57 protein-coding genes and 1 tRNA gene (1 of these 58 only partly in view) are annotated in these 55,248 nt (G+C 59.7%); 26 read left to right on the top strand and 32 right to left on the bottom strand.

Annotated elements, in window-relative coordinates:
- Window positions 1–388, bottom strand: partial view of a GNAT family N-acetyltransferase gene (locus tag D0N36_RS12800; RefSeq protein WP_116942089.1) — the 5' portion only. The gene continues 62 nt to the left of window position 1, outside the view; only the first 388 of its 450 coding nucleotides appear in the window; the start codon lies at window positions 386–388; its stop codon lies beyond the left edge, outside the window.
- 311 nt (window positions 389–699) lie between these two features.
- Between D0N36_RS12800 and D0N36_RS12795 the strand changes: the two genes are divergently transcribed.
- The 5 genes from D0N36_RS12795 (at window position 700) to D0N36_RS12775 (ending at window position 6,618) form a co-directional block, all read left to right on the top strand.
- Window positions 700–2,898: a TonB-dependent receptor gene (locus tag D0N36_RS12795; protein ID WP_116942088.1), complete on the top strand. Its 2,199-nt coding sequence runs from the start codon at window positions 700–702 to the stop codon at window positions 2,896–2,898.
- Between the two features lie 330 nt (window positions 2,899–3,228).
- The gene (locus D0N36_RS12790) at window positions 3,229–3,933 is read left to right on the top strand and encodes a hypothetical protein (protein ID WP_116942087.1); all 705 of its coding nucleotides are present in this window, start codon (window positions 3,229–3,231) and stop codon (window positions 3,931–3,933) included.
- A gap of 96 nt (window positions 3,934–4,029) precedes the next feature.
- On the top strand, window positions 4,030–5,145 hold the full coding sequence (locus D0N36_RS12785; protein ID WP_147320862.1) for a sensor histidine kinase: 1,116 nt from the start codon (window positions 4,030–4,032) through the stop codon (window positions 5,143–5,145).
- Between the two features lie 98 nt (window positions 5,146–5,243).
- A complete protein-coding gene (locus D0N36_RS12780; protein ID WP_116942084.1) occupies window positions 5,244–6,032 on the top strand; it encodes a LytR/AlgR family response regulator transcription factor in 789 nt (262 codons plus the stop codon).
- A 1-nt stretch (window position 6,033) separates the two neighbouring features.
- A complete protein-coding gene (locus tag D0N36_RS12775) occupies window positions 6,034–6,618 on the top strand; it encodes a hypothetical protein (protein WP_147320861.1) in 585 nt (194 codons plus the stop codon).
- Window positions 6,619–6,643: 25 nt separating this feature from the next.
- On the opposite strand, the gene D0N36_RS12770 is transcribed toward D0N36_RS12775, so the two are convergent.
- Both D0N36_RS12770 and D0N36_RS12765 read right to left on the bottom strand, forming a co-directional pair.
- A complete protein-coding gene (locus D0N36_RS12770) occupies window positions 6,644–6,964 on the bottom strand; it encodes a LytR/AlgR family response regulator transcription factor (RefSeq protein ID WP_190242656.1) in 321 nt (106 codons plus the stop codon).
- A 228-nt stretch (window positions 6,965–7,192) separates the two neighbouring features.
- Window positions 7,193–7,651: an ABA4-like family protein gene (locus D0N36_RS12765; RefSeq protein ID WP_116942078.1), complete on the bottom strand. Its 459-nt coding sequence runs from the start codon at window positions 7,649–7,651 to the stop codon at window positions 7,193–7,195.
- A 188-nt stretch (window positions 7,652–7,839) separates the two neighbouring features.
- Between D0N36_RS12765 and D0N36_RS12760 the strand changes: the two genes are divergently transcribed.
- Complete coding sequence (locus D0N36_RS12760; RefSeq protein ID WP_116942076.1) at window positions 7,840–8,517, top strand: hypothetical protein; 678 nt, start codon at window positions 7,840–7,842, stop codon at window positions 8,515–8,517.
- Window positions 8,518–8,655: 138 nt separating this feature from the next.
- Here the strand turns inward: D0N36_RS12760 and D0N36_RS12755 are convergent, their stop codons facing one another.
- The gene (locus tag D0N36_RS12755) at window positions 8,656–9,774 is read right to left on the bottom strand and encodes an AMP-binding protein (RefSeq protein ID WP_116942073.1); all 1,119 of its coding nucleotides are present in this window, start codon (window positions 9,772–9,774) and stop codon (window positions 8,656–8,658) included.
- Window positions 9,775–9,846: 72 nt separating this feature from the next.
- On the bottom strand, window positions 9,847–10,302 hold the full coding sequence (locus tag D0N36_RS12750; protein ID WP_116942071.1) for a hypothetical protein: 456 nt from the start codon (window positions 10,300–10,302) through the stop codon (window positions 9,847–9,849).
- Window positions 10,303–10,446: 144 nt separating this feature from the next.
- On the opposite strand from D0N36_RS12750, the gene D0N36_RS12745 reads away from it, so the two are divergent.
- Window positions 10,447–10,662 (top strand): hypothetical protein, encoded by a 216-nt coding sequence (locus D0N36_RS12745; protein ID WP_147320860.1) that lies wholly within the window; start codon window positions 10,447–10,449, stop codon window positions 10,660–10,662.
- A gap of 10 nt (window positions 10,663–10,672) precedes the next feature.
- Here D0N36_RS12745 and D0N36_RS12740 read toward each other — a convergent pair whose 3' ends face one another.
- The 5 genes from D0N36_RS12740 to D0N36_RS12720 form a co-directional block, all read right to left on the bottom strand.
- Window positions 10,673–10,849, bottom strand: a complete 177-nt coding sequence (locus D0N36_RS12740; protein ID WP_317191471.1) for a DUF305 domain-containing protein — start codon at window positions 10,847–10,849, stop codon at window positions 10,673–10,675.
- Window positions 10,850–10,930: 81 nt separating this feature from the next.
- Window positions 10,931–11,650, bottom strand: a complete 720-nt coding sequence (locus tag D0N36_RS12735) for a DUF1266 domain-containing protein (protein WP_116942067.1) — start codon at window positions 11,648–11,650, stop codon at window positions 10,931–10,933.
- 107 nt (window positions 11,651–11,757) lie between these two features.
- On the bottom strand, window positions 11,758–12,582 hold the full coding sequence (gene menB / locus D0N36_RS12730) for a 1,4-dihydroxy-2-naphthoyl-CoA synthase (protein ID WP_116942065.1): 825 nt from the start codon (window positions 12,580–12,582) through the stop codon (window positions 11,758–11,760).
- Between the two features lie 121 nt (window positions 12,583–12,703).
- Window positions 12,704–14,572 carry a 2-succinyl-5-enolpyruvyl-6-hydroxy-3-cyclohexene-1-carboxylic-acid synthase gene (gene menD / locus D0N36_RS12725; protein ID WP_116942063.1) on the bottom strand — a complete coding sequence of 623 codons (1,869 nt, stop codon included), beginning with the start codon at window positions 14,570–14,572 and terminating at the stop codon, window positions 12,704–12,706.
- Between the two features lie 167 nt (window positions 14,573–14,739).
- A complete protein-coding gene (locus D0N36_RS12720; RefSeq protein ID WP_242478906.1) occupies window positions 14,740–15,891 on the bottom strand; it encodes a chorismate-binding protein in 1,152 nt (383 codons plus the stop codon).
- Between the two features lie 236 nt (window positions 15,892–16,127).
- On the opposite strand from D0N36_RS12720, the gene D0N36_RS12715 reads away from it, so the two are divergent.
- Window positions 16,128–16,847 carry a 3-ketoacyl-ACP reductase gene (locus D0N36_RS12715; protein WP_116942061.1) on the top strand — a complete coding sequence of 240 codons (720 nt, stop codon included), beginning with the start codon at window positions 16,128–16,130 and terminating at the stop codon, window positions 16,845–16,847.
- Between the two features lie 181 nt (window positions 16,848–17,028).
- On the opposite strand, the gene D0N36_RS12710 is transcribed toward D0N36_RS12715, so the two are convergent.
- Window positions 17,029–18,660, bottom strand: a complete 1,632-nt coding sequence (locus tag D0N36_RS12710) for an ABC transporter substrate-binding protein (RefSeq protein ID WP_242478905.1) — start codon at window positions 18,658–18,660, stop codon at window positions 17,029–17,031.
- Between the two features lie 257 nt (window positions 18,661–18,917).
- Here D0N36_RS12710 and D0N36_RS12705 point away from each other — a divergent pair, with 257 nt between their 5' ends.
- From D0N36_RS12705 to lepB, 6 genes are all read left to right on the top strand, one after another.
- Complete coding sequence (locus tag D0N36_RS12705; protein WP_116942057.1) at window positions 18,918–19,733, top strand: ParA family protein; 816 nt, start codon at window positions 18,918–18,920, stop codon at window positions 19,731–19,733.
- Window positions 19,734–19,829: 96 nt separating this feature from the next.
- Window positions 19,830–20,246, top strand: a complete 417-nt coding sequence (locus D0N36_RS12700; protein WP_116942055.1) for a hypothetical protein — start codon at window positions 19,830–19,832, stop codon at window positions 20,244–20,246.
- Window positions 20,247–20,465: 219 nt separating this feature from the next.
- Window positions 20,466–21,410: a ParB/RepB/Spo0J family partition protein gene (locus tag D0N36_RS12695; protein ID WP_116942053.1), complete on the top strand. Its 945-nt coding sequence runs from the start codon at window positions 20,466–20,468 to the stop codon at window positions 21,408–21,410.
- A 108-nt stretch (window positions 21,411–21,518) separates the two neighbouring features.
- Window positions 21,519–22,160, top strand: coding sequence for a DUF5683 domain-containing protein (locus D0N36_RS12690; RefSeq protein ID WP_147320859.1), 642 nt, complete (start codon window positions 21,519–21,521; stop codon window positions 22,158–22,160).
- A gap of 87 nt (window positions 22,161–22,247) precedes the next feature.
- Complete coding sequence (gene dapB, locus D0N36_RS12685) at window positions 22,248–22,967, top strand: 4-hydroxy-tetrahydrodipicolinate reductase (protein ID WP_116942049.1); 720 nt, start codon at window positions 22,248–22,250, stop codon at window positions 22,965–22,967.
- A 157-nt stretch (window positions 22,968–23,124) separates the two neighbouring features.
- Window positions 23,125–24,336, top strand: a complete 1,212-nt coding sequence (gene lepB, locus D0N36_RS12680; RefSeq protein WP_116942047.1) for a signal peptidase I — start codon at window positions 23,125–23,127, stop codon at window positions 24,334–24,336.
- Window positions 24,337–24,514: 178 nt separating this feature from the next.
- Here lepB and D0N36_RS12675 read toward each other — a convergent pair whose 3' ends face one another.
- A complete protein-coding gene (locus tag D0N36_RS12675; protein ID WP_116942035.1) occupies window positions 24,515–25,180 on the bottom strand; it encodes a uracil-DNA glycosylase in 666 nt (221 codons plus the stop codon).
- A gap of 132 nt (window positions 25,181–25,312) precedes the next feature.
- On the opposite strand from D0N36_RS12675, the gene apaG reads away from it, so the two are divergent.
- A complete protein-coding gene (gene apaG / locus D0N36_RS12670) occupies window positions 25,313–25,699 on the top strand; it encodes a Co2+/Mg2+ efflux protein ApaG (RefSeq protein WP_116942034.1) in 387 nt (128 codons plus the stop codon).
- Window positions 25,700–25,967: 268 nt separating this feature from the next.
- Window positions 25,968–26,801, top strand: coding sequence for an O-methyltransferase (locus D0N36_RS12665; RefSeq protein WP_116942032.1), 834 nt, complete (start codon window positions 25,968–25,970; stop codon window positions 26,799–26,801).
- Window positions 26,802–26,930: 129 nt separating this feature from the next.
- Here the strand turns inward: D0N36_RS12665 and kdsA are convergent, their stop codons facing one another.
- Both kdsA and D0N36_RS12655 read right to left on the bottom strand, forming a co-directional pair.
- The gene (gene kdsA / locus D0N36_RS12660) at window positions 26,931–27,755 is read right to left on the bottom strand and encodes a 3-deoxy-8-phosphooctulonate synthase (RefSeq protein WP_116942030.1); all 825 of its coding nucleotides are present in this window, start codon (window positions 27,753–27,755) and stop codon (window positions 26,931–26,933) included.
- A 50-nt stretch (window positions 27,756–27,805) separates the two neighbouring features.
- Window positions 27,806–28,423: a methyltransferase domain-containing protein gene (locus D0N36_RS12655; protein WP_116942028.1), complete on the bottom strand. Its 618-nt coding sequence runs from the start codon at window positions 28,421–28,423 to the stop codon at window positions 27,806–27,808.
- A 113-nt stretch (window positions 28,424–28,536) separates the two neighbouring features.
- Here D0N36_RS12655 and D0N36_RS12650 point away from each other — a divergent pair, with 113 nt between their 5' ends.
- The gene (locus D0N36_RS12650; protein WP_116942026.1) at window positions 28,537–29,484 is read left to right on the top strand and encodes a hypothetical protein; all 948 of its coding nucleotides are present in this window, start codon (window positions 28,537–28,539) and stop codon (window positions 29,482–29,484) included.
- A gap of 130 nt (window positions 29,485–29,614) precedes the next feature.
- Here the strand turns inward: D0N36_RS12650 and cphA are convergent, their stop codons facing one another.
- The 6 genes from cphA to D0N36_RS12625 form a co-directional block, all read right to left on the bottom strand.
- Window positions 29,615–31,777, bottom strand: a complete 2,163-nt coding sequence (cphA, locus tag D0N36_RS12645) for a cyanophycin synthetase (protein WP_242478910.1) — start codon at window positions 31,775–31,777, stop codon at window positions 29,615–29,617.
- Between the two features lie 32 nt (window positions 31,778–31,809).
- Complete coding sequence (locus D0N36_RS19665) at window positions 31,810–32,256, bottom strand: cyanophycin synthetase family protein (RefSeq protein WP_242478904.1); 447 nt, start codon at window positions 32,254–32,256, stop codon at window positions 31,810–31,812.
- A 230-nt stretch (window positions 32,257–32,486) separates the two neighbouring features.
- Window positions 32,487–32,557, bottom strand: a tRNA-Cys gene (locus D0N36_RS12640).
- A gap of 312 nt (window positions 32,558–32,869) precedes the next feature.
- On the bottom strand, window positions 32,870–34,699 hold the full coding sequence (gene rpsA / locus D0N36_RS12635) for a 30S ribosomal protein S1 (protein ID WP_116942024.1): 1,830 nt from the start codon (window positions 34,697–34,699) through the stop codon (window positions 32,870–32,872).
- Window positions 34,700–34,883: 184 nt separating this feature from the next.
- Entirely contained in the window at window positions 34,884–35,288 is a 405-nt protein-coding gene (locus D0N36_RS12630; RefSeq protein ID WP_116942022.1) for a putative toxin-antitoxin system toxin component, PIN family, read from the bottom strand.
- Entirely contained in the window at window positions 35,285–35,599 is a 315-nt protein-coding gene (locus D0N36_RS12625; RefSeq protein ID WP_116942020.1) for a hypothetical protein, read from the bottom strand. The genes D0N36_RS12630 and D0N36_RS12625 overlap by 4 nt, the downstream gene beginning before the upstream one ends.
- Before the next feature lie 170 nt (window positions 35,600–35,769).
- On the opposite strand from D0N36_RS12625, the gene D0N36_RS12620 reads away from it, so the two are divergent.
- Together D0N36_RS12620 and D0N36_RS12615 are read left to right on the top strand one after the other, a co-directional pair.
- Window positions 35,770–36,435, top strand: coding sequence for a YggS family pyridoxal phosphate-dependent enzyme (locus tag D0N36_RS12620; protein ID WP_116942018.1), 666 nt, complete (start codon window positions 35,770–35,772; stop codon window positions 36,433–36,435).
- A gap of 164 nt (window positions 36,436–36,599) precedes the next feature.
- Window positions 36,600–36,977: a DUF423 domain-containing protein gene (locus D0N36_RS12615; protein WP_116942016.1), complete on the top strand. Its 378-nt coding sequence runs from the start codon at window positions 36,600–36,602 to the stop codon at window positions 36,975–36,977.
- Between the two features lie 119 nt (window positions 36,978–37,096).
- Here D0N36_RS12615 and D0N36_RS12610 read toward each other — a convergent pair whose 3' ends face one another.
- The 3 genes from D0N36_RS12610 to D0N36_RS12600 form a co-directional block, all read right to left on the bottom strand.
- The gene (locus tag D0N36_RS12610) at window positions 37,097–37,627 is read right to left on the bottom strand and encodes a DUF1573 domain-containing protein (protein WP_116942014.1); all 531 of its coding nucleotides are present in this window, start codon (window positions 37,625–37,627) and stop codon (window positions 37,097–37,099) included.
- 212 nt (window positions 37,628–37,839) lie between these two features.
- Window positions 37,840–39,267, bottom strand: coding sequence for an ATP-dependent DNA helicase (locus D0N36_RS12605; protein WP_116942012.1), 1,428 nt, complete (start codon window positions 39,265–39,267; stop codon window positions 37,840–37,842).
- Window positions 39,261–42,269 carry a hypothetical protein gene (locus tag D0N36_RS12600; RefSeq protein WP_190242655.1) on the bottom strand — a complete coding sequence of 1,003 codons (3,009 nt, stop codon included), beginning with the start codon at window positions 42,267–42,269 and terminating at the stop codon, window positions 39,261–39,263. Before D0N36_RS12600 ends, D0N36_RS12605 begins: the two co-directional genes overlap by 7 nt.
- A gap of 199 nt (window positions 42,270–42,468) precedes the next feature.
- On the opposite strand from D0N36_RS12600, the gene D0N36_RS12595 reads away from it, so the two are divergent.
- The 4 genes from D0N36_RS12595 to D0N36_RS12580 all read left to right on the top strand — a co-directional run bounded on the left by D0N36_RS12595 (window position 42,469) and on the right by D0N36_RS12580 (window position 44,576).
- Window positions 42,469–42,729, top strand: coding sequence for a hypothetical protein (locus tag D0N36_RS12595; protein WP_207190725.1), 261 nt, complete (start codon window positions 42,469–42,471; stop codon window positions 42,727–42,729).
- A 105-nt stretch (window positions 42,730–42,834) separates the two neighbouring features.
- On the top strand, window positions 42,835–42,933 hold the full coding sequence (locus D0N36_RS20275; protein ID WP_116942005.1) for an IS1096 element passenger TnpR family protein: 99 nt from the start codon (window positions 42,835–42,837) through the stop codon (window positions 42,931–42,933).
- Window positions 42,934–43,221: 288 nt separating this feature from the next.
- Entirely contained in the window at window positions 43,222–43,839 is a 618-nt protein-coding gene (locus tag D0N36_RS12585) for a recombinase family protein (protein WP_116942003.1), read from the top strand.
- Between the two features lie 401 nt (window positions 43,840–44,240).
- Entirely contained in the window at window positions 44,241–44,576 is a 336-nt protein-coding gene (locus D0N36_RS12580; RefSeq protein ID WP_147320856.1) for an ACT domain-containing protein, read from the top strand.
- Between the two features lie 114 nt (window positions 44,577–44,690).
- Here D0N36_RS12580 and D0N36_RS12575 read toward each other — a convergent pair whose 3' ends face one another.
- The 5 genes from D0N36_RS12575 to D0N36_RS12555 all read right to left on the bottom strand — a co-directional run bounded on the left by D0N36_RS12575 (window position 44,691) and on the right by D0N36_RS12555 (window position 49,695).
- Window positions 44,691–46,175 (bottom strand): T9SS type A sorting domain-containing protein, encoded by a 1,485-nt coding sequence (locus D0N36_RS12575; RefSeq protein WP_116942001.1) that lies wholly within the window; start codon window positions 46,173–46,175, stop codon window positions 44,691–44,693.
- A gap of 172 nt (window positions 46,176–46,347) precedes the next feature.
- Window positions 46,348–47,034 (bottom strand): hypothetical protein, encoded by a 687-nt coding sequence (locus D0N36_RS12570; RefSeq protein ID WP_147320855.1) that lies wholly within the window; start codon window positions 47,032–47,034, stop codon window positions 46,348–46,350.
- A gap of 18 nt (window positions 47,035–47,052) precedes the next feature.
- Window positions 47,053–48,015 (bottom strand): relaxase/mobilization nuclease domain-containing protein, encoded by a 963-nt coding sequence (locus tag D0N36_RS12565; RefSeq protein ID WP_116941997.1) that lies wholly within the window; start codon window positions 48,013–48,015, stop codon window positions 47,053–47,055.
- Complete coding sequence (locus tag D0N36_RS12560) at window positions 48,012–48,392, bottom strand: plasmid mobilization protein (RefSeq protein WP_116941995.1); 381 nt, start codon at window positions 48,390–48,392, stop codon at window positions 48,012–48,014. The genes D0N36_RS12565 and D0N36_RS12560 overlap by 4 nt, the downstream gene beginning before the upstream one ends.
- Before the next feature lie 1,036 nt (window positions 48,393–49,428).
- A complete protein-coding gene (locus tag D0N36_RS12555; protein ID WP_147320854.1) occupies window positions 49,429–49,695 on the bottom strand; it encodes a hypothetical protein in 267 nt (88 codons plus the stop codon).
- Window positions 49,696–50,224: 529 nt separating this feature from the next.
- Between D0N36_RS12555 and D0N36_RS12550 the strand changes: the two genes are divergently transcribed.
- From D0N36_RS12550 to D0N36_RS12540, 3 genes are read left to right on the top strand one after another with little or no spacing between them, the layout of a single operon-like run.
- Entirely contained in the window at window positions 50,225–51,190 is a 966-nt protein-coding gene (locus D0N36_RS12550) for a replication initiation protein (protein WP_116941991.1), read from the top strand.
- A 14-nt stretch (window positions 51,191–51,204) separates the two neighbouring features.
- Entirely contained in the window at window positions 51,205–51,432 is a 228-nt protein-coding gene (locus D0N36_RS12545; RefSeq protein WP_242434753.1) for a hypothetical protein, read from the top strand.
- Window positions 51,422–51,826: a PIN domain-containing protein gene (locus tag D0N36_RS12540; RefSeq protein WP_165768408.1), complete on the top strand. Its 405-nt coding sequence runs from the start codon at window positions 51,422–51,424 to the stop codon at window positions 51,824–51,826. Before D0N36_RS12545 ends, D0N36_RS12540 begins: the two co-directional genes overlap by 11 nt.
- A 290-nt stretch (window positions 51,827–52,116) precedes the next feature.
- Here D0N36_RS12540 and D0N36_RS12535 read toward each other — a convergent pair whose 3' ends face one another.
- The 4 genes from D0N36_RS12535 to D0N36_RS12520 form a co-directional block, all read right to left on the bottom strand.
- Entirely contained in the window at window positions 52,117–52,617 is a 501-nt protein-coding gene (locus tag D0N36_RS12535; RefSeq protein ID WP_190242654.1) for a DNA-binding protein, read from the bottom strand.
- A 480-nt stretch (window positions 52,618–53,097) separates the two neighbouring features.
- Window positions 53,098–53,307 carry a type II toxin-antitoxin system PemK/MazF family toxin gene (locus D0N36_RS12530; protein ID WP_116941985.1) on the bottom strand — a complete coding sequence of 70 codons (210 nt, stop codon included), beginning with the start codon at window positions 53,305–53,307 and terminating at the stop codon, window positions 53,098–53,100.
- A 15-nt stretch (window positions 53,308–53,322) separates the two neighbouring features.
- The gene (locus tag D0N36_RS12525; RefSeq protein ID WP_147320853.1) at window positions 53,323–54,021 is read right to left on the bottom strand and encodes a hypothetical protein; all 699 of its coding nucleotides are present in this window, start codon (window positions 54,019–54,021) and stop codon (window positions 53,323–53,325) included.
- Window positions 54,018–55,248 (bottom strand): LamG-like jellyroll fold domain-containing protein (locus D0N36_RS12520; RefSeq protein ID WP_116941981.1); only part of this gene is annotated, 1,231 nt, incomplete at its 5' end. The genes D0N36_RS12525 and D0N36_RS12520, both read right to left, overlap by 4 nt.

Below are 55,248 nucleotides of genomic sequence, written 5' to 3'. Positions count from 1 at the left end.
GAAAGCCGAAGCTTTCGTAGAAGTTTTGCAGGTACAGCTGAGCCCCAATCTGGATGGGCTGGGAGCCGAACTGGCGCTCTACGCCGCTAATTGCCTCGCGCAGTAACTCGCGGCCCAGCCCGGTGCGGCGGTGGCGGGGGCTGCTCACCACCCGCCCGATGCTGGCCTCGGCGTACGCTATGCCGGGCCCGAACAGGCGGGCGTAGGCGGCCAGCTCGCCATCGGGCACGTGGCCCAGCAGGTGCCAGGCGGTCTGGTCGAGCCCGTCGATATCCTGAAAAGGGCAGGTTTGCTCCACCACGAATACTTCGGAGCGCAGCTGCAGCAGCGCGTACAGCTCGGTGGTGGTGAGGTCGGCGAAGGGCTTGAGGGTCCAGGTGAGGGGCATGGGGCAAAGATGCGGATTGATTCGCATTTGTCAGGGAGTGTTTGGCAGTTTTCACAGGCCGGGACAAAGGCACAGTCATGCGGAGCGAAGTAGAAACATCTCTACCGCTTCGTTGCAATGTGTAGTTAGTCGATGGGTTAGGGTTGCGGTAGAGATGCTTCGGCATACTCAGCATGACTGCGCCTTTTTCCTGGTATCTGAAAACCAGTAACTCAACGACGCTTCATCCGCCTCATCCGACGCTTCGGTAACGGCGAGTTTCAGCAGCGGTGGCGGCGGCGCACATTTGGGCATCATTTCACTGCCCCGCCATGAAACGCCTCCTGCTGCTGCTTCAACTCCTGTTGCTGACCCTCACCGGCTTCGCCCAAACCACCACCCTGCGCGGCACCGTGCGCGACGCCAGCGGCCAGGCGCTGCCGGGCGTGAACGTGTTTGTGCGTGGTACTTTCGATGGGGCCAGCACCGATTCGTTGGGCCGGTTCCGGTTTGAAACCGCTGGCGTCGGCAGCCACGTGGTGCAGGCTAGTTTGCTGGGCTTCATCACGGCCGAAAAACTGCTGACGCTGCCCGCGTCAACTGCACCGCTGAGTTTCGTGCTGAAAGGCGAGCCACATGCGCTGGGGTCGGTTATCGTTACGGCCGGGGCCTTCGAGGCCAGCGACGAGCACCGCAGCGCCGCCCTCAACACCCGCGACATTCAGACGACGGCCGGGGCGCTGGCCGACGTGGCGGCGGCTTTTAACACGCTGCCCGGCACTACCCGGGTAGGGGAAGATGGGATGCTGTTTGTGCGGGGCGGGGCGGCTTCGGAAACCAAAGTGTACCTCGATGGCATGCTGGTGCAAAACCCATTCAACGCTACCGTGGCGGCTGTGCCGGCGCGGGGGCGGTTTTCGCCGTCGCTTTTCAAGGGCACGGTGTTCAGCACCGGCGGCTACTCGGCGCTGTATGGGCAGGCGCTGTCGGGGGTGCTGCTGCTGAACTCGACCGACCTCGCGCCCGAAACCCAGACCGGGCTATCGGCTACCTCGGTGTTTCTGGGGGCTTCGCGCACTAAGCGCTGGGAGCGCACTTCGCTGGCCCTCAGCACCGACTACACCAACCTTTCGCCCTACCTGGGCCTGCTGCCCCAGAACGTGCGCTGGGACCAGGCCCCGCGGGGCCTCAGTTCGTCGGCGGCCCTGCACCACCGCACCGGCCAGGCGGGCATGCTGAAAATGTACGGCACCTGGACCAGTCAGCAGCTGCAAGTCGGGCAGCCCAGCCCCGAGCCAGCCGGTATGCAGACCGTGGGGCTGCGCGGGGCCAACGCCTACCTCAATGCCACTTTCCGCGGCCCATTGCGCCGGGGCTGGAGCCTGCAAAGCGGCCTGGCCCTGAGCCGCGACGATCAGCGCCTGCGCCCCGATTCGGTGCGGCTGCGCACGCTGGAGCAGGCGCTGGTGGGCCGGGTGGTGCTCATCAACGATTCGGTGCATGCCCGCTTCAACCTGAAAATTGGGACTGAAGGGCTGGTGCAGCAGGTGAACCAGACGGTGCAGCCCAACGCCGCCGACCCGCTCAGGTACCGGCCGGAATTCGGCGAGCAGCGCCTGGCGGGTTTCGTGGAAAGTGATTTTCAGCTGACCGACCGGCTGGCGGGCCGGGTGGGCGGGCGCACCGAGTATTCGGCGCTGCTGGGCCGCTGGAACGCCGCGCCCCGGCTGGCCCTGGCCTACCAGACCACCGAGAACAGCTCCCTGTCGGCTGCTTACGGCCGCTTCTACCAAACGCCCGAAAACAGCTTGCTGCTGGTTGCCGCGCCCCGGCTGCGCTTCGAGCGGGCCCGGCATGCGGTGCTCACCTACCAATACACCCACGGCGGCCGGCTGCTGCAGCTCGAAGGCTACCACAAAACCTACGCCCAGCTCGTTCGCTTCGATGGCGCGCAGCTCCGCAACCCGCAGGTTTACGACAATGGCGGCGCCGGCTACGCCCGCGGCCTCGACCTGCTCTGGCGCGACCGGACGACGGTGAAAAACCTCGAATACTACGTTAGCTACGGCTTTCTGGATACCAGGCGGCAGTTCCGGCAGGACCCGGTTTCGGCCGTGCCCACCTTCGCGGCCCGCCACAGCGTGTCGGTGGTAACCAAGTACTGGGTGCCGGCACTGCACACGCTGCTCGGGGCCACCTACAGCTACGGCAGCCCCCGCCGCTACCACGACCTCAACCAGCCCGAAGCCGGTTACAACCAGGGCCAGCTGCCCGCTTTCCAGGACCTGAGCCTGAACGCCAGCTACCTCACCAAGCTGTTCGGGCAGTTTACCATCGTGCATCTGGCCCTCAACAACGCCCTGGCCCAGCCCAACGTGTTCGGCTACCGCTACGCCCAGCGCCCCGATGCGGCCACTGGCCAGCGCAACCGCGTGGCCATCACGCCCACCGCCCCACGCATGGTGTTCCTGGGCGTGTTCGTCAGCATCAACAAGAAAAACCCCGCTAGCGTGAACGAGCGGCCGGAATGAGTCGCTAGTTGTCAATGGCCAGTTGTTAGCTGTCGGCTGCTAGGAAAACCGTGTCATGCTGAGCGGAGCGCAGCGGAGTCGAAGCATCTCTACCGCTTCGTTGCAATGGTAGAATTGATTGGCACTGCGGTAGAGATGCTACTCCGCTTCGCTCCGCTCAGCATGACACGGTTTTCCTGACAACCAGCAACTAGCAACTGAATCCCACGCTTCATCCGCCTTATCCGACGCTTCGGTAACGGGAAGTTTCAGGGGCGGCGGCCGGAAGCCACCTTTGAATCATCAAACCGCCAGCAACTTCCTTTTCAACTCCTTAACCACTTTTCAGCCATGAAAAAGCCCTTGTTCACCCTTGCCCTCGTAGCCGCTTCCTTCGCCGCGCTGGCTCAGCGGCCCGCCACTGCTACCGCCGTGCCGGTTGCTGCTGCTGCTCCTGCCGATGCCTACACCACCATGATGACGGCGGCCGTTGCGGAGCTGATGAACACCGGCGACCCGGCCGTGCTGCGGGCCAGCGCCGCCAAAATGGAGCGCGCCGCCACCGTGAAGCCGCAGGACTGGCTGCCCCGCTACTACCAGGCGTACGCCCTGCTCATCAACACATTCCAGAGCAAGGAAGACGGCGACGCCAAAGACAAAACCCTCGACCAGGCCGAGGCGGCCCTGGCCCAGGCCCGCAAGCTGGGCGGAGCCGATGAGTCGGAGCTGCTCGTACTCCAGGCCTACATCCATCAGGCGCGGCTGAGCATTTCGCCCATGCTGCGGAGCATGAAGTATTCGGGCCTGGTGAATGAGGCGGTAGAGAAGGCCATTCAGCTCAACCCGACCAACCCCCGCGCCTACCTGGTCAAGGCGAACAACATTTACTACACGCCCGCCATGTTCGGGGGCGGGGCCGAGGTGGCCAAACCGATTTTCCTGCAGGCCAAAGCCCACTACGCCACCTTCAAACCTGCTTCCCGGCTGTCGCCTAACTGGGGTGAGCGGCAGGTGGCCGGCCGGCTGAAAAACTACGAAACGGCCGCGGTGAAGTAAGCTGGTCGCGGCGGGTGCGGCACGCTGCCGCACCCGCCGCGTGTGTTTCGCTTTGTTTTGATACCTTCCAATCTCCATGCCGCCAAAGGCCCGCCCGTGAAAACTGCCTCCGTTTCTGCCTACCCTGCCCCGGCCACCAAGCCCCCGGCCCCGGCCGCCAAGCAGAGCAGCATTTCCCGGTATTACCCGCACCGCAATTTGTGGAAGGGCCTGGGATTGATGACGTTGGTTTCGTTGGTGCTGGCGCTGTTGATGCGCGATAATGCCCCGGTCTGGAGCGAGAAGTTCCTGGTAACGTTCGGCTACAACTTCTTCTATACCAGCGGCCTGTGGCTGGCCAACGGTTACCCGACCGAGTGGCTGGGCCGCTACCTCGACTGGACGCAACACCCCATCCGGCGGTTTTTGCTCACGCTGGCCTTTTCGCTGGTGATGTCGCTGCTCGTGATTCTGGCCGTCACCGGGAGCTTTCTGGTGTTCTACCACCACCGCCCGCTCAGCGACCTTACCTGGCGCCCGTTCATCTTGCCGCTGCTCATTACGCTGTTTGTGTCGCTGTTTATGCACAGCCGGGCGTTTCTGATGGGTTGGCGCGAAACGGCCATCCGGGCCGAGCGGCTGCAAACCGAAAATGCCCGCGCCCAGGCCGACTCGCTGCGCCGCCAGCTCGACCCGCATTTCCTGTTCAACTCGCTCAACGCCCTCACCTCGCTGGTCGAGGAGCACGACCCGGCCCGCGCCACCCGCTTCATCCGCCAGCTCAGCCAGGTGTACCGCTACGTGCTCGACCACCAGGACCAGGAGCTGGTGCCACTCGCCGAAGAGCTGCATTTCGCCGAGAGTTACCTGTTTCTGCAGCGCACGCGCCTGGGCGAAGGTGTGCAGGTGGAGATGCGCCTGCCTCCGGCCGCCGAGCTGGTCGAGCTGTTCGTGCCGCCGCTGGCCCTGCAGCTGCTGCTCGAAAACGCCCTCAAACACAACGCCACATCGCGCCAAAACCCGCTGCGGCTTGTCATCGAATTCGATGCCGATGCCCGCCAGCTCGTAGTGCGCAACTCGCGCTGCCCCCGCCGCTTGGCCGAGGGCGAATCGACGGGCCTGGGCCTGCCCAACCTGCAGGCTCGCTACGCTTTCCTAACGCCCCAACCCGTGCTGATTACCGAGTCCGAAACCGAGTTTGCCGTGACGCTGCCGGTGCTGGAGCTGCGGTAGGATTGATGGACAAATAGAGGCGGTCATGCTTCGGCAAGCGGCCGCCAGATGAAGCATGACCGTCTCTCAACTCTCAGTTTTCAACTCGTACTTCTCAATTGAAACCTCTCCGCGCAATTATCATCGAAGATGAGCCCCTGGCCGCCCGCCGCCTGGCCGGGCTGCTGACGCAACAGCCGATGTCGGTTGAAGTGGTGGGCACGGCCGAATCGGTGGCCGAGGCCGAGGCGCTGCTGCGCGCCCCCGGCACCGCGCCCGACGTGCTGCTGCTCGATATTCACCTGGCCGACGGGCTGAGCTTTGAGCTGTTCGAGCGGCTGGAAATCCGCTGCCCGGTCATCTTCACCACGGCCTACGACAAGTACGCGCTGCGGGCTTTCAAGGTGAATAGCATCGATTACCTGCTCAAACCCATAGACCCCGAGGAGCTGACGGCGGCCCTGCAGAAGCTGGTGCAGCGGCGCGAAACCGCCGCTCCGGCTCCGCTTGATGCGGCGCTGCTGGCCCAGGTGCTGGAGCAGGTCCGGCAGCCGCTGAAGGAGTACAAGTCGCGCTTCGTGGTGCGGGTGGGCGAGCACCTGAAGGCCGTGCCGGTCGAGGACATTGCCTACTTCGCCAGCCTCGAAAAAGCCACGCTGCTCCACACCCACGAGGGCCGCCGCCTGGTAGTCGACTACACTTTGGAGCAGCTCGAAGCCCTGCTCGACCCGCGCGAATTCTTCCGTCTCAACCGCGCCTACCTGGCCCGGGCCACCGCCATCCGCGACATCATCCACTACACCAATTCGCGCCTGCAAACCATCCTCCAACCCGCCCCGCCCGACAACGACACGGTATTAGTAAGCCGCGAGAAAGTAAGCACCTTTAAAGAGTGGCTGGACCGGTGAAATGGAGAACTTGACGGGTTGGTGGCGTAGGGCCGCCGTGGTGGTATCGTTGGTAGGGCATCCGCTGGTGACGGCCCCGGCCTTCGCGGCTTTTGTGATGTGGCAGCAACCCGGGGAGCGAGGTGCACTGTGGTTGTTGGGCTGCATCGCAACCGTGGCGGCGCTGCTGAGTTTCTGGAACCTGCGCCAGACGCGCCGAGGCCGCTATTCCAATTTCGACGTTTCGGAGCGGAAGCAGCGGCAGGCTTTTTACCCAGTGCTGCTGGGGCTTTTGGGCCTGGCAACCGCGGCTTTAGTCTGGCAGGGCCCGGCAGGACCGTTGCGGGAAGGGCTGCTGGCTTGCTGGCTGCTGCTGTGGGTGTGTTATGGCATCAATTTCTGGTTGAAGGTGTCGTTGCACGCGGCCCTTTCGTTCTTTTTAGCTTGGGCATTGCTGCATCTGCGCGCGGACTGGGGCCTGTTGGCCTTTGTAGCTGCCGCCTTGGTGGCTGCCTCGCGCTTGGCGTTGCAGCGCCATACCGTGCCCGAACTGCTGGTAGGTACCGGCATCGGCCTGGTGGCGGGTGCTCTGCTAAGGTGGCTGTAGCGTACCACTCAACAAACTCACCATTTCACCCCTCCAGCCATTGCTTTACTAGCCCCGCCTTCTCCCGGCTCACCAGCACCTCCTCACTCGGAGCAGGTTGTAAATCAACCAGTAGCTTGCCGTTGAAATGCGGGTGCAGGCGCTGCACGGCGGGCAGTTGGGCGATGAGCTGGCGGTTGAGGCGAAAAAACTGGGCGGGGTCGAGTAGGGTTTCCAACTGCTCCAAAGTGTAGTCGACTACGAAGCGGCGGCCGTCGAGGGTAGCCAGGGTGGTGGTTTCGTGGCGGCTCTGGAACCAAGCGGCCTGGGTGGCGGGCAGTGGCAGCAGCTGCTCGCCGTGGCGCACCAGAAACCGGGTTTTGTGCTGGCGTTCGGGGCGGGGCAGCGCATCGAGCAGGCGCTCCAGGCGCTGGGCCGGCGCGTCGGTTTCGGGCTCGTTGGTAGTGTTGGCTGCGGCTGCGGTGGGCCAGCGGCGCAGCTTTTCGAGGGCTGTTGTCAGCTCAGTAAGTTTTACTGGCTTGAGCAGGTAGTCGATGCTGCGGGAGCAGTAGAGTGGCCATGGCAGCGGGGTTTTTTACTGGATAGCAGGAGCGGCGGAAACCGCTTGGGGCCGATAAAAGCGCCGCAGCCCCGCATAAAGCAGCAGCCCCACCGGGCCCAGCAGAAACGTGAGCACCAGGCAGGGCACCAGCAGCCCGTGGGGCACCCCACGCCGCCGCGCATCCAGGCTTTCCCAGATGCCCAGGCACAAATCGAAACACAGGTAATGCACCCAGCCGGCCAGCAGCGCCCACGGATTGCGAAACAGCGCCGCTACTTCGGCCAGCGAGCCGAAACCACCTGCTGCGCCGGCCGGCCCCAGCAGTTGGTAACCGATAAGCAAGGCGTAGGCAAGGGCCAGCAGCAGCGGCAGTGCTCCGCTCAGCACCAGCCACCGCGTAGCGCGCCAGTGCGGGGCCAGTACCAGCAGGGCCCAGCCCAGCAGCGCTATCGGGTTGGCTACGGAAAATAGAAAATCAGGGGAGAGCGGCATGGGTGGTGGGGTTGGTTGATGAACCAAAGGTGTTCATCGGAAGCCGTGAAACCTACCTGCTTGCGGGTGAGCCGACGCCAGCCGGGGGCGAAGCAGCGGCCCGGCAGGGGTGAACCAAAGCCCCGCTGCCAACCACCGCGCCGCCCGTGCCGTACCTTTAGGTTGTGAAAGCCCGTTCCTTTTTTGCTGTGTTCCCGCTGCTTGCCGGGGTGCTGGCCGCTCTGCCAGCCCAGGCCGATAGCCCCCCCGATTCCACCTTCGTGCGCGAGCGTCACCGCCGGCCGGTATTCCAGATTGACCAGCGGTTTTCCATCATCAACGGGAAAGTAGCCGGCATTAATGGGCTGCGCGGCGGCATCGAGTGGCGCGGACGGTGGCGGGCGGGCCTGGGTTTCTACCGGCTTTCGGGGGGGCTGCGCACGCGCCAGGCCCTGCCGCCCGGCCTGCCCCCCGGCACCCGCGACGAAATCCGCTTCCGCTACGTGGCCGGTTACGGCGAGTACGTGTTCATCGGCAACCGGCGTTGGGAGCTGAGCGCGCCGCTGCAGGTTGGTGCGGGCTTCTACTACACCCGCTTCTTTCTGCCCGATGGCAACACTGAGCGCAGCTCGCGCCGGGTGCTGTACCTGGTCGAGCCTTCGGTGGCGGCGCACTACCGCATTTTCCGTTGGGTAGGCATCGGGGCGGGCACCGGCTACCGGCAGGTTTTCGCCTCCGGCCAGCAGCCCAAAGACCAGATTAGCGGCTATATTTTCTTTGCCCGCGCCAAGCTGTTTCTGGGCGACTTATACAAAGTAGCCCGCGGCCGCGAGCGGCTTCTCGATAATAATTGGGGCGAGAGGGAGGATTTTGGGAGTGAGCGGTAATGAGGAGATAGGTCATGCTGAGCGAAGCGGAGCGTAGCCGAAGCATCTCTACCGCTTCGTCGCAGCGCCAGTTCTAAACGACGGGATTACTACTGCGGTAAAGATGCTTCGGCAAGCTCAGCATGATGTGCCTTCCTCTCAAATCTCAGCCAACGTAGCTTTCCGGTCGAGTTTGCCGGAAGCCGTAGTCTGAAATTCGGGGATGAAAACCAGCTGCCGGGGCAGCTCGTAGCGGTCCAGGCGCTGCCCTAGTAGTTCGCGTAGCTGCTGCTGTCCGGCTTGGGGCAGCGGCTCGCCTTCCACGAAAGCCGTCACCTGCTGGCCCAGGCGCTCATCGGGCCGGCCGGCCACGAAGGCGCGGCGGTTCAGGCCCAGCTCCATCAGGGCCAGTTCCAGCACGCGCTCCACCTTTTCGGCCGCCACCTTCACGCCTCCGCTGTTGATGACGAAATCGGCCCGCCCCAGCCACTCGAAGCTGCGGCGGTCGGGCGCGAGGCTGATGAGGTCGTTGGTGACGATGAGCTCATCGTTGGTGACGTCGGCGCGCACCGTGAGGCAGCCGCGCTCATCCTGGCCCACCGCAATACCAGGCAGCACCTGGTAGGTGGGACCGGCCTGCGGGCCGTTGAGGCGGCGCAGAGCAATGTGGGAGGCCGTTTCGGTCATGCCGTAGGTTAAATACACGGGCACCGTCAGGGCTTCGATTTCGCGGGCCTGGCTGCCTTCCACCGGTGCGCCGCCCACCAGAATAGCGCGCAGCTGGTTGAGGCGCAGGGCCTGGCCGGCCGCCAGCATCGCCCGCAGTTGCAGGGGCACGAAGGAGGCAAAATCGAATGTGGCGTCGGCTTCTACCAAAGCAAGCGGGTTGGCCTGCGGCTCCACAATAGTCAGGTGCATGCGTCGTTCCAGCCCACGCACCAGCATCATCAGCCCGCCCACAAATTCGCAGTTCAGGCATACCAACAGCCGCTCGCCGGGGCCCAGGTCGAAGTAGTCGCCGGTGCGGCGGGCCGAGGCTTCGAGCTGCTGGCGCCGGAAGTGCACCGGCTGGGGCGGCCCCGTCGAGCCCGAGGTAGTCAGGGTGAACTCCTGTGCCCCGTTGAGCCACTCGCGCACGAAACCGAGAACCCGGGCCTCGTAGCCGTTCAGCTCGGCGGGGGCCAGGGCGGGGTACTGCTGAATGTCGGCGTAGCGAAATTCGCGGCCGTTGAGCAGCAGCGAATCGGGCAATAAGTTGGCGGTGGGGGGGTGGTTCATGCGCTATGTATAGGTTGGATGCGGTGAGCCGTCGGAAGAAAAGCTATAAGCCAACCGCGGTCTGCTAACAGCTCAAAATTGCAGTAGCCAGCGTTGGTATGTTTCGGCCGATGGAGCGGTGAGCCGGGCCAGCAGCGGCATCAGTACTACGTACGCGCCAAGCGCCGGCAGGCTGCCCACCAGCCCGTAAGCCAGCAGCAGCGGTAGGCCCGAAAGCAGCAACAAACTGTCTTGGAGCAGAATACGGCCCTGGTAGACGCGCAGGTTTTCTTCGGCCAGCCGCCGCAAGTTGGGCACCATGCGGCGCCGCAGCCACAGCAGCCCCAGGCCCGCCAGCAGCGCCCCAACCGCCAGCAAAACCAGCGTTAGGGTTGAGGTGAAGGGGGCGCGGCCGGCCGGACGGGCCACCACAACGGCCCGGCTGACTGCCAGCACCAGCCCGGCCATCAGCAGGCTCTGCAACGCGTAGTGCAGCCAGTGCCGCCACCGGAGACGACCAATGGCGCGGTGAAAATCGGGGTTGTTCATCGGGCGGGCTTAGTGACGAAGGCAGGTTGTTAGAGACCAACCATAGCCGCCGAAAATAGTCTGAACCCAGGCGGAAGAAACTTGCGGTTTTAGATGAGCGGCGAAATTAATTGTATCTTAAGATGTTCACTAAGCCCTGCTGCCATGTCTGTTTCCACAGTCAATAGTCCATACGTGCTGGCTAAAACGTTTGTGTTCCGGCGCTACTTTACTGCCCGCCACCACCTCGCCGGCCTGCGCCTGACGGCCGAAACCATCCGTGAGGCCCGCCAGCGCCGCAAGCAGGCGCGCCACGACCAACGGATGAGCAGCATCTATAGCTGGTGCGAGGCGTTCCGCGGGTTGGGTTTCATGTTTTAGCGCGGCGTACCTATTTCTCCAGCCGCCGGATCATCGCCTTCATCTGGCCGATTTCCCGCTCCTGCGCCACAATAATGCTGTCGGCCAGTTGCCGAGCTTCAGGGTCCTGAATATCGGCCCGTTTGCTGACCATGATGGCAATGGAGTGGTGCGGAATCATGGCCTTCATCCAGGTCAGGTTATCCATACATATCTGCGACCAAGCTATCAGCAACGTGGCATTGTAATGACAAGATGTCGTCTGTAATGTACCCGGCCGGGCCCGGAGTCAGGCCGTCGGCACGGGGTAGGGCCGCCACGGAATCTGCCGCCACGGACTGGTGGGCGACTCGACCAAAATCTGCAGGTTGGCGGCCATTTCGGCGTGGTTCGGGTTGTCGGGCGCCCACATGAGGCGGCCGGCCATGAAGCTGGCCGCCAAACTTTCCCAGGAGTCGAAATCGCGCAGCGCCAGGCGGGCACCCACATCTATAAACGGCCAGGCTTCCTCCCAGCTCAGGTACTGGTAATCATAGCACCAGCGGGCCACGCACACCAGCCGCACATAGTCCCAGCCGGCAATGCTGTTCACTGGCCGCTTGGCCAGAAACGGGTTGGCCTCGAACTGCCGGTGCCAGTGCAACGACTCGGTTTTAAGCCGGGGCTGGTATTCCTGCCGATGCCCTTCCAGCCGCAGCCAGTGCAACGTATCGTGGGCGCTTTCCGCATCCTCGATGCCCCACCATTCAGCCAGCGAGGCCTTGCTTTCGGCGTGCGGCTTGGGCTTGAGCTGGGCCAGCAGCTTCACGGGCAAATCGGCCCAGAAAAACAGCGGCAGCCCCAGCGCCATGGCCCGCACTTCGGTTGGTTCGAGCATGCGGTGGGGCTGGGTAAGGTCGTAGGAGTCGAGGCTGCGGGTGCCGTACTGCTCCAGGCTGAAGTTTTCGAGCACGCGGGCATTGCGCGCCCCCGGCCGCAGGTTCCACAAAAATTTAATCAGGCGACTCATAGAGCAGATAAAGCGGGAAGGTATAAGGAAGAAAGCCGGGGCCAAGCTAACAAAAAAAGGGTTTGCACCGCAGCGCAAACCCTTCTTCTACGGCCTAAAAACAGGCGTTACGGAAACTTGGGGTACTTGTCGAAATCGGGCTGGCGCTTCTCCACGAAGGCATTGCGGCCTTCCTTGGCTTCCTCCGAGAGGTAGTAGAGCAGCGTGGCGTTGCCGGCCAGCTCCTGAATACCGGCCTGCCCATCAAGCTCGGCATTGAAGCTCGACTTGAGCATCCGCAGGGACAGCGGGCTTTTCTGCAGGATTTTGTTGCACCATTCCACGGTGGTTTCCTCCAGCTTATCCAGCGGTACTACCTTATTTACCAAGCCCATATCGAGGGCTTCCTGGGCGTCGTACTGGTCGCAGAGGAACCAGATTTCGCGAGCCTTCTTCTGGCCCACCACGCGCGCCAGGTACGAGGCGCCGAAGCCGCCATCGAAAGAGCCTACTTTCGGGCCGGTCTGGCCGAAGCGGGCGTTGTCGGCGGCAATGGTCAGGTCGCAGACGACATGCAGCACGTGCCCGCCGCCAATGGCCCAGCCGGCTACCATGGCAATAACGGGCTTGGGCAGCGAGCGGATGAGCTTCTGCAAATCCAGTACGTTGAGGCGGGGCACGGCATCCTCGCCGATGTAGCCGCCGTGGCCGCGCACGCTCTGGTCGCCGCCCGAGCAGAAGGCCTTGCCGCCCTCGCCAGTAAACACCACCACGCCGATATCAGTCCGGTCGCGGCAGATGTGCATGGCCTGAATCATCTCATCCACCGTGAGCGGGGTGAAGGCGTTGTGCACTTCGGGCCGGTTGATGCTGATTTTGGCGATGCCGCCGTGCTGGGTGAAGAGGATTTCCTTGAACTCCTTAATTGGGGTCCAGTCAATTTTTTCTGGCATATAGAAGAAGATTACCTCTGCGAACCACTGCGAAACCTGTGCGCACCTCTGCGGGAAATACCGTTGACTATCGGGTTCCCGCAGAGGTCGCAGTGGTTTCGCGGAGGTACGCAGAGCAGTTCTAGAATGAGGTGCGGACGAAGGTACGGTACTGCTCAAAAAACTCGGCGTTGGTTTTCGAGTCGGTAAAGACTTCAAGCAGGGCCGCGCCGCCTTCGGCCGTCAGGAAAACCGGCAACGCGGCTTCAAGTTCAGCGAAAGTGGAAATTGGGAAGTAGCGCAGCCCGAAGTCGCGGGCCGTATTCTCGGCCGTCAGGGTCTGGCGCGTCTCAAAAAATTCCTCCAGTTCGGGCTGCTGGCGCGGTCCATCGATGATGCGGAAGATGCCGCCCGCGTGGTTGTTGAGCAGGATAACGCGCAGGTTGGGCACCGGGTAGTTGTGCCAGAACGCGTTGCGGTCGTAGAAAAACGCCACGTCGCCGGTGATGAGCACCATCGGCCGGCCCGGCTGGGCTAGCGCCGCGCCCACGGCCGTGCTCGTGCAGCCATCGATGCCGCTGGTGCCGCGGTTGGCAAACACATCGGCCCCTTGCCCGGCCGGCAGACCCAGGATGTTGGCGTAGCGCACGGCCATGCTGTTGGCCAGGTGCAGCGCCGAGCCATCGGGCAGCAGCTGCAGGGCCCGGAAGATGGTGCTAAACTCGTTGAACGGCTGGTCGGGCTGCTGCATGAAGCCCGCCAGTAAGCCGGTAGCCCAGTTTTCGGCGGCCAGCCAGGGCCGCAGATAGGCTTCTTTGGCGGTATCGGTTTCAGCCGGCGCCGACCAATTCAGGCGGGGCCGCGGGGCTACACGGGTGGCGTCGGCGGCCAGCACGTTCCGGCCCGGCTCGGTTGGCGCTGCGGAAGCAGCAGCGCTGTCACTCAGGTTCTCAGATTCCTCGTTTCCGGTGCTGAGCGCAGCGAAGAAATCGGCCGGCTCCATCCGAATAACCTGGGTGAGTGACTGGAACGTGTCGGCCACCGGGCCGGCTTGCTGGATGTGCCAGTGCTGGGCGGGGCGATGCTGGCGCAGGTAGAGCTTTAGGGCCTTGGAAATGAGCGACTGGCCGAAGGTGATGAGCAGCTCGGGCCGCAGCGCCTCCTTCAGGCCGGGCTCGGGCACGGCCAGAAATACATCCTGCCGGCCCACAAAGCGCGGATGCTGGTTGTGGCCGGCGGCGGCAGGTTGGTGCAGGTTGGCAATCAGGTCGCCGACTACCGGCACCTGCCAGGCAGTAGCAAACTCGCGCAGTGCCAGCCGCAACGGTACATCGGCCGGGTGCTGGCCACTCACTACCAGCACGCGGCTGGTATCGCGCAGGGTTTCGCGCAGTTCCCGAAGGGTGGCGGTGGGCAGCTGGGGCCGGCCCGGCAGCTCGCGTATCACCTTCACCGGCCCAAACGTCAGCTCCTCGCCCGGTTTGGGGTAGAAGGGTTCCCGCAGTGGCACGTTCACCTGCACCGGTCCGGCCGGGAACTGCTGGGCCAGGTTTATGGCCTCGCTCACAATGCGCGCCGCGTGCCACTGGGCGTCGGCGTGGTCGGTTTTGGCGGGGAAGGTGAACGAGCCCTTGGCGTGCCGGCCGTACAGGTCAGTTTGGCGGATAGTCTGGCCGTCGAGCTGGTCGATCCACTCCGGAGGGCGGTCGGCCGTAAATACCACGAGCGGAATCTGCTGGAAAAAGGCCTCTGCCACGGCCGGGGCGTAGTTGAGGCCGGCCGTGCCCGAAGTGCATACCAGCGCCACCGCCCGCCGCTGGGTCTGCGCCAACCCAAGGCCGATAAAAGCGGCGGCCCGCTCATCGGGCACCGTGCGCACCGTAATGGCCGGGTGGCGGGCGAAGGCAATGGTCAGCGGCGCGCACCGGCTGCCCGGCGACAACACCACATCGGTAATGCCCAGCTGCGCGCAGATTTCGGGGATATTATGAACGGCTTGCAGGGAGGACATAAAGGGTGTGTTGAGCTAAGAAAAGGGAGCTATTTGTCATGCTGAGCTTGTCGAAGCATCTCTACCGCAGCAAGTAAACCCATACTTCAGGCGTCAGCATTGCGGTAGAGATGCTTCGACTTCGCTCAGCATGACAACGGGCTTTTTCGTGTTCCGTTTATCGTTTTCTACTCCAAAACTGCTCCGATTGTGCGAAGTTTCAGCTCAGTTTCCTGCCATTCTTTGGTGGGGTCGGAGTCGGGGGTGAGGCCAGTGCCGGCGTAGAGCACGGCTTGGTCGGGGCGCAGCTGCAGGCAGCGCAGGTTTACGTAGAGGCGGGCCGCGCCGGGGTCGGGTAGGTTCACGGGCCCCAGGAAACCGGCGTAGTAGGCCCGGTCGTAGCCCTCGTGCTGCTTGATAAAATCGAGGGCCGCCTGCCGGGGCATGCCGCTTACCGCTGATGTGGGGTGCAGTAGCCGCAACATATCGGTGCCCAGCGTGGCGAAGGGCACGTTGTGCAGGTCTACCGCAAAATCGGTGCGCAGGTGCAGCACGTCGCCGGCAGTTATGGTGCGCGGACCGGTTTCCTGGTACTCGCGCAGCCGCAGCTGCTTGAAGCAGTTTACGATGTAGCGGGCCACCAGCGCCTGCTCCTCGATTTCCTTCTGCCGCCAGATGGCCTCGCTCGGGGCGTGGCCCGGCAGCAGCGGCTGGGTGCCGGCCAGCGCCATCGTCCGGAACACCTGGTCTTCGCCCACTTCGGCCAGTACTTCGGGCGTGGCCCCCAGCCAAGTGCCGGCCCCCGGCGCACTCACCAGCGACACAAACGCCGTGGGGTAGCGCGCCTGCAGCTCCTCAAAAGCCTGCAAGGCATCAAACCCGGCGGGCAGTACCCGGTGCACCGCCCGGCTCGATACTACTTTCTGCACCGTGCCGGACCGGATGGCCTCCACTCCGGTCCGCACCAGTGCCTCGTATTCGGGTTGGGTGGCGGGCCGGGGGGCGTGGCGGGGCCGCACGTGCCAGGCCAGCGGAACCGACTCGGGCAGTGCCGCAAACTGCTGCCGCAGCTGGGGCAGCCGGCTGGCGGCCGCCGCGCTCAGGCGCACTTCGTCGGGTTGGGCGAGGTCGAAATACAGGTCGGCCGGCAGAAACAGCGGCGGGTTGTGGTCGGAATCCTGGAAGGGGAAAAAAGCAAACAGCTGGTCAACGTCCTTTACGTTTTTCAGGTTGGGCGCGGTATAGGGCGCGCTTTCGTCGGTGGCGGGTTGCTGCTGGTTGCAGCCGGTTAGCAGGGCGGCGGCCAGCAGGCCAGTGAGGGCAAAGTGCAGATGCTTCATAGAACCACGGATTAGCATGGGCTTTTGGAATTTCACGAATATTGGAACGAGCCGCAGCCTGAGGGAATGGCGCACCGGGTGCGGTCTGGCAGGCCAGCGCGGCCCACATGCACGGCCTGCGCCGGAAAGGTAAGCACGTTTTTCAAGCCCAACTGTCTGCCGGCCCGGAGCCGGGCACTCAACTTTTGCCTGGTCGCCGGGTTGTATCTTCTTCATTCAACCCAACCCCCGACTATATGGAAGACTTAACCGGCAAGACGGCCCTCGTAACGGGCGCGGGCAAAGGCATCGGCCGCGCTATTGCGCTGGCCCTGGCCGAACAAGGCGTGCGCGTGGCCCTGCTGGCCCGCACCGAAACTGATCTGCAAGCCGTAGCCCAGGAAATAGAAGCCGCCGGTGGCCAGGCCGCCGTGGTCGTAACCGCCGATGTGGCCGACCGCGCCGCCGTAGATGCCGCCGTAGCCCAGGCCCTAGAGCAGCTTGGCAGCATCGACATCCTCATCAACAACGCCGGCATCGGCACTTTCGGCAAGTTCATGGACATGGAGCCCGCCGACTGGGAGCACATCATCCAGGTAAACCTGCTGGGCACCTACTACGTGACGCGCGCCGTGCTGCCCCAGATGCAGCAGCGCCAGTCCGGCGACATTATCAACGTGGCCTCCACCTCGGGCCTGCGGGCCTCGGCGGGCTCCAGCGCCTACAGCGCCTCCAAATTCGGTATGATGGGCCTCACCGAGGCACTGATGCAAGAAGTGCGCAAGCAGAACATCCGCGTGTCGGCCCTCACGCCCAGCACCGTAGCCACCGAGCTGGCCACCACCAACGGCCTCACCGACGGCGACCCCGAAAAGGTGATGCAGCCCGAAGACCTGGCCGAAATCGTCATCAGCCAGCTGCGCCTCAACCGCCGCATCTTCATCAAGGAAGCCAGCATGTGGAGCACGAACCCTTGATTTAGAGCTTAGGTTTTAGAGCTTAGAACGTAGAATCGGCTGTCATCCTGAGCGGAGCGAAGGATTTTTTTCAGTTTAAACGAGTCGTTGTTACGGTCGTTCTAATAGGATAAGATCTTTCGCTTCGTTCAGGATGACAGCCGACTCTACGTTCTAAGCTCTAAAATCTAAGCTCAAAGCTCTATTCCTTCTTCACCTGCTCCAGCACCAGCTGGTTCATGGGGTTGGGCGTGAGGCCGCGCACATTGTTCTGGGTCAGGCGCACCACTTCATCGTAATACACGCTGATAACCGGGCATTCGGCCACAATGATGCGGTCCATTTCCTGGTAGAGGGCGTAGCGTTTCGCGTCGTCCTGTTCGAGCTTGGCCTGCTGGTAGAGGCGGTCGTAGGTGGCGCTTTTGAAATGGGTTTTGTTGGGGCCGGCGGGCGCGAAATTGGGGCTGTAGAACAGGGCCAGGTAGTTTTCGGCATCGGGGTAGTCGCCGAGCCAGCTGCGGGTGAAGAAGGCGGCGCGGCCGTTGTCAATCATTTCGCCGTGGGCCGCGCCCTGGTTCACGTCGATTTCGACCAGCACGCCCACTTCGGCCCACTTTTTTTGGTAGTATTCGCACAGCTCCTTGGTTTCGGCCACCGTGTTGAGGCGTAGGCGTAGCGGCTTGCCCGGCCCGTAGCCGGCTGCGGCCAGCAGCTGCCGCGCTTTGGCCAACTGGTAAGTGTAACCCGGCACTTTGGCGGCGCTGAACGAGGGCAGCGAGGCCGGCACGAAGCCTGAATTGCCCGGCCGGCCCACGTTGTTGAGGAAGTAAGCCAGCAACTCGGGCTTGTTGAGGGCGTAGTTGAGCGCCTGCCGCACCCGCTTATCCTGCAAAGCGCGGCCGGTTGCCAGGTTGTCGCCGCGCAGGTTGGTCAGGTCCTGCTGCATGCCGATGTACTCGGTGTTCAGGTAAGGCACCTTCTGCAGCCGGAACTTGCCCCGGAAATCCTCGCGCACAGTACCGTCGGGGTACATTATCAGGTCGCGTGAGCCGCTGCGGATGCCGCTCAAAAAGTCGAGCTTGCCCTGCATAAAGGTCAGGAACTCGGTTTTTCGGTCCTGGATAAACGTAATCTGCACCGCATCGAGGTAGGGCAGCGGCCGGCCCTGGGCGTCCTTCTTCCAGTAGTTGGGGTTGCGGTGGTAGATGATGGCGTTGCCCTCGTCCCACTCCTTGAACAGGAACGGGCCGGTGCCGACCGGATGGGCCCGGAAATCCTTACCCCACTTCTGCACCGCCTCGCGGGGCACCACGTAGGCGTAAGGCATCGTCAGTATGCCCAGAAACGGGATGAACGGCTCCTTCAGGTGAATGCGCAGCGTGGAGTCATTCACGGCCACGAAGCAGGTATCCGACGGCTCGCCGCCGTCCTGCTCCAGCACCTTGCCCCGGAAAATCCAGCCGCCGGGACTGGCCGTGGCCCCGTCTAGCAACCTTTTAAACGAGTACACGAAATCCTGGGCCGTTACGCGGCGGCCTTTGCCGCCCGCGAATACGTCGGCGTCGTGGAAGCGGGCTTCGGGCCGGAGCCAGAAGGTGTAGGTGGTGCCTTCGGGCGAAATGCGGTAGCGCCGGGCCAGGCTGGGACCAGGGCGCAGGCTGTCGTCGAGCTCCACTAAGCCGTTGTAGAGCTGGGTGGTGGCCCAGGTGTTGGCTTGGTTGCGGGCGAAAGCCGGGTCGAGCGAAGTGAGGCTTTCGGGCTGGTTGTAGCGGAACACGCGCCGCTCGTCGGTGGGAGCGGCCGAATCGGTGCAGGCGGCCAAACCCAAGAGCATTAACATTGCCAATAGCCGCGGCAGGCGTTGCAGTGGCCGCGCGGACAGCTGTGGCCTTAGCAGTTGGAAACGCACAAATCCCGCGGCGCGGGGCAGAATTGGAAGCAGGGGAACCATGAAACCGTGTATATTTGCCAAAGGTATCTTCCCGGCCGGGATTTGCTTCCACGCCACTTTACGGCGTTACCCCAACCTGGCCGCCACCTGAACTAAGCTAACAGCTAGCAGCCATCAGCTAACGGCTTTATTTCGACCTCATGGGCAAAATCATTGCCGTAGCCAATCAGAAAGGCGGCGTGGGCAAAACCACTACCTCCATCAACCTCGCCGCCTCCTTAGCGGCGCTGGAGTACCGCACCCTGCTCGTTGACGCCGATCCGCAGGCCAACGCCACCTCGGGCGTGGGCTTCGACCCCAAGGATATCCAGAACAGCATCTACGAGTGCATGGTGGACGGCATCAACGCCCAGGACATCATTGTGCAGACCAACGTGCTGCCCCACCTCGACCTGATGCCCTCGCACATCGATTTGGTGGGCGCCGAAGTGGAGATGATTAACCTGCCCAACCGGGAGGAAAAGATGAAGGACGCCCTGCGTCCGCTGGCCGAGCTCTACGACTTCATTATCATAGACTGCTCGCCCTCGCTGGGCCTGATTACGGTGAATGCCCTCACGGCTGCCCACTCGGTTATCATCCCGGTGCAGTGCGAGTATTTCGCACTCGAAGGCTTGGGCAAGCTGCTCAACACTGTCAAAATTATTCAGAGCCGCCTGAATGAGGACCTGGAAATCGAGGGCATCCTGCTCACGATGTACGACGTGCGTTTGCGCCTGAGCAACCAAGTGGTCGAGGAGGTGAAGCTGCACTTCCAGCAGCTGGTATTCGATACCATCATCCCGCGCAACGTGAAACTGAGCGAGTCGCCCAGCTTCGGCATCCCCGTCATTCTGCACGACGCCGAGAGCAAGGGCAGCATTAGCTACCTCAACCTGGCCCGCGAAATAGTGGAAAAGAACATCGAGCTTATCAACGGAACCGGCAGCGAGGAGCCGGAAGACGCCGCCGCGTAAGGTTTTTGAAGGGATTAGGAAACACGCGAGTTGTAGGGGCGGGGCTTGTCCCCGCCCCTACAACTCGCGTTATGAATTAGAAAACCAGTAAGCCTAATGAAAACGCAGCCGCGTGCGAAATACCTGCTAGGTGCGGCCGCGGTGGCGTTGCTACTGTGGTTCGTGTTTGATGCCCTGACCCAGCCCGGCCCCCAGGATCTGGATGGTGGCTTCACGGAAGTAGCGCTTTACCGCAACGAGAACAACACCGGTCCGGTGCAGCGCATTTACGCCGTAACGGTAGCCGATACCGCCCGCTGGGCCGAAATGCAGCAGTACGGCGAATACATGCCGTTCACCAAGTACGGCAATACCAAGGTGTATTTCTTCGCCGCCGCCCGCCCGGCGCCCCGGGTGCTAAAACCCGGCTCCGAGCCATTTGCGGCGGAGTTCCGCACCAACTGCCTGGCCGTGTACGAGAAGGATTTACTGAGCAACGTCAGCTTTAAGCGCCTGCCTTTCCGGCAGCCCTAGCCTGGCGGGCCGCGGCTGATAGGCTGGGCTATTCTCCTTTTCGGAGCCGCAACCTCAACTGTAGGTAGCCAACGAATTTCGCCGGCTAAGTGGCTCATTGCCGCGTGTTTCACGGTTTTTCTGCCGGCGTGGAACATTTTTATCCCGGCATCCCGCTTGTTTGTGTATTTTTGACTCCCGCTTTTGCTCCGTGCTATTGGGTGAGGGCGGCTTGCCGGTATGTCTGAAAAAAACGAAGAGAAGAACTCATTTCCCGCGACTCCCAAGCGCCGGGTAGGTGGCCTGGGCCGCGGCCTGAACGCCCTGATTGAGGGCAGCTACGAGAAGAAAAGCGAGCGAATGGGCGGCCTGGTGCCCCACCCCGTCAACTCGGTGGGCCTGATTCCGGTGGGCCAGATCCAGGCCAATCCCTATCAGCCCCGCACCCACTTCGACCAGGACGCACTGCGCGAGCTGGCCGAAAGCATCCGCGTGCAGGGTATCATCCAGCCCGTTACGCTGCGCCAGACCGGCACCAACTCCTACCAGCTCATTTCGGGCGAGCGGCGCCTGCAGGCTTCCAAGCTAGCCGGCCTCGATGCCATTCCGGCCTACATCCGCAAGGCCGACGACCAGCAGATGCTGGAAATGGCCCTGATTGAGAACATTCAGCGCGAGAATCTCAACGCCATCGAAATTGCCCTCAGCTACCAGCGTCTGGTGAGCGAGTGCAACCTCAAGCAGGAGGAGCTGGGCGACCGGGTGGGCAAAAACCGCTCGACCGTGACCAACTACCTGCGCCTGCTCAAGCTGCCGCCCGATATTCAGATCGGCCTGCGCGACACGGTTATCAGCATGGGCCACGCCCGCGCCCTCATCAGCATCGAGAGCATGGACCAGCAGTTGGCCCTGTTCCGCCGCATTGTGGCCGAAGAGCTGTCGGTGCGCAAGGTAGAGCAGCTGGTGCGCGGCGGCTCGGGCAGCGAAACCGAGAAAAAAACGGCTAACGCGCCAGAGCCGGTGGTACCGGTGGCCGAAATCAAGCGGACCGAGCGGCACCTTTCGGAGCGTTTTGGCAGCCGCGTGATGGTGAAGCCGGGGCCTCAGGGCCGGGGTGAAATCAAGATAGCCTTCGACTCGGTGGAGGACATGCAGCGCATTTTGCACATTCTGCAGCCCTCATAGCCGCGGCCGGCATTTTATACCAAGGCCTCTGCGTAGCGCGTTGGCTGAAAGCCGGGTATTGGCCCGGTTTTCCACCTGCCCGCGTGGCCCGTTTCCTGCTCCGTTCGTATGCGTCGTTCCCATTTTTCTCTGCTTTTTGCTCTGGGTTTGCCGCTGGCCGCGCTGTGGCCGTCGGCAGCCTCGGCGCAGGTCGTTACGGCCGGAACCGACTCGGTGCGGGTAGCCTCGCAGCCGGCGGCCATCGATTCGACGAGGCGCACCGAGCGGCTGTTGGGCATGCGGGTTACGCGGCCCCAGAAAGCGGCGCTGCTGGCGCTGATGCTGCCCGGCGCGGGCCAGGTATACAACCACCGCTACTGGAAGCTGCCCCTGGTATATGGCGGCCTGGGCGGCGTAGGCTACGGCCTGTTCTTCTACCAGACTCGCTACCGGGAGTACGCAGATGGCAAAAACCAGCTGATTGCCAACCCCAATATGGACATCAGCAAGCTGGATGGCGAACGGGTGAGCCAGGAAACGAGTGCGGCCAACGTGCAGCGGGGCGTCAATTTCTACCGCCGCAACCGCGACACGTTTATCGCCTACACGGCCGTCGTGTACGGGATCACCATTCTCGATGCGCTGGTGGATGCCCACCTGCGCAACTTCGATGTCAGCGACGACCTGAGCCTGCGCCTCGACCCGGCCTTACTGCCCAGCCCGGGCCAGGCTCCGCGCGCCGGCCTGGCCCTTACCCTCTACATGAAGTAGCGGGATAAAAACAACAAAGGCACCCCATCAATTTATCACCACCCTCACCCGGTTATCTACTAGCTTCTGACTTCCAGCTTTTTTCACATGAATATTCTCCTGATTGGCTACGGCAAAATGGGCCGGGCCATCGAAGCCCAGGCCCGGGCGCGGGGCCACCAGATTGCCGGCATCATCGACCCCAGCCGGCCCGGGGTAAGCATCACCGATTTCACGCCTGCCCAAGTAGACGTGGCCATCGAATTCACCCACCCCGACGCGGCCTTTGCCAACGTGGCAGCCTGCCTGCGGCAGGGTCTGCCGGTGGTGTGCGGCTCTACGGGCTGGCTGCACCACTTCGGCGAGGCCCGCGCCCTGAGCCAGAAAACCGGTACGCCGCTGTTTTACGCCTCCAACTACAGCGTGGGCGTGAACCTGTTTTTCCACTTCAGCGAGTACATGGCCGCCAAAATGCACCAGTTCGGCGGCTACGACGTGCAGGTACGCGAGATTCACCACACCCAGAAGGTCGACCAGCCCAGCGGCACGGCCTTGACGGTGGCCGAAGGTATTCTGCGCCACTTCCCCGGCAAAACCACTTGGCGCAATGAGGCTACCCGCGAGGCGCATGAGCTGGCCGTGCTTTCGGAACGCGAAGGCGCGGTTATCGGCACCCACATCGTCACCTACTCCTGCCCGGCCGATACCATTGAGCTCAAGCATGAGGCCCACACCCGCGAGGGGTTCGTGCAGGGCGCGCTGCTGGCGGCCGAATGGCTGCCCGGCCGCCAAGGCGTTTTCGGCATGAAAGATTTGCTGGGGCTGTGAGGCTGGAAGGCCTGTCATCGAAACTGCCTGCAAAGTCAGTAACAATCAGAATGACAGGCATTCTGCACAGTTCGCGCATTATTTCGCATCTTCCATCGTTTAAACCGCAGCGGCCCGGCCTTGGCCGGTAGCGCGCTTTTTCTGGCTTATTTGCATCATGGCAGTACAATCCTGGGAGAAATACCTCGAAAAGAATCCGGCCGGCTCGGCGCCGGCGGGCGCGCCCGTGCCCAAAAAGCGCAAGGGCCCGATTCGCGAGTGGGGCGACGCCATTCTGTTCGCCGTTATTGCGGCTACCCTCATCCGCTGGGCCACGTTTGAGGCCTACACTATCCCAACGCCCAGCATGGAGCACACGCTGCTGGTGGGCGACTACCTGTTCGTGAGCAAGCTGCACTACGGCCCGCGCACACCCCAGACCCCGCTGCAGGTTCCCCTCACGCACCAAACCATCTGGGGTACCAGCCTGAAAAGCTACTCCGAAGCCATTCAGTTGCCCAGCTACCGGCTGCCGGGCTTCTCGGAAGTAAAAAACAACGACGTGGTGGTGTTCAATGTGCCCTTCGAGGCCGAGCACCCCGCCGACCTGCGCACCAACTACATCAAGCGGTGCGTGGCCGTAGCCGGCGACGTGCTCGAAGTACGCCAGAGTCAGGTGTATATTAATGGGAAGCCGGCCGCGAATTTCCCCGAGATGCAGAACAGCTACTACCTGCAGGTGCCCCAGGCCAACGACGACCTGATGACGGCCTTCAAGGAGCAGGGCATTGTGGAGTATAACACGCCCGACGGCCTGCCCTATCAGGAAAACAGCGCCGAGTATGGCCCGGGCTACCTCATCAGCATGACCCCGGCGTCCTATAAATACTTCAAGCAGCAGCCCTACGTGAAGGGCATCATCGAGTTGAAAACACCCGTAGGCCAGCGCGAGGGCCAGGAGGTGTTCCCCAACAACCCCGACTACCCCTACAGCCAGGCCCTGCCAACCTCACCCTACCCAGGCTGGAACAAGGACAACTACGGCCCCCTGCAGATTCCGAAGAAAGGCCAGACCGTGCAGCTGACGGCCCAGAACACACCCCAGTACTTGAAAATAATTACCCGCTACGAGCACAACGAGGGCATCACCGTCGATGGGACGGGCCGGATTCTGCAGAACGGCCAGCCGCTCACGAGCTACACCTTCAAGCAGGACTACTACTTCATGATGGGCGACAACCGCCACAACTCGCTCGATTCGCGCTTCTGGGGCTTCGTCCCCGAAGACCACATCGTGGGTAAGGCCGTGCTCATCTGGATGTCAGTTGACCCCTACGGCAGCTTCCTGAGCAAAATCCGCTGGAACCGACTGTTCAATTTGGTCCATTAAGTCACAGATGCTGCAGATGATAAGGAAGCCGTTCAGTGGCAGATTAGCTCGCCTTCTTACGTCTGATGAGAAAACACAAAAGCCACCCTATCCGGGTGCTTTTGTATTTCGGTTAGCCGCTGAAATCAGCACTAATTCGCCACCGAACGGCATTTTTTTCGTCTGCAACCTCTGTGATTTACCACTGGATGGGCTGCTGGCCGTGCTGTTCCAGGTAGGCGTTGGTCTGGCTGAAGGGGCGGCTGCCGAAAAAGCCCCGGTCGGCGGCGTAGGGCGAAGGGTGGGCGGCCTTGAGCACGAGGTGCTTGCGGGCATCAATGACTTCGCCCTTTTTCAGGGCTGAGGCCCCCCAGAGGATGAACACGACGTGCTCCTTCTGGTCGGAAATGGCTTGAATGACGGCGTCGGTGAACTGCTCCCAGCCTTTTTTCTGGTGGCTGGCGGGCTCCTTGGCGCGCACCGTGAGCGTGGCATTGAGCAACAGGACCCCCTGCTGGGCCCACCGGTCGAGGTTGCCGTTGGGGGCCGGGGCCGTAGCGGGCAAATCGGTGGCTAGTTCCTTGAACACGTTTTGGAGTGAAGGTGGCGTGCGTATGCCCTCGGCCACCGAGAAGCTCAGGCCGTGGGCCTGCCCCCGGCCGTGGTAGGGGTCCTGGCCCAGAATCACCACTTTCAGCTTATCAAACGGACAGGCCTCGAAGGCGTGGAAAATTTGGGGACCGGGCGGAAACACTTCGGCCGTGGCATATTCGCCCTTCACAAAGGCAATCAGGTGCTGGAAATAGGGTTTGCCGAATTCGGGGGCCAGCACCTGCCGCCAGCTTTCTTCAATCTTAACCGACATACGAACCAGTATTATTTGTTAGTTTGTGTTAGTTTGAGACGGTATTGGCAGCCCGGACTGCGTAGAAGCAAGGAAGTAAACCAAACCCGGGTCCGTGCTGTTAGCTTTTTTCTCCTTTGGAACTCCGTTGTTATGAATACGACCACCACTCAGGGCGTAACCGTCAGCGTTACTACCAACTATCTGCCCGACTATTCGAGCCCCGGTCAGGAGCATTACGTTTTTGCCTACAAAATTGATATTCGCAACAACAGCGAATATACCGTGAAGCTGTTGCGCCGCCACTGGTTTATTTCGGATGCCAACGGTGTGGTGCGCGAGGTAGAAGGCGAAGGCGTGGTAGGCCAGCAGCCGGTACTCGAACCCGGCGAATCGCACCAGTACGTGTCGGGCTGCAACCTGAAATCGGGCGTGGGCAAGATGCGGGGCACCTATCAGATGGAGCGCATAATGGACGGCAGCGAGTTCGATGTTGAAATTCCGGAGTTTACGCTCATCGTACCCTACCGCCTGAACTAGCACTTTCAGCGCTGTTTCTGAAATACCTACAGCCGCCTTCGGGCGGCTTTTTTGTGAATTAGGGGCTTTGGAAGGTGTATTGGTTTGCAGAACGGCGCCGGGGCGGGGCCGGCCTCCACCCCTGCGCCGCTGAACGAAATCGTTGGAATGGTACGAGTGGCGGGCGGGGGCAACCGAAGGACAGCGCAGCTAAGCCCCGCCCCCACGCGCTCATCAACTAATCGGTTTCTACCTTTCCGGCTTCAACCCAATTCTCCGCAACCGCGCTTTGCTTTTCCAGATTCTTAGCTACCTCCGTTTTTGGGGGCGCTCGGGCAATGCCCACGGGCTACACTCGCCCTTCGTATTCGGGCTGTATGCGCACGTCGTCAACCATTCGGGCCGGTTTGCTGCCTACGAGGCCGTAGAGGCCCGCCGCGCCGCCCTGCTCGCCGACGGCACTGCTATTATAGTACGCGACTTCGGGGCCGGCTCGCGGGTGGCCGGAGCAAGCCGCACGCGCCGCCTGCGCGACATTGCCCGTACCGCCGCCAAACCGCCCAAGCTGGGGCAGCTGCTGTTCCGACTCGTCGACCACTACCGGCCCCGCACCGTGGTGGAGTTGGGCACTTCGCTGGGCCTCACCACCGCCTATTTGGCCCTGGCCGACTCGCGGGCCCGGGTGCTCACCTTCGAGGGCTGCCCCGCTACGGCCGCCGTGGCCCGCCAAACGTTCGAGGCCGTGGGGGCCAAAAACGTCGCGCTTATCGAAGGCAACCTCGATGATACTCTTGCTCCTGCCCTGGCTGCCCTGCCTGCGCCGGTCGATTTTGCCTTCTTCGATGGCAACCACCGCTACGAGCCCACCCTGCGCTATTTCGAGCAGCTCAATGCCCACCGCACTGCCAATAGTGTCTTCGTACTCGACGATATTCACTGGTCGGCCGAAATGGAACGGGCCTGGGAGGCCATCCGCCAGCACCCCGAGGTCACGCTCACCGTCGACCTGTTCTACATCGGCCTCGTTTTCTTCCGCCCCAGCCTGCCCCGCCAGCATTTCACCCTGCGCTTCGATAACCTACTGGACAAGCTGCTGGAGCGCACTCGGGTTTTTGGGGCTTGATGAGGGGTTAGGGGAAGAACGTCATTCTGAGCGCAGCGAAGAATCTCACGTGCTGACGTTGTAGCAACCGTTCAACGATTCACGCGAGATTCTTCGCTGCGCTCAGAATGACGTTCTTTCATTGACCACTCAACGAACCGCCTCCCGCACCCGCGTCAGTTTCACCAGCAGATCTTCCAGCTGATCGAGGGGCAGCATATTGGCACCGTCGGATTTGGCAGTGGCGGGCGTGGGGTGGGTTTCGATGAACAGGCCATCGGCGCCCACGGCAATGGCGGCTTTGGCAATGGTTTCGATGAGCGCGGGTTGGCCGCCCGTTACGCCGCTGCTCTGGTTGGGGCGCTGCAACGAGTGCGTGACATCCATGATAACGGGCACGCCGAAGGCACGCATGGCGGGCAGGTTACGAAAATCGACCACCAGATCGGAGTAGCCGAACGAGTTGCCGCGGTCGGTCAATAGCACGTTGTCGTTGCCCGACTGGCGCACTTTGTCTACCGCGAACTGCATGGCCTCGCCGTTCAGAAACTGGCCTTTCTTCACGTTTACCACTTTGCCGGTTTGGGCGGCGGCCACCAGCAAATCGGTCTGCCGGCACAGGAAAGCCGGAATCTGCAGCACATCCACGTACTCGGCGGCCATGGCAGCCTCACCCGACTCGTGGATATCGGTGACCGTGGGCACGCCGATTTCGCGGCTTACTTTCTGCAAGATGCGCAGGGCTTTTTCGTCGCCAATACCAGTGTAGGAATCGAGGCGCGAGCGGTTGGCCTTGCGGTAAGAGCCTTTGAAGATGAAGGGAATCTGGAGCTTGTCGGTGATATGCTGGATGCGCTCGGCAATGCGCAGCGCCATATCCTCGCCCTCAATCACGCAGGGGCCGGCCATCAGAAAAAACTGACCGGAATTGGTATTACGGAAGTGCGGCAGTACGTTGGCAAGGGCTTCTAGCATGAGCTTGGATATTTAAGGACGGAGAGAGTAAGGAGAACTGGTTTGTTCAGCTATTCGGGCAGCGTTGCCTTCCTTTTCAAACAGATAAACAGCTCCCGGCCCTGGCGGGGCGGCAGCGAGTTGGTGGCGGCAGCGAAGTGCCCGAAATCGAACCAGGGCTCGAAGTAGGCCCGGTACTCCTCGCGCGAGCCGCCGAAGGGCGGGCCGGCCTGGGCAAACTCGGTATCGAAGAGCAGGCCCATAAGCGTACCGCCGGGCCGCAGCAGCCGGGCGCACTGGCGGGTGTAGGCGGGCCGCAGGGCGGGGTCGAGGGCGCAGAAGAAGGTTTGCTCCACGATGAGGTCGAAAGGCGGAGCAGGTTCCAGGGCAAAGAAGTCGGCCAGCAGCAGATGGGCCGCCGGGAAGCCGGGTACGCGGGCCTGCAGGGCCTCCAGGGCCGCCGGGGCGAGGTCGGCTACGAACACCCCGGGCCAGCCGGCGCGGTGCAGGTATTCGGCCTCGTAGCCGCGGCCGGCCCCCGGAATGAGGATGCGCCGCGAGTCGGGCGGACCCAACTGATTGAAATATTCGCGCAGCGGGGGCGTTATCCCCCCCGCATCCCAGCCAGTCTGGCCGATTTCGTAGCGCTGCTGCCAGTAGGCGGTATCAAGAGACGGGACAGGCTGCATTTCGTGGCGGGGTTGTACCTTCGGCACTTGCCGGGGTACCAAACTCGGTTATTCTTGCCTTAAAGGTACTACCGCGTCCGGACTGTCTGGACCTCCACCAAACCCCTTTCTCTATGGAACAAGATCAGAGCCCCGAACCGAAGAACAATAACCGTCTGCTATTGATTGGGGCCCTCGTTCTGGTGCTGCTGGGCATCAATGGCTTTCTGTTCTACATGAACCAGCAGAAGAGCAAGCAGAACGAAATGCTTCAGGCCGATGTGGTGAGCAAGGACGCCAAGCTCGAAGACCAGATCAAGCAGTACGAGTCGCTGAAAGCCGATTATGAGCGCCAGAGCCAGGAAGTGCAGGGCATGGGCCTCGCCAACGACTCGCTGGTAGCCAAGCTGGCCCAGATCAACTCCGACCTGCTCAAGCTCCGCTCCTTCCGGGCCAGCAGCTTTAGCGTATCCGAACAGCGTCGCTTCAAGCAGCGGGCTGCCAACTTTGAAACCCAGCTGCGCAAGAAAGACGAGGAAATCGTCCAGCTTAAGGCCGACAACGAAGCGCTTTACACCGAAACCACCACCCTTAAAGAGCGCCAGAACAAGCTGACCGATACTATTTCGTCGGTAGTGCGCTCCAACCAGGAACTGAGCCAGAAGGTGGCCGTGGCCTCGCGCCTGCAGGCTGAGAACATCCGCGTTAACGTGGTTAACAGCCGCGACAAGGAAAAAGAAGACACCGATAACGAGTTCAAGGCCAAGCGGGTAGAGAAAGTCAAGGTAACCTTTAACCTGGCCCGCAACGATGTGTCGCCGAAGGAAACCAAGGAAATCATGATGCGCCTGATTGAGCCTGATGGCGCCGCGCTCTACAACCTGAGCACCGGCGGTGGCACGTTCATGATTGACGGCTCCGAGGCATTCTATACTGCCAAGCAGGACATCGTGTACGACAACACCCGCCAGCCGGTGCAATTCACCTACGCCAAGGGAGCAGCCTACAAAACCGGCCTGCACACCGTTGAGCTATATGAAGGCGGCGTGCTGATTGGCAAAACCACCTTCACGCTTAAGTAGCACTACCGAATTACAAGCGTTGTAACTGGCCCGGTTGTCAACTCCGAGCCAGACGCGTAGTCAAAAAAAGAGCCGCCCCTAACGAGGCGGCTCTTTTTTTGACTACAGAATCCGGGAAGTCCGGGGTGGCTTATCCGTGGTTCGTGGCAATCTGCGCCTCAAACTCGTCGAGCTTCTGCAGCGTCGATTTGATGTCTTCGGTGAACATGGCTATCAGCGAACCGGGCCGGGCAGTATGCAGCACGTGGTCCATGGCTTCCATCTCGTTTTCGATGTAGGTGATGATAATATCGGGGGCGTCGAGGCGCAGGCCCTCCGTCATCAGCTCGCGCAGCTCCTCAGCCGTTTTACCGCGTAGGTCGCGGTCCTGGCGCAACACTACCTCATCGAACACACGGCCCACAATCCGGGCAAACGCCAGCGTGTCTTCGTCGCGCCGGTCGCCGAGGCCCGAAATCACCCCTACTTTGTGGGTGGCTTCGGTGGCTTCCAGAAACTGGGCAAACTTCTCCATACCGTGGGCATTGTGGGCATAGTCCACAATCACCTCGAACTGCGGGAACTTGTACACGTTCATTCGGCCCGGCGTTTTCACGCCCGAAGGCACAAACGTGCGGAGTGCCTGCTTGATTTCGTCCTTTTCGAATCCGTAGCAGTAACAGGCCAAAGCAGCGGCCATGGCGTTTTCGATGTTGAAGGTTGCCCGTCCACCAAACGTGACCGGGAACTCTGCCGCCCGATCGATGCGCAGTTTGTAGCTGTTTTTATAGATGGAAATATATCCTTCCTCGTACACCGCGGCCAGCCCGCCATGCTCGGCGTGCTCACGAATGCGGGGGCTGTGCTCGTTCATACTAAACAGGGCCACCCGGCAGTCGAGCTTTTCACGCATGGCATACACCAGGTCGTCGTCGGCGTTGAGTACAGCCCAGCCGTTTTTGCGCACCGTGCGCGGCAGCACGCCCTTCACGGCCGCCATATCCTCCACGGTGTAAATATCACGCATGCCCAGGTGGTCGGCGGCTACATTGGTTACAATGGCCACGTCGCAGGTGTGGAAACCCAGGCCCGAGCGCAGCATGCCGCCGCGGGCCGTTTCGAGGACCGCGAAGTTTACCGTAGGGTCCTTCAGTACAAACTCGGCACTCTGGCCGCCGGTACAGTCGCCGCTCTGCAGCTGCACTCCCTGTATGTAGATGCCGTTGGTGGTAGTGTGGCCCACTTTATAGCCTTTGGCAGCTACAATGTGCGCCAGCAGCAGCGTAGTGGTGGTTTTACCATTGGTGCCCGTAACGGCAAAAATCGGAATCCGGGATTTGCTACCTGCCGGAAACAGCATGTCGACAACCGGAGCAGCCACGTTGCGGGCCAGCCCCTGGGTGGGCGAGATGTGCATCCGGAAGCCGGGGGCAGCATTTACTTCGATAACTGCGCCGCGGGTTTCGTTTAGCGGAATGGCAATATCGGAAGTCAGCAGATCGATGCCGCAGATATCGAGGCCCACGATGCCGGCCACGCGCTCGGCCATCAGCACGTTGTACGGGTGCACCAGGTCGGTTACATCGGTGGCCGTGCCGCCAGTGCTGATATTGGCCGTGGTTTTCAGGTACAGCTCCTGCCCGGCAGGCAGCACCGAATCCAGCGTCAGGCTTTGGGTGAGCAGTAGGTCCTGGGTGTGCTGGTCGGCCTTGATGCTGGTAAGCACTTTCTCGTGGCCTACCCCCCGGCGCGGGTCTTCGTTTACTTTGTCAATCAGCTGCTGAATGGTGTGCTGGCCGTCGCCGGTTACGGCGGCCGGGGTGCGCCTGGCAGCGGCAATCAGCTTGCCGTTTACCACCAGCAGCCGGAAGTCGTGGCCCTGCACCAGTTGCTCTACAATTACGGCCCGCGAGTGCTCACGGGCAGCTTTAAAGCCTTCTACGGCTTCCACCCAGCTCTTAATACCAATGGTGGCCCCGCGACCGTGGTTGCCATTGAGCGGTTTGGTGACGATCGGGAAGCCCAGCTCCTCAATGGCCTCACGCAATTCGTCTTCCGAATACACGGTGGTGCCGTTGGGAACAGGCACGCCGGCCGCGTCGAGCATGGCCTTGGTGCGGTTTTTATTGCCGGCTACCTCCACGCTGGCATGGCTGGTGTAGCTGGTGGTAGTAGCCCAGATGCGCTTCTGGTTGACGCCATAGCCCAACTGAATGATGCTGCTGTTTTTAAGCTGGATGTACGGGATGTTGCGCGAGGCAGCCTCCGATACGATGCTCCAGGTACTGGGTCCGAAGAACTCTTCTTCCCGGATTTCGTGCAGCTCCTCAATCGTGCGCTCGATGCTTACTGGCCGGCCTGGCAGATATCATCAACGAGCTGCACGGCGGCCTCGGCAGCCATGCGGCCCGCCCGCTCTTCCTGGTAAGCAAACACCACAAACTCCACCCCCGGCTCGTGCTCGGCCGGGTACGACTTGCCCCAGAACACGGGCATGCCGGCCGTGCGCTGCAGGGCCAGGGCAACGTGCTGCAGCACGTAGCCCAGTGGTTCGCCGTCGGTGAGCTGCTCGGCGGTAAGCGGGGGTTTCTTTAGTATAGCCTTATCCGCGTCGGAGGGTGGCGCATCGGTCAGCCGGGGCAGCAGCCGGGGTAGCTGCTCGGCCAGCGCCGGAATGCTGCTCGACCATTTGTCGGCCAGACCCTCCAAATCCACTTTCATTACAATCAAACGGTAATGCTTAACAGACCAGAAGCTGGGGCCGCGCATAGTGCGCAGGTTCACAATTTTCATAAAGAGAAAGAGAAGAGAGAAGACGAGTTGGTGCGCGTTCTACGCAGGAACGGAATGTAAGGATAATGCACGGGTTAACTACAACCGGGGCGCTAAATTCCGCTCCGAAAAGGAGTAGCTGCACGGCAGCCCCCAACTTAATTGCCTCTGCTGCCCGCCGGTTTCATGTCGGCGCAAAAAACCCCGATTGAAACGAATCAACCGGGGTTCAGGCAATGAGCAAAAAAGAGAGGTGACGGGCGGATTCGAACCGCCGTAGGAGGTTTTGCAGACCTCTACCTAGCCGCTCGGTCACGTCACCATGAGGGCTTTGAGGATGCAAACATACGGCTTAATCCGACGTGTGCCAAAGTGAAGGTGCTTTTTTCAGGACGGGTGCGGGTAAGTCGTTGGCGACGTGTGGCTTCTTTTTTCAAGGAACGGGGGTTAAGGGAGAACGTCATTCAGCGCGCAGCGGAGAATGACGCGTGCTGATGTTGCAAAGAGCTTCAACGACGACACGCGAGATTCTTCGCTGCGCTCTGAATGACGTTCCCTCACCGATAATCCAAAAAAGAGAGGCCCCGACTTGCGCCGGGGCCTCTCCTATTCACTTGCCGATAAGCCGGAGGGCTTACGACTCGTTGTCCATCATCTTGTCGCGCAGAGCCGACAGGGCGTCGAGGTCACCGAGGGTCGATTTCTCGGCCGGGGTGGTCTTCTTCATGTCGCTCAGCTTGCCTTCGCCCTGCGAAGCAGCACCAGCGGCACCAGCCGACGGCTTCTTCTTGGCGAACTTGGCAGCGCGGCCTTCTTCCTCAGCCTGCTTGTTGTAAACAGCCTGGTGCGAAAGCACTACGCGACGGTCGTCCTTCGAGAACTCAATCACGCGGAATTCGAGCGATTCGCCGTTCTCAGCCATCGAGCCATCCTCCTTCTGGAGCGACTTGGGGTAAGCGAAGCCCTCGATGCCGTAAGGCAACTCGAGCACCGCACCACGGTCGTTCTTGTCGATGATGGTAGCCGTGTGTACCGAACCGGGGGTGAACACCGTCTGGAACGTATCCCAAGGGTTTTCCTCCAGCTGCTTGTGGCCCAGGGCCAGGCGGCGGTTGCTCACGTCCAGCTCCAGTACTACCACGTCCAGACGGTCGCCCACCTTCACCATTTCGGATGGGTGCTTGATCTTCTTGGTCCACGACAGGTCCGAAACGTGCACGAGGCCATCCACACCCTCTTCCAGCTCTACGAACAGGCCGAAGTTGGTCAGGTTACGCACGAGGCCGTTGTGGTTGGTACCGATGGCGTACTTGTCGGCGAAGTCGCCACGAGTCCATGGGTCTTCGCTGAGCTGCTTGATGCCGAGGCTCATCTTACGGTCTTCGCGGTCGAGGGTCAGAATCTGCGCCTCTACTACGTCGCCCTGCTTGATGAAGTCCTGCGGGTTGCGCAGGTGCTGACTCCAGCTCATTTCCGACACGTGGATCAGACCCTCTACGCCGGGGATAATTTCCATGAATGCGCCGTAGTCGGCTACGTTCACGATGCGGCCCTTCACCTTGGTGCCTACGCCCATGTCCTCGGGCAGCGAATCCCACGGATGCGGGGTCAGCTGCTTCAGGCCGAGGCTGATACGCTTCTTGGCTTCGTCGAAGTCAAGCACAACGATATTGAGCTTCTGGTCGAGCTGCAATACTTCGCTCGGGTGAGCGATGCGGCCCCACGAGATGTCGGTGATGTGCAGCAGACCGTCGACGCCGCCGAGGTCGATGAACACACCGAAGTTGGTCATGTTCTTGATAACGCCCTCCAGAATCTGGCCTTTCTCCAGGTTGTTGAGGATGGCTTCGCGCTGCTTCTCGAGGTCTTTCTCGATGAGCACTTTGTGCGATACCACGACGTTGTCGAACGCGGCGTTGATTTTCACCACTTTCACTTCCATGCGGCGACCCACATAGATGTCGAAGTCGCGAATAGGCTTTACGTCAATCTGCGAGCCGGGCAGGAAGGCTTCTACGCCGTCGAGGTCCATGATGAGGCCGCCTTTGGTGCGACGCTTCACCACGCCTTCGAGCACGGAATCGTTCTCCAGGGCGTCGTAGATGGCTTTCCAAGCCTGCTTGATTTTAGCTTTCTTGCGGCTCAGGATGAGCTGGCCGTTGGCGTTTTCCTGCTCCTCAATGAATACCTCGACGGTGTCACCGGCCTTCAGGTCGGGCAGGTCGCGGAATTCCGACAGGGGCACCAGACCATCGGACTTGAAGCCGATGTTCAGGATAACGTCGCGGTCGGTCATGCCCACCACGGTGCCGGTTACTACTTCTTCTTCCTGAACCGTGGTGAGTGTACCGCTGTACATCTCTTCCATTTCGGCACGCTGCTCGGCGGTATAGTTACCACCGAAGCCGCTAGCGTCCACGTTGTCCCAGTCGAAATTGTCAACTAATTCTGCTTGTTCTGCCATGATGTATTGCAGTGGCCCTTATATACACGTCCGGCGCAGGGCCCACCTCCGGAACGCGTTTTTGCTTGATACCCAACGCTAAAGCGCCGGCCCGCCACCCTGGCAGGGCCGCAAAGATACGACTTATGATTCAAAAACAGAATCATACTCAGCGCATTAAATCAGCAAAGAAGGCGTAAGGAATTTACCGCAGAATATGCAGGAAGTGTTCAGCCGACAGCACTTCGATTTTGGGGAAACTGATTGCCGCTAGTACGTCGAAGTGACGGTCATTAGTGACCAGATAGTCGCCGCCGCCGGCTACATAGCAGTCCACGAACTTTTCATCGTCGGGGTCGGCCGCAATCAGCCGCCAATCGTAATACACATAGTAGCGATGAACTGTCGGAAAGCTGGCCAGCGCCCGAACTACGCTGGTGGCCACTTGCGCAGTAGTGCGGGCGGTTAAAATTTCTTCGTATTCCAACAAGATGCTTGTGCTGACCAGTAGGTCAACTTCTCCCTGTATAATGGCCGTAAAAACGCGCCTGTAGGGCGAGCTTCGGCCGATACTAGCCAGCAGGACGTTGGTATCGAGTACGATTCTCACGCTGCCGATTCACGCTGATAGGGGGTACGCATATGCTCCCGCACCCAATCCTGCATCGTGTCAGCCGTCCAGCCATTCTGGTCCCATAGGTCGTCTATTAAGCGCGTGGCTTTTTCGGCGTAATACAGCCCCACAAGATGGCGGATTTCGTCGGCATCAACCGCTGGAACCGTAATTTCCGCTTCTGCTTTATTTGATGCTTTAAGGACCGTAGGGTCCTCCTGCTCCGCCAACTTTTGCAGTAAGAACTTCTGCAACTGCTCGGCATTGAGACCAACTGAATCGGGGAGTGTGAGAAGGACGGTTTTCATAGTTGAATCTACGCACTTATCATGAATACTGACGATCTATGACTTTCCCGTTGTATAAGCTACCCCCAACACAACCGCCGCCTACTCGGTTGCTTACGGATCGGCAACTTTCCGAACACCCGCCAATCCCCACCGACTTCCTTTCACACCGAAACCCCGAACTTGCCTACATGTCTATTGCCGAAAACTTGAACCACATTGAGCAAACCTTGGCTGGCACCAACGCCCGGCTGGTGGCCGTTACCAAAACCCACCCCGTAGAACTGCTGCAGGAAGCCTACGACGCCGGCGGGCGGCTATTTGGCGAGAACCGGGCCCAGGAAATGGCCACCAAGCAGCCCCAGCTACCTGCCGACGTGCAGTGGCACCTCATCGGGCAGTTGCAGACCAACAAGGTCAAGTACATTGCCGGCTTCGTGCACACCATCCAGAGCGTCGATAGCCTGAAGCTGCTGCTCGAAATGGAGAAGCAGGCCGCCAAGCATAACCGGATAATCGAGGGCCTGCTGCAGTTCCAGATTGCTGACGAGGATACCAAAACCGGCCTCACGCTACCCGAAGCCGAGGAAATCCTGCGCTCCGAGGAGTACCGCGCCCTGCGCCATGTGCGCCTGACGGGCGTGATGGGCATTGCCACTAACACAGACAACGAGGACCAGGTGCGCCGCGAGTTCCGGCAGTTGCGCGGCTACTTCGACAAGCTTCAGGCCCTGTACTTCGCTGATGAGCCCACGTTTAAAGAGGTGTCGATGGGGATGAGCGCCGACTATCCGCTGGCCGTGCGCGAAGGCAGCACCCTGGTTCGGGTAGGCAGCGCTATTTTTGGGCGTCGGTAGGCATTGGTCTCGTTGGAACGTCATGCAGAGCATAGCGAAGCATCTCGCTTGATGACGTTCCGGGGGTCACTAAATAGCAGAGTCGCCATTGCAAGCGAGATGCTTCGCTACGCTCTGCGTGACGTTCTAAAAGTGAAACAACATCCCCACAAAAACTAAACACTATGACTGCTCGACTCATTATTCAACTGGCGGCGCTGCTGGGCGCTCTGAGCGTGGGCATCGGGGCCTTCGCGGCGCACGGGCTGCGCAAGAGCCTGGAGGCCGCCGGGCGCTTTGAGACTTTTGAAACGGCCGTGCGCTACCAGTTCTTCCATACGCTGGCGCTGCTGGGGATTGGGCTGCTGCTGCTGATGCGGCCCGAACTCAAGAGCTTGAGCACCGTGGCGTGGCTGTGGCTGGGGGGCATCCTCGTCTTCAGCGGCTCACTCTACGTGCTCTGCCTGACGGGCATCACCAAGCTCGGGGCCGTTACGCCCATCGGCGGCGTACTCTTCATTGCCGGCTGGATTATGCTGCTGCTGGCGGCTCGGCAGCTGTAGGTTTTTCTGAGCTGATAGATTAAGCTGTCAGCTTTCGTTCTGGCGGCTCTGCTTAGCTCGCACAAAAAAGGCGCTTCCCTGCGAGGGGAAGCGCCTTTTTTGGTTTGCAAGAATTTGCCTTACGACTTCTTCTTAGCCTTGATTTTATTGTCGTCCATCTTCAATTTCTGCTTGCCGTCAACAGCATTCTGGTCTACCATCGACTCGGCACTGGCGGGCATGGCCTGCATGGTAGCTCCGGCTTCCTTTACATCTCCGATTATTGCCACCATGGCGTTGCCACCCACCGAGTTCGATTCGACGGTGAGCACCTTGTTCTGCATGCCGTACTTGCCGGCCGTGTTGAACTTGGCCACCACCGTGCCCGACTTGCCGGGCATAATGGGCTCACGCGTCCATTCGGGCGTGGTGCAGCCGCAGGTAACGCCGATGTTGGAAATGAACAGCGGCTGGGTGCCCACGTTTTTGAATTTGAAGACGTGTTCCACCACGTCGCCGGTTTTCACGGCTCCAAACTCGTACTTGGTTTCCTCGAACTGAATTTGCGGACCCGCCACTTTGGCCTGGGCGTTGGCCGGCTTCATGGATTGCGCCTGAGCGCTCAAGCCCATCACCGATAGCGACAGAGCCAGAAAAAGAACATTTTTCATAAGGAAAATAAGTAAATGACAGTTGAAAGTACGAAAAATTCTACTGGGGTGTACCCGCCAAGTTTCGGGCCAATGTTGCTGCTGCCTAACGCAGTCGGTAGACGTTGAAGTTCACCGGACAGCGCCAGCTCTGTCATTCAGACGAAGGAGGACTCTAGGCAAAACTACTGCCACGATTTCCCCCAGATTCCTCACACTGCTCAGAATGACAATTAGTCCTCCTCGGCGGGGTCGCCGAGCAGCTTCTGGTTGAAGTTGAGCAAAAACAGCTTCTCCGACGAGCGGGTGATGGCCGTGTAAAGCCAGCGGGCGAATTCGGAGTTCACCATGTCCTCCTTCAGGTAGCCGTGGTCGACGAAAACGGCCTGCCACTGGCCGCCCTGGGCTTTGTGGCAGGTGAGGGCGTAGGCAAACTTCACCTGCAGCGCGTTCAGGAACGCGTCTTTGCGCACGGCCGCGCTCCGCTCCTTCTTGGTTTCGAGATGAGCATAATCTTCGCTCACGGCCTCGTAAAGGGCTTTGTTGCGGTCGGCGGGCAGGCCGGGACTTTCGGTATGCAGCGTGTCGAGCAGCAGCTTCACCTCCAGGTCGGGCTCATCGGGATAATCGACGAGGCGCACGCGGGCATCGGCGAAGCGGAAGCCGAACTCCTCGGTGAGCCGGATAATTTTGACCACCTGCACGAAGTCGCCGTTGGCCAGAAAGCCGATGTCGGAGTCGCGCGGGAGCCAGAAGTAGTTGTTGCGCACCACCATCAGGTAGTCGCCCGACTCAATCTCGTCTTCGGCCTCGAACAGGATGCGGCGGATGTACTGGTTGTACTGGTTGGCGTTTTTGTTGGAGCGGCAGATGATGGTGCTGTTCTCGTAACCGAAGTGCTTGTAGGCCCAGCGCAGGCCATCTTCGAGCTTGTCGGTTCCCATCGAAAAGATGTCGGGGTAGCCTTTGGTGAAGAACTGAATGTTCGGGTTATCCTGGCGCAGCTCCTCGCGCAGCACGGTAGCGTTCATCAGTATGCCCGACTTTTCGGCCTGGCGCATCACCTGGCGCAGCTCCACCGAGCCCACCTCGGCCCGGAACCGGTCGCGCAGCATGTCGGGGTCGAGGGCGGGGCTGAGCAGCTGGCCCACCGGCGGCAGCTGGGCCGTGTCGCCGATGAGCAGCAGGCGGTTGCTGGTTTTCTCAAACACATAGCTCATCAAATCGTCGAGCAGCCCGGTCGAGCCGAAAGCCTTCTCATCGGAAATCATCGAGGCTTCATCGACTATAAAAAGCGTATCCTGGGCGCGGTTGGGCTGGCGCTGAAACGTGAGGCCTTGGGCCGGCTGGCCGCTGGTCTGGCGGTATATTTTCTTGTGGATGGTGCTGGCGGCCACGCCCGAGTAAGTACCCATGACTTTGGCAGCGCGGCCGGTGGGGGCCATCAGCACGTATTTGCGGCCCATCTGGTGCAGCCATTGCACGAGGGCGCTGACCACGGTGGTTTTGCCGGTGCCGGCGTAGCCCCGCAGCACGAAGGCCTTGCGGCCCGGCAGGTCGTCCTTCAGAAATCCATCGAGCTGCTGAAACAGGGTCGATTGGTCCTGCGTGGGCTCGAAGGGGAAATAGTCGCGGACGGACGGAGTTCTGACAGTTAGCATAGGTTCAGCAAAGATACCTCATAGCAGCACGACGTAGGGGCGGGGCTTAGCTTTGCTGTCCTCCGGTTGTCCCCGCCCGCCAGCGGGCTCCCGTTGTTCGGGATGGTTACCAGGTCGTCAAGACCATCGAAGGCCAGGGCCTCATTGCGGTTCGCGGTATTGATAACGTTGGGGTTGTTGCCGGCCAGAGTACCGCACACGCCCAGTTCGGGCGAGCAGGCCAACGGCGGCAGTCCAAAGCTAGCCGGCAACCCCAAAGAGGCCCCTGGGTCGACGTACAGTACGCTGCCCGGCGCGAACACCAGATTGGCCCCGGTTTCCACGCACAAAAACGAGCCTGCTTCCAGGCGCACCCCTCCATTGACGATAAGCGTAGCCCCGTTGCGCACCACCAGCGCCGACCCCGCTAAAAAATGAATGACGGAATTGGTACTCACCCGGACCGTGCTGTTGGCCTGCGCATCCAGCAGGCCCCCGGCCTGTACGCTCACCTCGGCCGTGTTGCCCCGGCCGTCGTCGCCTACTTCCAGGCGGCCGTCGTCGGCGAGTGTCAGCCGAAAGCGCCCGCACAGGTTAGCCGAGAAATTGCTGCCAGCCAGCGTATTTTGTCCGCTGCCGGCGTAGCCGCGCTCCGCGCCAAAATGAATGCCTAACCTGGCCCCGCTTCGCACCGTGAGCGGGTCGCTGAGGCGGCCGGTACCACTGGCAACGGTCGCAGCCAGGTTGTAGCTCTGGGCCGCCCCGCTCAGCTCGTTCACGTCGAGCGTCAGCGGGAGGGTGATAGCGCCATCCTGATAGAAAATAGCACCATCTCTCTTAAAGAAGGGCTCGGTAAGCGTTGCCGTACGCTGTAGCTCGTCGGTACCCAGTCGCTGAGTGGGGGCGGCGGTAGCCGGCAGTCCGCGTTGGGTCGGAAAATCGGAGATACGATTAATAAGAAACACGTTGGCGGCCAGCCGGCTCTGCTCACAGTCGCCGAGGTCTTGCAGCAAATACTGATAGTACTGCGTGATATCCTGAATGACGGCGGCGCTCGATAAGCCGGCACTGAAGCTACCGTTGCCCCGGCGGGAACGGATGGGGGCCGTCAGGTCGGCGAAGCTAAGGCTGGATTCGTCCAACAGCCGCTGCCCCACGAACGGGTTGCTGGGAATGTCGTCAGTAAAGAGCAAGGGCGGATTGGCATTGCCCGTGGGCGCGCCGCCCCCGGTGGTCGTGGCCGCCAGGGGGCTGTTGGAGCGCAGGGCTAGATTGTTGGCCCCGTCCCACAAGTCGTAGATGGTGGTCGAGATAAAATACTCAGATAACACGCCGTGGGTCAGCGTAAACTCGTCCGTTACCGCCCCATTGCGCAAAACAGGCTGACGCAATCTGTCAAATCCAGTACGATCCTCGTTGCCGTTTCCGCCATCGTCCACGTCCCGCTCGCCGTCGTAGCGCACGGTGTACGCGTCCATGATACGCGAAAAACCATCGGCCCAGCCTTCGGTCCAGGCCAGGCCGGGATTGGCATTGCGGGTGTCGCCGTGCTTGGCGAAGCTAGCGGTTAGGTCCGACCAGGAGCGGTTCTGCATGTGCCACATCACGTAGTGCCCGAACTCGTGGTAGGCTACTTCCTCCGTTTCACGGTTTTCGCCGATATACAGGCAGTCATCATTGGAAAGGTAGAGTGTAAGGCCCGCTGCCGTTACGACCCCCGCTCCCAGGCCAATAAACCCGAACCGCCCAAACACGGCTATCAGCGTCCCAGCAGCAACATTGCGGTACCCGCCCGGAATAAAGAGGGCTTGATCTTGCTGGAGGTTCAGCGGCGAAATCATGATTTTGAGAGGTTGGCTTTGCGAGTTGGGTAGCACGCTACCCAGCCCGTTGCGCTCCAGAAACCGGCGCGACTGCCAGGCGTAATGCAGCAGATGCGGCTTCACGTCATCGTGGCTGGGGCCTACGTCGCCCAGGTTCAGCGCCCGGGTGTCGAAGTGCAGGCCGGTAGGGTTGCTTTGCCCGATCGTACCGTTGCGCGTAATGCCGATGCGCTTTATCACCCGTATCACCCCGCCAGGGGCCGAAGCCTCTATTTTCAGGTATAATTCCAGGTAACTGCCTTCGCTGCCCTGCGTGTTGCTGAAATTAATCGTGAAACGTCCGTCATCGTCGGTGGTGGCGCTGGCCAGAAAGTCGTCCAGCAGACCGTCCTTATCCCACAGCTCTACCCGAATTCCACTAACTGCCAGCGGAAAAGCCGCCCGCACCGTAGAAGACCGGCCGTTCCACTGCTCCGTCAGCACCCGCCCCGATACGGCGGCACTCCAGGTGTGGCGGACAAGCATCCCACGTTGGCTGATACCTTCTAAATCCTCCAACTCGGCTTCCCCTTCTTCCGAGTCCTGGCCCACATCCTTCATTGGAATGCTGTAAGCGAGACCAACAATGGATTTCAGCTTTTTAGGTACGTCCGGATCGGCTAGTTCATCGTCAGTAAGATCGGAAAGCGGGATATCCCTTTCGCTGACGTATCGCCGCGTGGGGGCAACGCCCGTATTAGGCACGTCCCATACCCGGTTTAGGTTGTCGAGGTCAGTCCGATTCCATACTTCCACCGTTTGGTACGGCGTAAAGAACACGAAGGCGGGTGCCGAGGCTACCAGGTCTCCGGCCGGATTTACCAGTCGTACCAGAAGTTTTTCCAGCGCGAACGGGATGCGGTTGACATCGTATTCAACTGTTATAGTTGAGCGCAACGTGTCGCCCGGTTCTACATATTGATTGAATACGGCATAACTACGGGCAGCCGTGTTGTTGCGCAGCGGCAGGCCGGATTCTGCTAAATGTAAATTATAGCTGGCCTGTCCGGTAGTCTGGGCAACCATCGCCACTTCAAACGAGAACTGACCATCAATTCGGGATATCTCGCGACTTCGGATAGCCAAGGTGGGAGAAAGAGATTGGGCCAGGCTCGCCGTAGCGAGCAAAAGTACCATGAGCGTGACGTACCAGTGTTTCATAAAAATGCGAATTAAAAAACAAGTGATAAGGAGAAAAGATGATGAGTGGGATCGGATTATTAAGTACTCTACCCTGCTAAATTTTGCGGCTAAAAACGGGGCAGTCCGACCTTTGGTATTCCTAGCCACCAAACCCGTTCAGCCCCGTGAAGCAAGGCCTCAGAACCAAACTTACCACCTTTTGCGACAGCTGCCCATCGTGAGCCATCTGTCGCGCCAAAAGTTTATTGACCAATTCGTTATCGGTCTGATCAAGAGCTGCAACGTACAATTCTGCGAAGTAGCCCAGCACCTCAACGACGCGGTCAAACCCGTCTCGAATGAGACACGGATTCAGGACTTTTTCCGCGAAACCGAGCTCAATTATCTATTGCTGGCCCATTTGCTGCTCGGCTTGCTGCCAGTCACCGGCAAGCTGCGCCTGAGAGTGTCAAAAAGTGAGGGGCAGTCTCGGGGGTAACTGTCTTCTAGCTTAACTTGAAAATCCGTTTTTGTCGATGAACGCCATGCCTCAACCAGCTGCTTCTATTTTATCCGGTACTGACCGGCTGGCGGCAGTCTAAAGGTGCGGCCCCCAATTACTCTGTCAGCCCATCCGGTGTGCGTGAGTGGTCGCCGGGCCTGCCCACCGGAAGAGGTCGGCGGTCCCGAGGGCTACATCTAGCGCACGCTGGCCCAGTTCAGCTGGGCCTACGAAGCCCGTGACCGCCTGCTGGCCGGTGAGGATATCTGGGACGACGACGTGCCGACCTGGTTTTGGACCTCCCGCCCGGAGCACTTCGACAAAGACCAGGTCAACGAACGCCTAGCGAAAGTGTAGCAACTTAAGGGTAGTCCCGATTTCCTGTATTCGCAGGGCGGCTACGACTATTTCTTCGCGGATTTTAAATCCTGAAAACTGTATCAAGAAAACCAAGTGGTTTAGTTGATACATCCCGGGTAGCTTTGCGCCATGCAACAGGCCGTCATTTTCGTGCGCGTCTCCAAAAAGGAGCAGGAGTATCAGCGGCAGGTAGAAGACCTGCGCGCCGTTGCCCAGAACCAGGCGGTGCAGGTCGTGGCCGAGATTTCGGAGAAGATTAGCGGCGCCAAGCGGAATCAGGACCGGGAGGGCATTCAGCAGTTGCTGGAACTGAGTCGCCGGGGCACTATCCAGAAAGTATTAGTGAGCGAAGTCTCGCGCCTGGGTCGCTCCACGGTGGAAGTGCTGCAAATTGTCGAGGAGCTGACGCAGCTGGGCATCAGTATCTACGTCCAAAACTTTGGGATTGAAACCCTCAAAAACGGCAAACGCAATCCGGTCGCCCAGTTTATGTTCACGCTGTTGGCCGAGTTTGCCCGTCTCGAACGCGAGACCCTGCGCGAACGCATTATCTCCGGCATGGACGAAGCGCGGCGGCAAGGCATCCGGATTGGCCGCCCGGTAGGCGCAACGGAAGAAAAGGCCGTCTTTCTGAAAAAGTATGCCGCCGTCGCTCGGCAGCTACGTGCGGGCCTGAGCGTGCGCAAAACGGCCAAGTTGTGCGACGTGGCCATCAATACGGTGCGTAAAGTGAAGACCTTGTTGTAATCCTTAATTACTGGCTGCCATGAAAATTACTTGCTGCCATGAACTTTAAACTACAGCTGGTGGCGTACCTGTCGGAAGGCGACGAGCCCCTTCTCGGAGACGTGTTCACCTAGAGCCGCGAAGACCTTAGCTTAGCCAGCATGGGCCTGACGCTGGACGAGTCTAAAGTAGGGTGTTGTTAAACAAATAGGGTAAAACCTCCGAGTCCGTGGCCAAATGGCCCTGTCGCTCGTGATAAGGTGCAAAATCGGCGTAAGAGCATCGAAAACCCGATAGTATTACACGCACCTTAACGCAATCAAAAGTGGCTAGCGAAAACGAACGTTAAGGCTATCATTCCGGCCACATGCCAGCTAACATATTGTCCAACAGGTCGCTAATTAGGAAATCCAGGCAGTGGTATGCCCGAGTCGGAGGTTTTACCCTATTTGTTTAACAACACCCAAAGTACTGCTGCAGCGCATCCAGCAGCTAATGATTGGGCAGCGGGTGGCGATGCATCTGCAGGCGCACCAGCCCGTTGGATTGCGGAAGAAAGGCAGCTACCCGCTCCAGCTCCACAGACTTTTCCTACTGGTCAAGATGTTCCTTCCGATGCTCAAGTAAATCCTAACAGAGAAATATATTTCAACTTTACGACAGTTGAGTTTGCTGATTTTAGTGGCGCTTTCTTTCAGATAAGAGCCAGTGACGGAATATCCCAAAATAGCAGACCTAAAGCAGATTTTTTTGAATAAATTCTACAATATCATCTCATAAATAATTTGTGATGGAGCTGACATATAATTTACTGTCGGCTTCATCACAAATTAATAATTTAAAGGCTAAACCAGAGCAATGCTATGAATTATCTATTCTTTCAAAAGTTTTATAGTAATTACCTTATCAGAAAAACGAGATTGAAAATAGTAAACACCTGCCGCTAAGTTACCTATGTCGATTGGGGCCGAAAGAGCAGTAGATATGTTAGTCTGGAAAATGAATTGCCCCACTGCATTGTATAGTCGGAGTTGATACGGACTAAAGCAGGCTGTCGGAACCTGTAGCTGCACGGTACGAGAGGCAGGGTTGGGAAACAGCACCAGCGCAATATCAGCGCATGGTAGTGGCGGCTCCTGCTTTGGTTCTAAGCCGTTGAACGAGCTTTGGATAAAGTTAGGTAAACCTGGTCCGACGTTCGAATCGGGAAAGGAGAACGGTTGCGCTTGTACGTCACAGGCAAAGCCCCGGCGGTTGGGATAGTTGATGACATACATATAGTGTTGGTTAGGCAGGCGCGGTAAAAAGCGGTCTTCATACCCGCTATTGCCGTACAGGCGGCCGTCTGGTCCTAATTGAAACGTATAGTATCCATTTGCCCCCTGTTCATCTGCTCGAATATTGGTAGTCGGGTTATTCGCAATAATACTTAAGCGCGATGCGGCAATGGCGGCTCCGCTGCCCGCCGCCAAGTCATACTGGCTGATGACGGCCCGGAGCCTCTTCTCTTGGTCAACTACATCAAAGTGACTCACATAGAGTTTGGAGTTATCCGGGGAGAAGGAGATTCCACTTTCATTAAAAAGAGTGCCTAAGTTGAGGTAGTTGCTTAATAGCCCCGTGGTAGCATCAAAATCGAACAGGCTCAATGCAAAGTTTCCACCAATGCTGTAAGCGAGCTTTTTGCCATCGGGTGAAGGCTTCAGGTACCCGCCATCAAAGTCAATTTTTGGTGTCTGGGCCAGTCCTATAGCTAACTTATGGGATAAGCTAATGCCCTGCACATCGACCAAATAGATGAAAAACTGGTTGGTGCTCCATTCGGGAGCAATGACCCAATAAGCCTGTCCGTTCGTGTGTGGAATGGCTGTGAGTTGGTGGCTGAAGGTGCCGACCAGCGACTGGTTTTTCTCGGTCTCGACCACGTCGCCTAAGCCCGCGTCTAGCCCCATGTCGAGGCGAGAGTAAGAGAGCGTGGCCGGCGTGAGTTGGCTGCTCTGCATGGTAAAGAGGTAGTATTGGCGCGCTTGCCCTGGTACGGGTACGGCGAGTACACCCTGCGGCAGGAAGAAAAAACCTCGAAGCTGTTGGCCGTGGGGCATGAGTTGGTGGTTACGGTTCCATACCTGTTCGCCGTCGCTGTAAAAGAGTAGTTGCCCCGTCTGTGGATCTGACTGGACTACGATACCAATACCGAGCCTAGTGAGCCCGTTCTGCTCTATTGAGACCGGCGAACCCTGAGAAAAATCGAACCCGGCGTTACGACCAAAGTACCATGTGGTGGTCTCCTTTTGGGCATAAGTAGGAACACTACTCAAAAAAGATAGGCATACACACAAGAGAAAATGATGACGCATAGCAGTGGACGGATTAATGCAATGAATAATTTACTCTCTTCAAGTTAGAAAATTGGCCTTGGTTAAAAGCTTGGGCCAACACCCTTGCGGCGCATTTATGCCTTATCGGCATCATTCGAACTGTTTGGCTTGCGAGTCAGAGGTTTTCCCCTATTTGTTTAACAACACCCTATCAACGCTTTACTCGCTTGTTCTCTTTTTTAGCTGGTTTAGGGTCAGTGGGATACGGAAAGTATTTGTAGGCTATCTCTGGCCGGTCTTTAGCTAATGCTGCCCGGAATTGCTGGTACTTCTGTACCTCTTCCGTCATGCGCGTCGCTTTCGTCTGAGCCTGCGTTGTCTGGGCCTGGGCCTGGGCTAACTCCTGCTGCGGCACCCGCGAGAACATACCCGTAAACCAGAGCATCAGCAACACGAGCACCACCGGCCCCAGGGCTATTGAGGCCGTTGCCTTCCAGTGCGTCCGCCAGTTGACGGCCACCTCACGCGGGATGTCCTGAATAGTAACGGCCAACTTCGTTTGCGCTTGCTGCAACCCCACTAACTTGGCCGTTAGCTGCTCGTTAAGGTAGTCGGTCCGGTCATCTACCAGCCGAATTAGCTTAGTGCACACCTCCTCAAACGCCTTCGTCTGCTGGTCCACTTTACCCATCAGTAGCTTGGCCACGGCCTCGCTGTTGACGCTCAGCGTCAGCGGCCGGTCGCGCTCGGCCAGCGTTACCAGTGCCTTTACCTGATCCTCGGTCGCCGGTAAGGGCCGTTTGTCCAGGGCGCGTAGCTCTTGGGCAATACGCTCAATTTCGGCCATCAGAATGGCTACGCCGTTGCTGGGTGGGGGCGGTGGGGAAGAAGGATGCATGACAAAAGGGAAAGAAGATTAATCACCTAATTGGAAGCCCCCGCTGCGCTCAATCGTCCGTTGCGCGGGTTTAGGGGCTTGTTGCGTAGCGGCCCGTTCCTGGGCCTGTTGCTGGGCTTTATCAGTCTGCTGCTGCGCCGCGTACTCGCGGCCGAAGGCCTCCAAGTCGAGCGCTACGCGGTGCTGGCCGTATTGCTGGCCGGCTTCCCCGACCGCCGACCGCTGCTGCTGCACCTGGTGCTGCTGCGCGGCCAGCGTCTTCGCTAGGTTGTTGCCGCTGTACCCCCGGCCAACCTCACTGCCTTTCAAATGCAGGCCCTCCCGCTCAAACACCACGGCCTGCAACTGCCCCTTCTGGTAAGTGGCCTGCACCCCGATACCGTCCCGTTGCAGGGCGGCCGTCAGCTCCTCGGCGCTCGTGGCATGGGGCAGGTGCCGACTCAGCGCGTCCTGCAGAAAGAGCTTGGCCGCGGCCCGCGCCGGCAGCTGCTCGCGCACGGCGCGACGGTTGTCCTGGCTCACGGCCTGGGCACTCACCAACCCGTACTGCTTCTCCAGCTTACGGCACGCCTCCTGACTGTTGCGGTAGTTGTGTTGGTCGCTCACCGTGGCCCCTTGGTTATCAACCCGGTTGATAATTAGATGTGAGTGCGGGTGAGCCTGGTCGTGGTGCCGTACCAGTGCCCACTGCGTCCCCTCTGGGTCCACTTTCATTTCTTTCAGATAGGCGCGGGCTAGCTCCTCCATCCGCTCATTGCTCAGCCGCTCCTTCTCCTCCGCTGGCCAGGCCAGCGCCACGTGCATCACGGCCTTGCCCAGATTCGGGTTCAACTCCCGCTGCGCGTTGAAGTCGGCCGCCATGTGCGCGGCCGAACTACCCCGCACGCCCTCGCTGGCCAGCACCTCCGCCCCCTTCTCCTCCCCAAATACATACTGGCAGATAGCGCCGAAGCTCTTGCCGATTTTCACTTTGCCAATCATCGCGTTGAGTCTGGGGCCAACTCATCGAGCAGCCGGTAGAGTTGCACCAGCACCTGCCGGGCCGCTTCGCTCACGTTGTGGCCGGCGTGCAGCTGCTTGGTGAGTTGGTTCAGGTTGCCGGCCATGCCGACGAGCTGTCGAAGTTGGGCCACTTCCTCCACCGTGCGCGGCCGCGGTGGCCGGGCCGCGTCGGGGGTACCGGCCCACACCGACCGCAAGACCTCGCCCATCGACTTGCGGTAGGTCTTCGCCTCGGTGGCCAGTTCCTGGTGCTCCGCCTCTGTCAGCCGCACCGAAACGGTATGTGACTGGTGGGGCGTTGTCTTGGGCTGACGGCCTCGACGGCGGGGTGCTGGAACGGGTTGGTCCGGTGTCATGGGCAGGTCTCCAAAGGAGCAAGTTCAGTGAGCCTAACGGGCGAACGGGTTTTGAGCGAAGCGAAAAACATAACTTGCTCCGGCAATAGAACGAGCTACTACGGGACTCAAGGTACGAATCCTGCCCGGTTCTACAACCTACCGCTCTACTCTGTCTCCTAACCTCGGGAGAATCGCCTGCTAATCCACTACTCGCACCGTTACCCGCCGCTACTGGTACCGCTACCGGCTGTTACCCGCACCGTTACCGGTACCGCTACTCGCACGTTACCGGCCTTGGTCCCTGTTGCTACTTTACCACTTCCTCATTGCTGACACTAGTAGGCTCCTTAGCGATTCCCTTTTGCTGCTGAGTTGACGAGTGACTGCATTTTGTGTTTGACTCGTTTCGTAACAGCCCCTCTATCTTCGCCGCATTGCACGGTTGTCACCCCGCCAACGCATCGTCCGAAAAGACGAAGCCCCGGCTGCTGTAACAACCGGGGCTTCAGGAAGTGGGTGGTTCGCACACCCTACAACCTGGTAGTTATGGGTAAGCGTGCAAAAGCGAAACCAGCTGGTCAGACTAGTTGGTTCCGCATCTCCCTGGAACTGCTCAAGGCAGCTGTAGGGGGAGCAGTCCGAGCGGTGATTAGTCACTGGCTCGGGCATCCGTAGGATAAGGGGTCGCACTAGACTAGGAACGGAAAACAACGCTAAGGAATCTTGAGCTAGCGGGCTATCTCAGAAAACGTCCGTTTTAACGCTACCAAGGTTGTTTTTGCCAAGTTGGGATTTCGACCAAGCTAATCTGTTACTTTTGCTTATCTCATCTATCAACGGCTCATTCTGACCTTATCCACTGACTTACTGAGACAAAAAAAGCCTGTTTTCGGGGTTACGAAGGCTTAGCGTTGTTTTCCGTTCCTAGTCTAGTGCGACCCCGATAACGGCGATCTGGGTCTCGGCCCGGGTCGCCGTTTGTACGTGGACTAAAGGCGGATGGACAGTACAAACATACGCGGTTTGGGATAACTCCGGCACCATGCTCAACGAGTTAGCCCGCTTGCTCAATGCGCACGGCGGTACAGGCAGGGCAACGGGTGTGCAGCTGGGCAACGGCTTCAGTCAGGACGTGATTGGTGCTGATGGGCCCCTGGTAGAGGGCGGTGCTCCACGAATTGCCGGAACCTGGAGTAGCGTGCCAGAAATCAAGGGCCTTCGCTCTGGTAAACGCCTCGCCGGTGTAGGGGATAATCTGGTAAAACTTCACGAGCACCGTTCCGATGGGCGTATCCTTCAACCTGAAAACATGGTCTGCCATGCTGCAAAATAAGACCTGAAAGGCAATAAATGGGGCAAAAGCACAAAGCGAGACCTGAACGCTGTCCTGGACTCCCAAGCTATGGTGGAAAGGGTACACTAGAGTATATATTAGCAATCAAGTATCTGAATATCAATTATATGCTATTTATTTAATACTCGCGAGTCTCTGATATATAGGACTTTGGTGCCTTTGTTTGGTCTGTGCCGCTGTCCATTTGAACATCACCCTAAAAGCCTTTTTCCTCGCGCGAAACACCAATTGGTGTATTTGAATCTATTTGTTCTATTTGAGGGCCTCATAAGTATTTGTCTTACAGTGCCTTATGAGGTTTAAAACCAACCCTTTATAAGCCAAACCCAACCTTTCATAAGCTAAAAACCAACCTTTCATAAGCTAAACCCAACCTTTCATAAGTCTGGACCCAACCTTTTATAAGTCAACCCCAACCTTTTATAATTTGGTTTGCCAACTATTGTAACAACGGTTGGCTTTTATATCTTTGCAGCAGGTTATCAACTCTATAAGTATGGAAAACAAAGAGGTTCGTCAGCATAATGCGTTAACGAACGCCCGATATGAGTACACCGATACTCAATCAAATATCTTCCTAGTCCTCTTATCCAAGCTCCAGAAAGATGCTCCAGACTCAGTTTATCAAATATCAGTGCCCGATATGGAGAAAGCAACTGGTAAGCAGTACAACTACAAGCAGTTAAGACTGTCTACCAAGGACATGATGGGGAGAGTGCACGAGGTTAAAACGATTCACAAAGGCCGTGACGTATTCCGCCAGCTCGTCTTATTCAAGCGGATTGATTACATCTTAGGAGCTGGAACTATAGAAGTAGAATTCAATGAATATGCTACCCAATATCTATTCGACCTGAAGAATAATTACACCTCGTTTCAGTTGCAAGCAGCCTTGAATCTGACTAGCAAACATGCTAAGAGGATATATCAGATTTGTAGCCAGTGGAAGGATAAAGGGCTCACCCCTGGAGCTACCATCCTAGAACTCAAGAAGACCTTGGGCCTAGCGAATGAGAAGGGCAAGGAAGAGTACGCGGACATTTCCATGTTCAAAAAGAAGGTGCTGGATATCAGCGTGAGGCAGATTAACGAGAAAACAGATTTGCAGATTGACTATGAGCTAGAAAAAGTAGGCCGTAGCTACAAAAACATCGTTTTTACTATCAAATCGCAAGCCCTGGCCCAAACCATCCCTTTCGACTTTGTGGCCACCAACGAATCCCTGGCTGGCGTGCAGCAAAGCCACTATGACAACGCCGCCCGCATCCTCGACGAGCTGCGCATCACCGATGCCAAACACCGGCAGACCATCTTGAGCAGCGCCGCCCACGTCGTGGAAGTCAACCGCTACAACCACGACCTGAAAACGGGCAAGGTCAAAGCCGCCCGCAATCCCGGGGGTCTGCTGCTCGTGCGCCTGGGCCTGGTCGCCGCCAAAGCTCCTAAATCCACCCCTGCCTAACCCCTCCTCTACGCATGGCCACTTCCCTCACTTCCCCGGATGCTATCCCCGCCTTGCGCTGGGGACAGCTCACCTACTACTCGCCGGCCGACATCAAGCGCTGGGGCGTGCAACGCTTCCTCGACGCCGTAGCCCCAGCTGCTCCCTTACCTATCCCTGACCTGGGCTTCACGGCGGAGGAGAATGAGCGCATGGACGAGCTGTTGCAGCAAGAACGCCAAGACGCCGCCCGTGGTCTTTGATACCAACATCGTTATCGCTCACCTGCGCCGGCAACAGCAACTGCCGCTGCGGGCCGTGCTGCCCTTTGCTGTTGTCGGCGAGTTAGAAGCCTTCGCCCTCAAAGCCGATTGGGGCTACCAGAAGGTCGCCTTCCTGCGGCAATTATTGGAGCGTTACCCCTTGGTCGGCTTCGTGCCTGAGCTGGCCAGCCTCTACGCCCGCCTCGATGCCTACAGTCAGGGCCGCTTACGGGGCCAGCCACTGCCCTCGGGACTCTCCGCCCGCAACATGGGCAAGAACGACCTCTGGATTGCCGCTACGGCCCTCTATTTGGATTTACCGCTGCACACCACCGATAATGACTTTGACCACCTTCCGCCCCTGGGCCTGGTCTTGGTTAAAGAAGCTACGTAGCCCCTATGAGAATCACGCTGGAAGTACCGGAGCACCGGGCAGCCTTCATGCTGGAGTTACTGCGCAGCTTACCCTTCGTCAAGCTCCGGGGCCAGGCGGCAAAGGCGGCAGTCCTGGACGAAACCGCACACCTGCTGTCCTCCCCTGCTAATGCCGCCCGTCTGCGGGCCGCACTCAAACGTGACCGGCTAGGTCAACACGAAACCCACTCATCATCAAAGTGATTACCCTTCTGACTAGTCATTTGAGTAACCATCTGACTAGTCAGAACTTACAAGAGTTGCTGGCCATCACGAGCCAAATAGCCGCTGCCATAATCCCTTTCTTGGGGGCGTCAGTGCGGAGGGCAACTCCAATACTTCGGGGGGTTCGGGCAGACGCTTTTGCAATTCGCCAAGCTGTTCGTTTTGGCTAAGTAGCAGTTCCTCAATACGTCCGATGCGCTGACTATTCACTTGAGTAGTCAGCGCGTTCAGCACGTCGTTTTGCTCTAGCAGGCGGTGTTGCAACTGCTGAATCGTCTCATCACGCTCTGCTAATTGCTGGCGTAGGTTTGCTATGGTAGGTCCTGGTTCTGGCTCAATGATGATTGGTAACGGCTCGGCAGGGGTAGGGTATTGCTGCGCGAGAAACGTCTGACTAATCAGATATGTGCTGCCTTTGGAGGCCTGCTCAATCTGGATATGACTAGTCTTAGCGTATTGCTTGACTAGTCGCCGGATAGTCTGCTCTGACTTGTTAACCTGCTGAGCAGCTTGCTTTATAGTCAGAAATGTAGAAGCACTTTCCATAGAACGCGTGACTAGTCAGAGCCGGCAATATACCACCCTTCTAATGCTACTCATCTGCTGCTTGACTAGTCATACCTTAATCAATGACTAGTCAAGCAATTACTCTCTTACTAATCATCAATTCAACGCATCTTTTCTCTTTTTCACTCATGAAGCGTTTTCATTCAACCTCACACGAGCGGTAGGTACTTACCTAACCGCTCTAATGAAACAAGCCAAGAAATACTGGGCCTGGACCGCACATCAACGCGGCCACTGTTACCGACGAAACGTTCGGATGCCATCGCACCACCGGAATTTCGGCGTCATCACTGGCACCAGCACCGCGCGCGTACGAGGCACGTGCTGCACCTAGTCCTGCGTGGTGGCGATGAAGGACAGCTCACCCTGTTCTATCAACCTCGTCATGGCGCACGCTATGACTGGGCGTAAACACACGCGCTGTAAGCAGCGGGCCGGTGGTGTTTACGAAGGGGAGAGTCAATACTGAAACATCTCCTGTAGCCGCTCACACATGGCTTGTGCCGTGCTTTTGGACAGCAAGCCCAGCCGACGGACCAAGCGGGTTTTATCCACTGAGCGGATATGGTCGAGGGCGACTTGGCCTTCCTTGCCCTGGAAGGTGCAGTCCACCCGGGAGGGGTAGTCGCGCCGGGTGCTGGTCAGAGCCACAATGGTCACCGTGCGCAGGTAGCGGTTCGTTCGCTACTGCACGATGCGGCTGCGCACGAGTGTCCAGGTGCTGACCTGGTGACCCCGCCAGCGGCGGTGGCGCACAATGCCCACGTTTGGGGCCCAGTAGTAGTGACTGGGCCAGCCGTACTCGGAGGCATCCTGGGCCAGGCGCACCTCCACCACGTCGCGGTAGCTGGCATTGCCTAGCGGGTAGGGGCCAGGGTGCCAGCGCGGAGTCATCACGCTGAGCGTACTCGGGTTGATAGGCAGCGTCCAGTCGATGCGGTAGGCAAACACGTCCGAATCGCCCTCGTCGGCCGTGCTGTTGGGCAGCGACAGGCCCCGCATAATAGCCCAGCAGGGAAAATTGCCTCCAACAGCATCCTGCGGCTTCATGCCTCCGCATAGCCGAAATACGCTGTAGGTCCGTTGCGGGCCACCTAGACTAGATTGAGTCTTCATGAAGAATACCTCATATTTATCAGTGAGTCTTAATTGATCGTACATGCGCTTAACAGAATCAGTTGTCGCTACCACCCACACGCTGTCAAGCTGTCGGGAAGCCGAATCCTGGTAGACCCAGTACGTACCAGGGCGGAACAGCGTGTAGGCCTTTAACTCAGCCGGCAACGGAATGGCCGGCGGTTCGGGCTCCGCTTTAGGGCAGGCGGAAAGCAGGAACAGGCCGGCCAGCAGCAGTGGCCAGCGGAAGAAGCATAGGTGTTTCATTGGACGGCAAGGCGTAAAGTGTGACGGGCACCAGGAGTCTGTATTTCTACCACGTAGGGGCCGGCGGGCAGCTTGTGCAGCGGCAGCGTGAGCGTGCGGGGCCCCGGAGTAGTCGGGGCCGCCTGTTCGAGGCGGGTCTTTTCCAGGCCCAGCATATCCAGCACCCGCACCCGTACCAGGCCGGCTACGGGCTGCTCGAAGCGGAGCAGCACCGTGCCCGAGGCCGGATTGGGATAAAGGCTGGCCTCCAGGCGGCTTGCCTGGAGCGGGATGGCGGTAGCCGAGCGAGCCTGGCCGGTCGTGTCGGGCTGCGTAGCCCCGTAGCGGGCTGCCGGAGCCGTAGATGTACCAGCCGCCAGCCGGAAATTGCCCTGCACCGCCGACGGAATCGCGCAACGGGTCATCCAGGTCGGGTCGGCGGTTTCGGCGGTGGGCAGCAACCCTCGGTTGGCGGTAGCAAAATTTCCCGATAAATCCACGAGGCTACCACTGGCGGCAGCATCCTGCATGTCGTAGTAGGCCACCAGGCCGCTTTGCGGGTTCAACCGGCTCGTCATGCTCTGCCGAATCTGTTGCGGCGTGCGGGCCGCGTTCCAAATCCGCACTTCCCCGATATGCCCCGTAAAGAACTCCCGAAAGTAGCCTTCGCCGTAGGAGCTATTGTCCCCGCTTATGCGCCACTCAGCGGTAGAGCCCGAACTGCGCGAGCTAGCCGACGAGGAGGCTTCGCCGTAGGGACTATCCCCGCCTATCCGCCAATCGGCGGTAGAACCCGGACTGCGCGCCGTAACCGGCGAGTAGGCCACGGCCTGCCCGTCAAGATAAAAGCGTACCTGGTTGTTCTGGTCGCGCGACACGGCTACGTGGTGGCTCTGCCCATCGGCCGGCACTAGGGTAGCCGCCTGGTCGTGGCCGTAGTTCATCCCGTCGAGCTGTAGCAGCATATGGCCCGTGTAAAGCGTAAAGAGCAGGCCGCGTACCTGTCCCGTAGTGGGGTGCGGTTGCCGGTTCGATACCAGGGTGGTCGCCATCCAGCCCTCAGGGCCAGCCCCATCAGAGCGCATAAAGGCTTCCACGGTAAACTGCGTACTCAAACTGTTCAGCGGGCTCCCGTTGTTCGGGATGGTTACCAGGTCGTCAAGACCATCGAAGGCCAGGGCCTCATTGCGGTTCGCGGTATTGATAACGTTGGGGTTGTTGCCGGCCAGAGTACCGCACACGCCCAGT

The sequence above is a fragment of the Hymenobacter lapidiphilus genome, assembly GCF_003417065.2.
GTDB lineage: Bacteria > Bacteroidota > Bacteroidia > Cytophagales > Hymenobacteraceae > Hymenobacter.
This window is presented reverse-complemented; position numbering and strand designations above follow the sequence as displayed.

What these genes read in the sequence shown, in the direction of transcription:
- D0N36_RS12525 (WP_147320853.1), bottom strand. Translation starts at nt 54,021, where the DNA reads ATGAAACACCTATGCTTCTTCCGCTGGCCACTGCTGCTGGCCGGCCTG.
- dapB (WP_116942049.1), top strand. Translation starts at nt 22,248, where the DNA reads ATGAATATTCTCCTGATTGGCTACGGCAAAATGGGCCGGGCCATCGAA.
- D0N36_RS12675 (WP_116942035.1), bottom strand. Translation starts at nt 25,180, where the DNA reads ATGTCGGTTAAGATTGAAGAAAGCTGGCGGCAGGTGCTGGCCCCCGAA.
- kdsA (WP_116942030.1), bottom strand. Translation starts at nt 27,755, where the DNA reads ATGCTAGAAGCCCTTGCCAACGTACTGCCGCACTTCCGTAATACCAAT.
- D0N36_RS12605 (WP_116942012.1), bottom strand. Translation starts at nt 39,267, where the DNA reads ATGCTAACTGTCAGAACTCCGTCCGTCCGCGACTATTTCCCCTTCGAG.
- D0N36_RS12610 (WP_116942014.1), bottom strand. Translation starts at nt 37,627, where the DNA reads ATGAAAAATGTTCTTTTTCTGGCTCTGTCGCTATCGGTGATGGGCTTG.
- D0N36_RS12550 (WP_116941991.1), top strand. Translation starts at nt 50,225, where the DNA reads ATGGAAAACAAAGAGGTTCGTCAGCATAATGCGTTAACGAACGCCCGA.
- D0N36_RS12575 (WP_116942001.1), bottom strand. Translation starts at nt 46,175, where the DNA reads ATGCGTCATCATTTTCTCTTGTGTGTATGCCTATCTTTTTTGAGTAGT.
- apaG (WP_116942034.1), top strand. Translation starts at nt 25,313, where the DNA reads ATGAATACGACCACCACTCAGGGCGTAACCGTCAGCGTTACTACCAAC.
- D0N36_RS12650 (WP_116942026.1), top strand. Translation starts at nt 28,537, where the DNA reads ATGGAACAAGATCAGAGCCCCGAACCGAAGAACAATAACCGTCTGCTA.
- lepB (WP_116942047.1), top strand. Translation starts at nt 23,125, where the DNA reads ATGGCAGTACAATCCTGGGAGAAATACCTCGAAAAGAATCCGGCCGGC.
- D0N36_RS12790 (WP_116942087.1), top strand. Translation starts at nt 3,229, where the DNA reads ATGAAAAAGCCCTTGTTCACCCTTGCCCTCGTAGCCGCTTCCTTCGCC.
- D0N36_RS12795 (WP_116942088.1), top strand. Translation starts at nt 700, where the DNA reads ATGAAACGCCTCCTGCTGCTGCTTCAACTCCTGTTGCTGACCCTCACC.
- D0N36_RS12755 (WP_116942073.1), bottom strand. Translation starts at nt 9,774, where the DNA reads ATGAACCACCCCCCCACCGCCAACTTATTGCCCGATTCGCTGCTGCTC.
- menB (WP_116942065.1), bottom strand. Translation starts at nt 12,582, where the DNA reads ATGCCAGAAAAAATTGACTGGACCCCAATTAAGGAGTTCAAGGAAATC.
- D0N36_RS12585 (WP_116942003.1), top strand. Translation starts at nt 43,222, where the DNA reads ATGCAACAGGCCGTCATTTTCGTGCGCGTCTCCAAAAAGGAGCAGGAG.
- D0N36_RS12695 (WP_116942053.1), top strand. Translation starts at nt 20,466, where the DNA reads ATGTCTGAAAAAAACGAAGAGAAGAACTCATTTCCCGCGACTCCCAAG.
- D0N36_RS12545 (WP_242434753.1), top strand. Translation starts at nt 51,205, where the DNA reads ATGGCCACTTCCCTCACTTCCCCGGATGCTATCCCCGCCTTGCGCTGG.
- D0N36_RS12570 (WP_147320855.1), bottom strand. Translation starts at nt 47,034, where the DNA reads ATGCATCCTTCTTCCCCACCGCCCCCACCCAGCAACGGCGTAGCCATT.
- menD (WP_116942063.1), bottom strand. Translation starts at nt 14,572, where the DNA reads ATGTCCTCCCTGCAAGCCGTTCATAATATCCCCGAAATCTGCGCGCAG.
- D0N36_RS12555 (WP_147320854.1), bottom strand. Translation starts at nt 49,695, where the DNA reads ATGGCAGACCATGTTTTCAGGTTGAAGGATACGCCCATCGGAACGGTG.
- D0N36_RS12765 (WP_116942078.1), bottom strand. Translation starts at nt 7,651, where the DNA reads ATGCCGCTCTCCCCTGATTTTCTATTTTCCGTAGCCAACCCGATAGCG.
- D0N36_RS12655 (WP_116942028.1), bottom strand. Translation starts at nt 28,423, where the DNA reads ATGCAGCCTGTCCCGTCTCTTGATACCGCCTACTGGCAGCAGCGCTAC.
- D0N36_RS12775 (WP_147320861.1), top strand. Translation starts at nt 6,034, where the DNA reads ATGGAGAACTTGACGGGTTGGTGGCGTAGGGCCGCCGTGGTGGTATCG.
- D0N36_RS12700 (WP_116942055.1), top strand. Translation starts at nt 19,830, where the DNA reads ATGAAAACGCAGCCGCGTGCGAAATACCTGCTAGGTGCGGCCGCGGTG.
- D0N36_RS12560 (WP_116941995.1), bottom strand. Translation starts at nt 48,392, where the DNA reads ATGACACCGGACCAACCCGTTCCAGCACCCCGCCGTCGAGGCCGTCAG.
- D0N36_RS12710 (WP_242478905.1), bottom strand. Translation starts at nt 18,660, where the DNA reads ATGCTCTTGGGTTTGGCCGCCTGCACCGATTCGGCCGCTCCCACCGAC.
- D0N36_RS12745 (WP_147320860.1), top strand. Translation starts at nt 10,447, where the DNA reads ATGTCTGTTTCCACAGTCAATAGTCCATACGTGCTGGCTAAAACGTTT.
- D0N36_RS12740 (WP_317191471.1), bottom strand. Translation starts at nt 10,849, where the DNA reads ATGGATAACCTGACCTGGATGAAGGCCATGATTCCGCACCACTCCATT.
- D0N36_RS19665 (WP_242478904.1), bottom strand. Translation starts at nt 32,256, where the DNA reads ATGAAAATTGTGAACCTGCGCACTATGCGCGGCCCCAGCTTCTGGTCT.
- D0N36_RS12600 (WP_190242655.1), bottom strand. Translation starts at nt 42,269, where the DNA reads ATGAAACACTGGTACGTCACGCTCATGGTACTTTTGCTCGCTACGGCG.
- D0N36_RS12625 (WP_116942020.1), bottom strand. Translation starts at nt 35,599, where the DNA reads ATGAAAACCGTCCTTCTCACACTCCCCGATTCAGTTGGTCTCAATGCC.
- D0N36_RS12565 (WP_116941997.1), bottom strand. Translation starts at nt 48,015, where the DNA reads ATGATTGGCAAAGTGAAAATCGGCAAGAGCTTCGGCGCTATCTGCCAG.
- rpsA (WP_116942024.1), bottom strand. Translation starts at nt 34,699, where the DNA reads ATGGCAGAACAAGCAGAATTAGTTGACAATTTCGACTGGGACAACGTG.
- D0N36_RS12615 (WP_116942016.1), top strand. Translation starts at nt 36,600, where the DNA reads ATGACTGCTCGACTCATTATTCAACTGGCGGCGCTGCTGGGCGCTCTG.
- D0N36_RS12735 (WP_116942067.1), bottom strand. Translation starts at nt 11,650, where the DNA reads ATGAGTCGCCTGATTAAATTTTTGTGGAACCTGCGGCCGGGGGCGCGC.
- D0N36_RS12535 (WP_190242654.1), bottom strand. Translation starts at nt 52,617, where the DNA reads ATGGAAAGTGCTTCTACATTTCTGACTATAAAGCAAGCTGCTCAGCAG.
- D0N36_RS12580 (WP_147320856.1), top strand. Translation starts at nt 44,241, where the DNA reads ATGCCCGAGTCGGAGGTTTTACCCTATTTGTTTAACAACACCCAAAGT.
- D0N36_RS12720 (WP_242478906.1), bottom strand. Translation starts at nt 15,891, where the DNA reads ATGAAGCATCTGCACTTTGCCCTCACTGGCCTGCTGGCCGCCGCCCTG.
- D0N36_RS12690 (WP_147320859.1), top strand. Translation starts at nt 21,519, where the DNA reads ATGCGTCGTTCCCATTTTTCTCTGCTTTTTGCTCTGGGTTTGCCGCTG.
- D0N36_RS12715 (WP_116942061.1), top strand. Translation starts at nt 16,128, where the DNA reads ATGGAAGACTTAACCGGCAAGACGGCCCTCGTAACGGGCGCGGGCAAA.
- D0N36_RS12750 (WP_116942071.1), bottom strand. Translation starts at nt 10,302, where the DNA reads ATGAACAACCCCGATTTTCACCGCGCCATTGGTCGTCTCCGGTGGCGG.
- D0N36_RS12705 (WP_116942057.1), top strand. Translation starts at nt 18,918, where the DNA reads ATGGGCAAAATCATTGCCGTAGCCAATCAGAAAGGCGGCGTGGGCAAA.
- D0N36_RS12620 (WP_116942018.1), top strand. Translation starts at nt 35,770, where the DNA reads ATGTCTATTGCCGAAAACTTGAACCACATTGAGCAAACCTTGGCTGGC.